Annotated in this window: 48 protein-coding genes and 2 pseudogenes (2 of these 50 running past the window's edge); 26 read left to right on the forward strand and 24 right to left on the reverse strand. The window is 57.5% G+C overall.

The features are described from left to right. From V6L81_RS10220 to V6L81_RS10235, 4 genes and pseudogenes are all read right to left on the reverse strand, one after another. A protein-coding gene (locus V6L81_RS10220) for an HD domain-containing phosphohydrolase (RefSeq protein WP_218723378.1) crosses the window boundary here: on the reverse strand, window positions 1-1,342 show its beginning. It extends 1,613 nt beyond the left edge of the window; 1,342 of the gene's 2,955 nt are visible here — the first part of the coding sequence; its start codon is at window positions 1,340-1,342; the stop codon falls past the left edge of the window. A gap of 79 nt (window positions 1,343-1,421) precedes the next feature. Next, entirely contained in the window at window positions 1,422-5,045 is a 3,624-nt protein-coding gene (locus tag V6L81_RS10225) for a transporter substrate-binding domain-containing protein (RefSeq protein WP_338660662.1), read from the reverse strand. 8 nt (window positions 5,046-5,053) lie between these two features. Then, window positions 5,054-5,680 (reverse strand): response regulator transcription factor, encoded by a 627-nt coding sequence (locus V6L81_RS10230; protein WP_271350733.1) that lies wholly within the window; start codon window positions 5,678-5,680, stop codon window positions 5,054-5,056. A 266-nt stretch (window positions 5,681-5,946) separates the two neighbouring features. After that, a pseudogene (locus V6L81_RS10235) lies at window positions 5,947-6,527 on the reverse strand (deoxyguanosinetriphosphate triphosphohydrolase); the annotation flags it as partial. A gap of 550 nt (window positions 6,528-7,077) precedes the next feature. Between V6L81_RS10235 and V6L81_RS10240 the strand changes: the two are divergent. The 3 genes from V6L81_RS10240 (at window position 7,078) to V6L81_RS10250 (ending at window position 9,848) form a co-directional block, all read left to right on the forward strand. Next, window positions 7,078-7,641 carry a hypothetical protein gene (locus tag V6L81_RS10240; RefSeq protein ID WP_130872512.1) on the forward strand — a complete coding sequence of 188 codons (564 nt, stop codon included), beginning with the start codon at window positions 7,078-7,080 and terminating at the stop codon, window positions 7,639-7,641. Between the two features lie 93 nt (window positions 7,642-7,734). Beyond that, window positions 7,735-8,277 carry a hypothetical protein gene (locus V6L81_RS10245; RefSeq protein WP_095026081.1) on the forward strand — a complete coding sequence of 181 codons (543 nt, stop codon included), beginning with the start codon at window positions 7,735-7,737 and terminating at the stop codon, window positions 8,275-8,277. Window positions 8,278-8,495: 218 nt separating this feature from the next. Then, window positions 8,496-9,848, forward strand: coding sequence for a deoxyguanosinetriphosphate triphosphohydrolase (locus V6L81_RS10250; RefSeq protein ID WP_095019392.1), 1,353 nt, complete (start codon window positions 8,496-8,498; stop codon window positions 9,846-9,848). Window positions 9,849-9,935: 87 nt separating this feature from the next. Here V6L81_RS10250 and V6L81_RS10255 read toward each other — a convergent pair whose 3' ends face one another. The 6 genes and pseudogenes from V6L81_RS10255 to V6L81_RS10275 form a co-directional block, all read right to left on the reverse strand. Beyond that, window positions 9,936-10,589, reverse strand: a complete 654-nt coding sequence (locus V6L81_RS10255; protein ID WP_095002231.1) for a hypothetical protein — start codon at window positions 10,587-10,589, stop codon at window positions 9,936-9,938. A 489-nt stretch (window positions 10,590-11,078) separates the two neighbouring features. Then, window positions 11,079-11,180, reverse strand: a pseudogene (locus V6L81_RS24190) (hypothetical protein); the annotation flags it as partial. Between the two features lie 167 nt (window positions 11,181-11,347). Continuing rightward, window positions 11,348-11,686 carry a hypothetical protein gene (locus V6L81_RS10260; RefSeq protein WP_095002230.1) on the reverse strand — a complete coding sequence of 113 codons (339 nt, stop codon included), beginning with the start codon at window positions 11,684-11,686 and terminating at the stop codon, window positions 11,348-11,350. Next, complete coding sequence (locus V6L81_RS10265) at window positions 11,683-12,057, reverse strand: phage holin family protein (RefSeq protein ID WP_095002229.1); 375 nt, start codon at window positions 12,055-12,057, stop codon at window positions 11,683-11,685. The genes V6L81_RS10260 and V6L81_RS10265 overlap by 4 nt, the downstream gene beginning before the upstream one ends. A gap of 1 nt (window position 12,058) precedes the next feature. Then, on the reverse strand, window positions 12,059-12,373 hold the full coding sequence (locus V6L81_RS10270; RefSeq protein WP_095002228.1) for a YqjD family protein: 315 nt from the start codon (window positions 12,371-12,373) through the stop codon (window positions 12,059-12,061). 142 nt (window positions 12,374-12,515) lie between these two features. Then, window positions 12,516-14,249, reverse strand: coding sequence for a monovalent cation:proton antiporter-2 (CPA2) family protein (locus V6L81_RS10275; protein ID WP_095002227.1), 1,734 nt, complete (start codon window positions 14,247-14,249; stop codon window positions 12,516-12,518). 209 nt (window positions 14,250-14,458) lie between these two features. On the opposite strand from V6L81_RS10275, the gene V6L81_RS10280 reads away from it, so the two are divergent. After that, a complete protein-coding gene (locus V6L81_RS10280) occupies window positions 14,459-14,695 on the forward strand; it encodes a glutaredoxin family protein (protein ID WP_095002226.1) in 237 nt (78 codons plus the stop codon). A gap of 42 nt (window positions 14,696-14,737) precedes the next feature. Next, entirely contained in the window at window positions 14,738-15,628 is an 891-nt protein-coding gene (locus V6L81_RS10285) for a pseudouridine synthase (protein ID WP_138738781.1), read from the forward strand. Between the two features lie 48 nt (window positions 15,629-15,676). On the opposite strand, the gene V6L81_RS10290 is transcribed toward V6L81_RS10285, so the two are convergent. Together V6L81_RS10290 and mobA are read right to left on the reverse strand one after the other, a co-directional pair. Continuing rightward, window positions 15,677-15,898: a YgdI/YgdR family lipoprotein gene (locus V6L81_RS10290; protein ID WP_095002224.1), complete on the reverse strand. Its 222-nt coding sequence runs from the start codon at window positions 15,896-15,898 to the stop codon at window positions 15,677-15,679. A 104-nt stretch (window positions 15,899-16,002) separates the two neighbouring features. Beyond that, window positions 16,003-16,572: a molybdenum cofactor guanylyltransferase MobA gene (mobA, locus tag V6L81_RS10295; protein WP_095025147.1), complete on the reverse strand. Its 570-nt coding sequence runs from the start codon at window positions 16,570-16,572 to the stop codon at window positions 16,003-16,005. Between the two features lie 78 nt (window positions 16,573-16,650). Here mobA and moaB point away from each other — a divergent pair, with 78 nt between their 5' ends. Together moaB and glp are read left to right on the forward strand one after the other, a co-directional pair. Then, window positions 16,651-17,190: a molybdenum cofactor biosynthesis protein B gene (gene moaB, locus V6L81_RS10300; RefSeq protein WP_095002222.1), complete on the forward strand. Its 540-nt coding sequence runs from the start codon at window positions 16,651-16,653 to the stop codon at window positions 17,188-17,190. Continuing rightward, on the forward strand, window positions 17,174-18,400 hold the full coding sequence (gene glp / locus V6L81_RS10305) for a gephyrin-like molybdotransferase Glp (protein WP_337859129.1): 1,227 nt from the start codon (window positions 17,174-17,176) through the stop codon (window positions 18,398-18,400). Before moaB ends, glp begins: the two co-directional genes overlap by 17 nt. An 83-nt stretch (window positions 18,401-18,483) precedes the next feature. Here the strand turns inward: glp and V6L81_RS10310 are convergent, their stop codons facing one another. Continuing rightward, window positions 18,484-19,926, reverse strand: coding sequence for a mannose-1-phosphate guanylyltransferase/mannose-6-phosphate isomerase (locus V6L81_RS10310; protein ID WP_323165471.1), 1,443 nt, complete (start codon window positions 19,924-19,926; stop codon window positions 18,484-18,486). A 157-nt stretch (window positions 19,927-20,083) separates the two neighbouring features. Between V6L81_RS10310 and yegS the strand changes: the two genes are divergently transcribed. From yegS to V6L81_RS10325, 3 genes are all read left to right on the forward strand, one after another. Further along, complete coding sequence (yegS, locus tag V6L81_RS10315) at window positions 20,084-20,995, forward strand: lipid kinase YegS (protein ID WP_338660663.1); 912 nt, start codon at window positions 20,084-20,086, stop codon at window positions 20,993-20,995. Between the two features lie 75 nt (window positions 20,996-21,070). After that, on the forward strand, window positions 21,071-22,006 hold the full coding sequence (locus V6L81_RS10320) for a chemotaxis protein CheV (RefSeq protein WP_095019373.1): 936 nt from the start codon (window positions 21,071-21,073) through the stop codon (window positions 22,004-22,006). Window positions 22,007-22,076: 70 nt separating this feature from the next. Beyond that, window positions 22,077-22,883 (forward strand): MOSC domain-containing protein, encoded by an 807-nt coding sequence (locus V6L81_RS10325; RefSeq protein WP_095002217.1) that lies wholly within the window; start codon window positions 22,077-22,079, stop codon window positions 22,881-22,883. Between the two features lie 53 nt (window positions 22,884-22,936). Here V6L81_RS10325 and V6L81_RS10330 read toward each other — a convergent pair whose 3' ends face one another. Then, window positions 22,937-24,865: a transglycosylase SLT domain-containing protein gene (locus V6L81_RS10330; RefSeq protein WP_095019371.1), complete on the reverse strand. Its 1,929-nt coding sequence runs from the start codon at window positions 24,863-24,865 to the stop codon at window positions 22,937-22,939. Window positions 24,866-25,080: 215 nt separating this feature from the next. Here V6L81_RS10330 and V6L81_RS10335 point away from each other — a divergent pair, with 215 nt between their 5' ends. Continuing rightward, window positions 25,081-26,997: an ATP-binding cassette domain-containing protein gene (locus V6L81_RS10335; protein ID WP_016780043.1), complete on the forward strand. Its 1,917-nt coding sequence runs from the start codon at window positions 25,081-25,083 to the stop codon at window positions 26,995-26,997. Window positions 26,998-27,073: 76 nt separating this feature from the next. Here the strand turns inward: V6L81_RS10335 and V6L81_RS10340 are convergent, their stop codons facing one another. Then, on the reverse strand, window positions 27,074-27,514 hold the full coding sequence (locus V6L81_RS10340; RefSeq protein WP_016780044.1) for a universal stress protein: 441 nt from the start codon (window positions 27,512-27,514) through the stop codon (window positions 27,074-27,076). 103 nt (window positions 27,515-27,617) lie between these two features. Between V6L81_RS10340 and V6L81_RS10345 the strand changes: the two genes are divergently transcribed. The 7 genes from V6L81_RS10345 to V6L81_RS10375 all read left to right on the forward strand — a co-directional run bounded on the left by V6L81_RS10345 (window position 27,618) and on the right by V6L81_RS10375 (window position 36,032). Then, on the forward strand, window positions 27,618-28,055 hold the full coding sequence (locus V6L81_RS10345; protein WP_088379313.1) for a hypothetical protein: 438 nt from the start codon (window positions 27,618-27,620) through the stop codon (window positions 28,053-28,055). Between the two features lie 406 nt (window positions 28,056-28,461). Then, window positions 28,462-30,609, forward strand: a complete 2,148-nt coding sequence (gene fadB, locus V6L81_RS10350) for a fatty acid oxidation complex subunit alpha FadB (protein WP_095025145.1) — start codon at window positions 28,462-28,464, stop codon at window positions 30,607-30,609. Window positions 30,610-30,636: 27 nt separating this feature from the next. Further along, window positions 30,637-31,812: an acetyl-CoA C-acyltransferase FadA gene (gene fadA, locus V6L81_RS10355; protein ID WP_095002214.1), complete on the forward strand. Its 1,176-nt coding sequence runs from the start codon at window positions 30,637-30,639 to the stop codon at window positions 31,810-31,812. Between the two features lie 87 nt (window positions 31,813-31,899). Next, on the forward strand, window positions 31,900-32,136 hold the full coding sequence (locus tag V6L81_RS10360) for a DUF1653 domain-containing protein (RefSeq protein ID WP_095002213.1): 237 nt from the start codon (window positions 31,900-31,902) through the stop codon (window positions 32,134-32,136). Window positions 32,137-32,250: 114 nt separating this feature from the next. Further along, entirely contained in the window at window positions 32,251-34,878 is a 2,628-nt protein-coding gene (gene topA / locus V6L81_RS10365) for a type I DNA topoisomerase (RefSeq protein ID WP_095019369.1), read from the forward strand. 280 nt (window positions 34,879-35,158) lie between these two features. After that, entirely contained in the window at window positions 35,159-35,680 is a 522-nt protein-coding gene (locus tag V6L81_RS10370) for a DUF6586 family protein (RefSeq protein WP_095023994.1), read from the forward strand. 118 nt (window positions 35,681-35,798) lie between these two features. Beyond that, complete coding sequence (locus V6L81_RS10375; protein ID WP_003446620.1) at window positions 35,799-36,032, forward strand: hypothetical protein; 234 nt, start codon at window positions 35,799-35,801, stop codon at window positions 36,030-36,032. A 69-nt stretch (window positions 36,033-36,101) separates the two neighbouring features. Here the strand turns inward: V6L81_RS10375 and sulA are convergent, their stop codons facing one another. Then, the gene (gene sulA, locus V6L81_RS10380) at window positions 36,102-36,575 is read right to left on the reverse strand and encodes an SOS-induced cell division inhibitor SulA (protein WP_095002210.1); all 474 of its coding nucleotides are present in this window, start codon (window positions 36,573-36,575) and stop codon (window positions 36,102-36,104) included. Window positions 36,576-36,586: 11 nt separating this feature from the next. After that, window positions 36,587-37,195, reverse strand: a complete 609-nt coding sequence (gene lexA, locus V6L81_RS10385) for a transcriptional repressor LexA (RefSeq protein ID WP_029611310.1) — start codon at window positions 37,193-37,195, stop codon at window positions 36,587-36,589. 260 nt (window positions 37,196-37,455) lie between these two features. Between lexA and V6L81_RS10390 the strand changes: the two genes are divergently transcribed. The 3 genes from V6L81_RS10390 (at window position 37,456) to V6L81_RS10400 (ending at window position 40,096) form a co-directional block, all read left to right on the forward strand. Further along, window positions 37,456-38,163, forward strand: a complete 708-nt coding sequence (locus tag V6L81_RS10390) for a TetR/AcrR family transcriptional regulator (protein WP_095002208.1) — start codon at window positions 37,456-37,458, stop codon at window positions 38,161-38,163. Window positions 38,164-38,346: 183 nt separating this feature from the next. Next, entirely contained in the window at window positions 38,347-39,345 is a 999-nt protein-coding gene (gene nagZ / locus V6L81_RS10395) for a beta-N-acetylhexosaminidase (protein WP_169916728.1), read from the forward strand. Window positions 39,346-39,358: 13 nt separating this feature from the next. After that, window positions 39,359-40,096, forward strand: coding sequence for an S-methyl-5'-thioinosine phosphorylase (locus tag V6L81_RS10400; RefSeq protein WP_095002206.1), 738 nt, complete (start codon window positions 39,359-39,361; stop codon window positions 40,094-40,096). An 81-nt stretch (window positions 40,097-40,177) separates the two neighbouring features. On the opposite strand, the gene V6L81_RS10405 is transcribed toward V6L81_RS10400, so the two are convergent. Both V6L81_RS10405 and mfd read right to left on the reverse strand, forming a co-directional pair. After that, entirely contained in the window at window positions 40,178-42,880 is a 2,703-nt protein-coding gene (locus tag V6L81_RS10405) for a DEAD/DEAH box helicase (protein ID WP_133144898.1), read from the reverse strand. 11 nt (window positions 42,881-42,891) lie between these two features. Beyond that, window positions 42,892-46,341 carry a transcription-repair coupling factor gene (gene mfd / locus V6L81_RS10410; RefSeq protein ID WP_095019366.1) on the reverse strand — a complete coding sequence of 1,150 codons (3,450 nt, stop codon included), beginning with the start codon at window positions 46,339-46,341 and terminating at the stop codon, window positions 42,892-42,894. Window positions 46,342-46,626: 285 nt separating this feature from the next. On the opposite strand from mfd, the gene V6L81_RS10415 reads away from it, so the two are divergent. Further along, entirely contained in the window at window positions 46,627-48,090 is a 1,464-nt protein-coding gene (locus V6L81_RS10415) for a glyceraldehyde-3-phosphate dehydrogenase (protein WP_083369829.1), read from the forward strand. Between the two features lie 152 nt (window positions 48,091-48,242). Here V6L81_RS10415 and V6L81_RS10420 read toward each other — a convergent pair whose 3' ends face one another. After that, on the reverse strand, window positions 48,243-49,541 hold the full coding sequence (locus tag V6L81_RS10420) for an MFS transporter (RefSeq protein ID WP_138738776.1): 1,299 nt from the start codon (window positions 49,539-49,541) through the stop codon (window positions 48,243-48,245). Window positions 49,542-49,696: 155 nt separating this feature from the next. Further along, complete coding sequence (locus V6L81_RS10425) at window positions 49,697-50,260, reverse strand: chalcone isomerase family protein (protein ID WP_095020289.1); 564 nt, start codon at window positions 50,258-50,260, stop codon at window positions 49,697-49,699. 257 nt (window positions 50,261-50,517) lie between these two features. On the opposite strand from V6L81_RS10425, the gene sthA reads away from it, so the two are divergent. Next, on the forward strand, window positions 50,518-51,912 hold the full coding sequence (gene sthA / locus V6L81_RS10430) for a Si-specific NAD(P)(+) transhydrogenase (RefSeq protein WP_095002200.1): 1,395 nt from the start codon (window positions 50,518-50,520) through the stop codon (window positions 51,910-51,912). A gap of 42 nt (window positions 51,913-51,954) precedes the next feature. Here sthA and V6L81_RS10435 read toward each other — a convergent pair whose 3' ends face one another. Next, window positions 51,955-52,677, reverse strand: coding sequence for a glycerophosphodiester phosphodiesterase family protein (locus tag V6L81_RS10435; RefSeq protein WP_095002199.1), 723 nt, complete (start codon window positions 52,675-52,677; stop codon window positions 51,955-51,957). 36 nt (window positions 52,678-52,713) lie between these two features. Continuing rightward, window positions 52,714-53,298 (reverse strand): PilZ domain-containing protein, encoded by a 585-nt coding sequence (locus V6L81_RS10440; protein WP_095002198.1) that lies wholly within the window; start codon window positions 53,296-53,298, stop codon window positions 52,714-52,716. A gap of 94 nt (window positions 53,299-53,392) precedes the next feature. Between V6L81_RS10440 and V6L81_RS10445 the strand changes: the two genes are divergently transcribed. From V6L81_RS10445 to V6L81_RS10455, 3 genes are all read left to right on the forward strand, one after another. Further along, window positions 53,393-54,643 carry a lipoprotein-releasing ABC transporter permease subunit gene (locus tag V6L81_RS10445; protein WP_338660664.1) on the forward strand — a complete coding sequence of 417 codons (1,251 nt, stop codon included), beginning with the start codon at window positions 53,393-53,395 and terminating at the stop codon, window positions 54,641-54,643. A 7-nt stretch (window positions 54,644-54,650) separates the two neighbouring features. Next, window positions 54,651-55,334, forward strand: a complete 684-nt coding sequence (gene lolD, locus V6L81_RS10450) for a lipoprotein-releasing ABC transporter ATP-binding protein LolD (protein WP_165446489.1) — start codon at window positions 54,651-54,653, stop codon at window positions 55,332-55,334. Between the two features lie 63 nt (window positions 55,335-55,397). Then, entirely contained in the window at window positions 55,398-56,642 is a 1,245-nt protein-coding gene (locus V6L81_RS10455; RefSeq protein WP_095002195.1) for a lipoprotein-releasing ABC transporter permease subunit, read from the forward strand. An 88-nt stretch (window positions 56,643-56,730) separates the two neighbouring features. Here V6L81_RS10455 and V6L81_RS10460 read toward each other — a convergent pair whose 3' ends face one another. After that, window positions 56,731-57,671 carry the 3' portion of a heavy metal sensor histidine kinase gene (locus V6L81_RS10460; protein WP_095038520.1) on the reverse strand. It continues 451 nt past the right edge of the window, so only the last 941 of its 1,392 coding nucleotides appear in the window; the start codon falls outside the window, past its right edge; its stop codon occupies window positions 56,731-56,733.

A 57,671-nucleotide genomic window follows, 5' to 3' on the forward strand; every position in this document is an offset into this window, starting at 1 on the left:
CTGCCTGAGCAATCTTGAGAGTCTCGAACAGTACGGACTGCAGCAAGGGTTCAAACCGGGTATGGGCCGAAAGGCTGGAGGTGATTTCAAAAAAGCTGGCGAGGGTTTCTTTCATGCGGCCCATGGATGCCTGCATCTGATCGATTTCGAGCACGGGCGATTGTCGTGTGAATGGATAGTTGAAATCGAACCGTCGAACCGCATCGGCTTCACGCACCAATTCGCGCAAGGGCCTCACCAGCAACCTGGAGGTCACCCACCCCATGGGCAGGCACAGCACCAGGGCGCCCAATGTCACCAGGGCCCCTTGCCAGCGCAACTGATAGGCATCGGCCAACAGCTCGTCTTGCGGGACCATCATTGCCAATTGCAAGCCATTGGCACTGCCATCGTCCACCTTGAACCGCGAAACGACCCATTGGCGCTGGCCGTCGTCCAGGCGCTGCTGAGCATCTGCCCCTTGATTGATCAGCAGTCCAAGGGCCGGATTCAGCTCCGAGACTTTGGGCAGTTTGGTGGGGTCCATGGCGTTCAATAATTTGTTGAAGTCCGGGTAAGCGATGGCCCGGCCATTGTCGCCGTACAGAACAATCTGTGTACCAGGCGTTGTTTGATGGTCGGCCAGGGTGGCGGACAGTTGAGACAGCGTTACATCGGCACCCATCACCGTATTGGCAGTACTGCGTTTGGCGAGTGTAGTACCAACTTCGTGGGTGGTAAAAAACAGGTAGGGGCTGGTGGTGGTCTGATTTTTGTCGGCATCCTGCGCAATAAACCAGCTGCGCACGCGGGGGTCATAGAGCTCATTGGGGATGTTGCGCTGTTCGAGCTGTTTCAGATTTGCATCCAGATACAGTTTTTTTGAATTAACCGTGCCTTGCCGGGCTGCACGTGTTATCGACCATACTTCGAAGCTAGCTTGGGGTGGGGCTTTTAACTGGCGCCGGATCTCTTGATTGCGTAAAGGCCGGACCAGGAAAAAGTTGCCGTTGTCATCGCCCAGGTATAGAGCTGACAGTGTGTGGTTGTCTTCGAGTGCTTGTACAAAGGGCTGCAGCAGGCCTGTTCGAAGCTCGACCTGGTCGGTTGTGGCCGCAGAATCAAGAATTAGCAGGTTGAGCGCATGCCGTATGGGTTGATAGGCATCCAGCAGGTCATCCTGAACATCCTGTTCTATGTAGCTGAACAACTTTTGGCTGCTGTCGAGAATGATGCGGGTGGTTTGCTGGTAATTGAATACGCCCAGTACAACGCCCAGCAATAGCAACAAAAATGTAAACATCGCACTTATGTGAGCATGCAGCGGGTACTGGCGCCGATGGGAGAGCGCACTGTTGCGCATGGGCTGATTCTCCGCTGATGTAGGCGTGCTGGTATCTATCAGCATAGTAAAACCGCGCCAACCTGCCTTTGATTGGCGCTCAGGTGTGCTTCGTCAACGATTCAAGTTGCAGGGCCAGCGCCTGTCCCAGTGCACGCATGGAGACCTGCACTTGCTCGCGGGCCTGCACAAGGTTAGCGGGCGTGGCTTGCTCCAGTGCCTCGCAGTTGTTGATCAGGCTTTGGGCGCCCACAATGCGGGCAGCGCCTTTTATCCTGTGGGCAATTTCGACAAACGCCTGCAATTCGCCGTTGTCAGGTAACTCAAGCAGCGTCTTGAGATCCTGGCAGTTGCTGCGGAGCAGTTCTTCCAGCAAGAGTCTTGTTCGTTCCTTGTCGCCTCCTGTAAGCGGGCTGAGAGCGTCGGCGTTGAAGGCTTCCGCGCAGTGGAATAGCGGCTCAAGCATGGCCAGTCGTTGACTCAACAGGGTCAGGCTGATGGGTTTGAACAGGCAGTCGTCCATTCCTGCCTGCTTGCAGCGTTGCCGCTCTTCCGGTTGGGCATTTGCAGTAAACCCCAGCACGGTACATGGCCGTTGGCTGGAGGCCAGCTCATGCTTGCGTATGGCTCGAGTCAGTTCATAGCCATTCAGGACAGGCATGTTGCAGTCTGCAATGACCAGGTCGAATTTGCCTGTCTTCCAGGTTTTCAAACCTGCGGCGCCGTCGTGCTCGGTGGTAAACCTGTGCCCTAAAAATCCAAGTTGCTGGCACATCAGCAAGCGGTTGGCCGGGTGATCATCCACCACCAGTACGTTAAGCGGATGAGCGGCAGGGTTGATTGAGGGTTCTTGTGCGGGGGGGCACTGGGACGGCGTCAGGGTTGGCACTTCAAGTTTTATCTGAACCTGGGTACCTGCACTTTCCTGGCTGCTCAGTACCAGGGTGCCGCCCATCATTTCGCACAGGCTACGGCAGATGACAAGGCCAAGACCGGCACCATTGAGCGCCAGTTGCCCGCTGTTCTGTGCCTGGGCGAAGGGCTCAAACAGGCGTGCCTGATCACGCTCGCTGATGCCGATGCCAGTGTCTTTGACGCTCAAGTGCAGTTCAGTCCGCTCAGGGGTGCCGGCTGGCAGCAAGTTGATTTCAAGCGTCACCCGGCCTTGTTGGGTGAGCTTGATCGCATTGCTGATCAGGTTGGTCAGGATTTGCTTGAGACGAAGCGGATCGATCAGTACGTCGGGTAGATCGTCTGTTGCATCGAAACGCAGGTCGAGCGTGAGGTTTTTTTGCCGCGCCAGGCCATCAAAAATCCGCATCACGGAGTGTGCCAGTTGGTGCAGATTGACGCGTTCCGGGGACAGGTTCAGGCGGCCGGACTCTATACGGGCAATATCAAGAATATCGCCTATCAGCTCCAGCAGGTCTTTGGCCGAGTTATAAGCAACTTCAATGGACGGGCGGTCGAGATGCCCATGGTCGGCGCGCTTGAGCGTCAGTTCAAGCAAACCGATCACTGCGTTCATCGGTGTACGGATTTCATGGCTCATGGTTGCCAGGAAGGTGCTTTTGGCCCGGTTGGCATCATCTGCCAGCTCCTTGGCCGTACGCAGCTCATCCAGTAGCTGATGACGTTCACTGATATCAATCCAGCCACCGATGATGCCCTGTACTTCGCCCAGGGAGTCCCGATAGGGAAGAATCCAGTGATAGATAGTGAGCGTTTTTTCGCCGATTCTCAGCGGGCGATCAGTCACCAGCGGAGTACCTTCACGCATGACACGCAGGTAGTCGGCCTGATAGTCACGGGCTTCACATTCGTTGCTCAGGAGGTCGCAGGTTTGCATCACGGTCTTGCCGATGACTTCTTCGCGCCTGGCTGAAAAGGCATTCAAGTAGCTGTCATTGCAGGTTTTCAGAACACCTTCGCGATCACGCACATAAATAGGATGAGGCGTACCGTTGACGAGCGCACGCATGAACTCGAACTGATCGCTGAGTGCACGTTCGGCCGATTTTCGTTGCCGGATCTGGCGCCGCATATAGGCATTCCAGATCAGGGACAGCAACAGTAAAAGGCTGGTGCCAATGATGAACTGGTAGAACAGACGATGGTAATTGTGCCAGTAACTGTCAGATGCCGGCACATAGCCCCGCCAGCGGCTGTTGATAATGCCCAGCTCATCAGGCGCGATACTCAACAACGCCTTGTTGAGGATTGAGGACAACTCGCTGGCATCCCGGGCAGTGGCGAGGGAAAACATGGCGGGTTGGGTGCCGATGGTGGCACTGATTTGTAACCTGTCCTGAAACAACCCCGAGGCCAGCAGGTAGTTGGCGATGACCAGCGTACTGACTGCACCTTGCACTTTCTCTTCGGCCAGCAGTTCTGTGGCGCGATAGATATCTCCGGTTTCTACCAGTGTTATCTGCGGGTATTGACTGCGCAGGTAATCGGTCAGGGGATTGCCTCGGGTCAAGGCCAGTTTTTTACCCGCAAGTTGTTCAAGGCTCGCAGGTTGCCCATCACCTTTTGCCGTAAGCAGGACAAAGGAGTTCACCAGATAGGGACGAGTGAAACTGAGGGCGCTTTCTCGGGAGGCTGAAGGATTGATGGCCGAGATAATGTCGGTTTCGTGCCGACTGATCATTCGGGTCATGGTGTCGAGGCTGTTCGCGCGTTGTATTTCGAAGCGCAGCCCCGTGCGCAGACGGATCATCTCCAGCAGGTCGGCAGTAATGCCTCGGAAATCTCCGCTGGCATCAAAAAATGTCAGGGGTGCCATGGTTTCGTTGACCACTACCTTGACCACAGGATGCTTGAGCAGCCAACGGGCTTCTCGCTGAGTAAGCTGCAGCTTCTGATCGGACAGTAGAATGTCACTGCCAGCGCTCCAGCGTTTGGCAATGCTTTCTTGTTCACTGTTGGGTACGGCCTTGAGTGTGGCGTTGATGATGCCTAGCAGGGGCGAGTTGTCCCGACGCACTGCAAAGCTGAATCCATGGGCTTCGTGTTTGCCAAAATTGGCCATCTTGATGTTTTTCAGGTACCCCTTGTTGATCATGTAATGGGTCGACACAGTGTCCCCCAGAAAAATATCCGCCTGATCGAAAGCCACGGCATTAATGGCATTTTGATAGGACGGATAAGACTGGATGATTGCCTGGGGATAAAGCGCCTTTACTTCCTCCTGGGGCAGATAGTGGTACACCATACTCAAGCGCAAACCGGCGAGGCCTTGGGAGAGTGAGCGTGTTTCTCCCTCTCGGGTCACCAGTACGGGTTGGTCGATGGCATAGGGAATGGAAAGTACAAGGTGCTGGTTCGCGGCCTCAAAGCCGTTGGAAGTACCCAGCAGGTCAATCTGGCCGTCCTCAAGTGCCTTGATGGCTGCTTCTCTGGAGGCAAAGCGCTGGATCCTGATCGACAGCTTGAGGGCTTTGCGCAGAAGGCCGGCGTAATCTGCGGTGAGGCCTTCGTAGTCCCGACCGCTATCGGTCATGTCGAACGGTGGATAGTCGGCAGCAGAGGTGCCGATCACGAGTTCGCGCTTATTTTGCAGCCAGTATCGTTGAGTGTTGTCCAGGGGGACTTCAATGTGGCCGGAACTCGAGCGGCTGAGCAACGTAAGGGTTTCACTGCGGACCGGGGCGGCCAGCACGGGCACGCACAGAACTAACCCCGCAAAAAGTGACAGGTACTTGATTAATCGTGCGGGCATCCTGTTTTTCATACAAGACCATTACGTTTTGCCAGCTCGATAAGTTCCACCAGCGAATGGGCTTTCAGTTTTTGCATGAGACGCTTTTTGTAAGTGCTCACGGTTTTGTTGCTTAAAAACATGCCGGCTGCAATGTCCTTGTTTGTTTTGCCTTGTGCGAACAGCTTCAGAACCATAAGTTCCCTGTCGTTGACAAGTTTGAATAACTCGATTTCAGATGAGTTGTTGTGAACGTTTGTTTCAGAAGTCAATGCCTGGCTTGGAAAATAGTTGTAGCCAGAAAATACCGCTTTTATTGCACTGGTAAGCTCACTCAGCTCTTCTTGTTTGCACACATACCCGGCTGCACCGGATTGCATGCAGCGCATGGCGAAAAGTGTCGGTGACTGCGATGTGAGAACCAGCGTCTTGAGGGCTGGGCTTATTGAGCTGAAGCGTGACAGCACTTCCAGGCCATCGAGTTTGGGGATGCTGATATCAAGAATTACCAGATCAGGAGTGCACTCGCGGATCATCTGCATGGCGTCTACTCCATTGTCGGTTTCTCCGACTATTTCATAACCTTCATGTTCTAACAACATGCGAATTGCGAGCCGGATTACAGGATGGTCGTCGACAATAAATACGGTGTTCATATTGATTCCCCATAAGGTGCTGAATAGAAAGCGCGACCTTAGCTCAGATGTAAGAGCTGGGGCAGGAACCGGGGAGCCTACAAACGTAGTATGGGAATTATCCTACGCAAAATAAGGCGATGGCTCACTAATTACACAAGGGGAGAGGCGTATTTAAATGTGCGTTTAAAGATTTTTTGAGTTTAAAGCTGGGCGCGCGAGTATATTTCTTTCTTGTGTATGGAAAAGTCTTACTTGCTACTTCATGTGGTAAACATAGTGTTTGATCAAGTTGAGCTGCGTGCCCTCCCTATTTGGCAGGGGAGGGCAGCGGTTGTCAGGCGGGGGGTGGAGTGACCTGTCATTGCTCTGGTCATTTCAGTGGCATAACTGTCGGTCATGCCGGCAATAAAGTCGTTGATGCGCATAAACGATCGATGTAATGGCCACTGTGGGTCGGGAGCATTGTTGCCCAGCAATTCGAGGATCCGACGGTTTTGAACGATGGGGTACGACCGCCATGCTGCTCAAGCGCGGCGCCACAGAATGCATTGAGGAGGATTTCCAGGGACGTATAGGCACCCATTTCATGCAAGGTTTTGCATTTGTCCTGGAAGATTTTTTGCGTGCCATGTCTTTGTTGTCCAGCACGCAACGTGGCCGTGCCGTGCATATGCTCGGCCAGATCCCCTGGTGCCAGCAGTGCTTGCTGTTGTTCGACAAAAGCCCGGGCAGCGGCGTTGGTCAGATGTTCGATGGCCTTGCCGCGCAGTATTGCCCGTTTTCGCCGTCGTGAGTCGTTGGGGCAAAGCAGGCGAAAAGTTTCAGGCAAATCATCGCCCACCATGTTCAGCAGCAGGGACTCGACACATGGAGAAGCTGCGTTTGCGTTTGGGAGCCTCTCTTGGTGATAAATGGACAAGGCTAGTTACATCATTGCAGTTTTGGATATTTTGAAGAGGCCATGATCTGCCGTTGAGGGTCTTCAGGTTTAGAGTATATATGTGTTTGGTGGGTTGGTTTATGTAAGGTTTTCCTTAAGTAATAAGTGTTTTTTATGTGCGGTGAACTCTATTTACTTCCTGTTGACTGGCTATAGGCGGCAAAATACCCAATTCCTTTTGTTTAGTCAGGTTGGGCTGTTAGGGGGGGTGTTTATAAGTCGTGATTTTTCTCTAACTATTATAGCTTGTCGAGTGAGCTGGGGTTTTTGTAATCTGTACTTTAGTCAGGGGGGGTGCTAGCTGTAAGGGGTTGTTAAATTTCCTGTTGCTGGTTGTCTGTCAGGTATAGCAGTGGAGAAGTTATTAGCAGGTTGTGAATTTATTTTTGTGTAGGGGGTAGTGGCATTTTACAATCAATCATTTTGTGATAGGATTTGTCCGTTCTAGCGTTGATTGGTTTATGCAATCTATTAAATGGAAAAGGAAAAAATGGATAAAATTATAAGTGTTGTATTTGCGTCGTTGATTGCGGTTTCGTCGTTTGCAGCATCAGCAGAAACCTTTGAGCGAGTAGAACTTGATAAAGATAGAACCAGTGTTCAGTACGCTGGCCCTATTAAGTCAGTCACTAAATCGCTTGAAGGTTATAAGTGGCTTGGTCAATCAGATGACATGAATGGTGGCGTGGTTTTTGAACCCCATGTAAATAATAGTTTTGGTAAAAATGACACTGAAACGGGTGGGGCTATAATGGTAAGAGCTACTTACTACCTTTATGATAAGCCGGTTAAAGAAGCTTTGATGATTGCCCGTCAAAGCCAAGTTGCGGGGTTTGTTGAGTTTTATAGTTTGGACTCAAGAGAGCTTCAACTTCACATAAGAATGGTGGGTGCTGACACCTTTCAAGCTTTTTCTAGCGATGACCAATATCAAAATCCAGCGAAAAACCTAATGACTTACAAAAAAGTTGAAGAGTTTAATAAGAGCAATTATAAAGACAAGCTTAAATCCGCGAGAGATAGTGGTATGATTTTCTAGTAAAGAGAGATAAGAAGGGCTAATCGAGCAGTCTTGTTTATTGTTTAAAGCTTTATTGGGCTGTGTAGCCGATTAACTAAAAAGGAGAGATAAGTGAAAATAATTGGATTGTGCTTCGCAGTAGTATTGGCTACTTCATCTTCTGTTGCTAGTGCAGAAACATTTGAGCGTGCAGAACTTGATAAAGATAGAACCAGTGTTCAGTATGCTGGACCTATCAAGTCAATCACTAAGGCTCTTGAAGGTTACAGATGGCTTGGTCAATCAAAAGACATGAATGGTGGTGTGGTTTTTGAACCTTATGTAAACACTCGTTTCGGTAAAAATGACACTGAAACGGGTGGGGCTATAATGGTAAAAGCTACTTACTACCTTTATGATAAGCCGGTTAAAGAAGCTTTGATGATTGCCCGTCAAAGTCAAATTCCGGGATTTGTTGAGTTTTATGGTTACGAATCGAGAGAACTTCAACTGCATATTCGGATGGTTGATGACAGCACCTTCCAAGCATTTGCAAGCGATGACGAATATCGTAAGCCGGACAAGTTAATGACTTACAATAAAGTTGAGAAATTCAATGAGAGTTATTACAAGGATCAGTTGGAGTCGGCAATGGATGACGGTACATTTTTTTAATAAATAAGTATAAAAAAGACTATTTAGATAGTCTTTTTTTGTATTCGTATTTAAATTGGTGGCATTGTTTGTGTCGTAGGTGGATGGCTATTGTTCGGGTTGATGCTCGGGCTTTGCGATAATATAAGTTGATACGGGTTAAAGTGTGTTTTGAAATATTGTTTAAGTAAGCTATGCTGGATGTTGTATAAATGGTTTGAGAGGTAAGCATGGGAAGCATGAGTTGGGACAAGTTGCTGAATAACACCCGTCTTGGCGGTCGTCCTCCTAAATCTGAGCTAGGCCGTTCACCTTTCCACTCAGACCACGACAAGGTTATTTTCTCCGGAGCTTTCAGACGCCTTGCCAGAAAGACTCAGGTTCATCCTCTTGCCACTAATGACCACGTTCATAACCGTCTCACACATAGCTTGGAAGTGGCTTGTGTAGGCCGTACCCTGGGGGTGAGAGTAGGCCAGGAACTTCTGAATGAAAGACTTATTCCTGAGCAACATTCAGCTTCTGATATTGGTGATATTGTCCAGACTGCTTGTCTCGCTCATGACATTGGCAACCCTCCCTTTGGGCATACAGGTGAAGAAGCTATTCGTCACTGGTTCACCAATGATGTTGGGGCGAAGATAATAGAGCAATTGCCTTTTAATGAAGCTACTGATTTACGTAGATTTGAAGGCAATGCACAAGGGTTTAGGGTTTTAACGACCTCGGAATATCATCCCTATGAAGGGGGGATGCGTCTTACTTATGCGTCGCTTGGCGCTTTCATTAAGTATCCTTGGCTTGCTGGTGATGCTGTTAATGGGCAAAGACCTATTCAGAACAAATATGGTATTTACTGTTCTGAATTGGGTTTGTTCAATGAAGTGGCGGACGCTACTGGCTTGTTAAAGCTGGGTGATGGTTGGCGGTGTCGCCATCCACTGGCTAACTTGATGGAAGTGTCTGATGATTTTTGCTACGCCATTCTTGATTTAGAGGATGGTGTAGAGATGGGTATCCTTGAGTGGGATAAGGTCTTTGAAATACTGTGCCTTGTCCTTGATGATCACCAGAAGAATCAGTTAGTCAAAGAAATTCAAGGCATGAAGGTTGGCCGTAGGCTCTCTATGATTCGTGGGAAAGTTATTTCAGCTTTTGTAGATGCTGGAGCGACTGCTTTCATGAATAACCATAATGAAATCATGACTGGCAAGGTTCTAGGTATTTTAGAACTTTGTGATAAGAATGTCCGTGAGTGTGTAGCCGCCGCCAAAGGTCTTGCGCGTGATGAAATCTTCCAGCATCCCAGGAAGGTTGAGTTAGAAATAGGGGCTTATAGCACTATATCTACGCTGTTAAACGTTAGCTGCTCTGCTGCTTTGGAATATGTCAGAAAGGGCGGTGTAGCTGATTCGAAGACGAGAAGGGTGGTAGAGCTTCTTGGGCTGGACTTGAATAATTTAGACGCCAGTGGGGGTGTTTCCAAGGAGTACGGTGCAATGATGCAGGTTCTGGATTACGTGAGTGGCATGACCGATAACTATGCCATGCACTTGGCTCGACAGTTTAATGGTATGGGCGGGGAACGTTGAGCCTGCGTGTACATATTAGGCAGCTGTTTTATTATGTGATTGCAAATGTGCTTTTCATTGAAAAGGCCACTTAAGTGGCCTTTTGTATCACAGTTCAGCTTTTAGTTTGTCGAATTCATTTTTTATTTCGCGAAGCATTAACTTGCGTCCCTCATTTGCTTTGGAATTTCCAATAATGGCAGAGATGGAAAATCCAACGGCAGTAAGGGCTGTTCCTACTACATAGCCAAACCATCCTTTGGCAATGTATACGCTAAGGGCAGTAACTGCGAGTCCGGCGGCGACAACAATTTTGTTGCCGTTATAGGTTTTGAATTCCCCGTGCTCGTAATACGTTTGCGTAACTGCAAGTGAGGCCAGGCTAAAAAAGGTGCCTACGCCCGGCAATGCAAACATTATAAAGTCTTGAAAAGTAAAAGTTTCTCTTTCGCTAATATACCCGAGTGTGTAAATCTCTCCATTCGGGGTCACTTGATAGGCGACTGGTTCACCACTTTTAAAAGCCATTAGAATTTTTTTGCCAACAGGAGCATGTAAACTCTCGTCAATGAGGATCGCTGGCAGCAAGTCACCGTTCTGAAACTCAAGCAATGCCTCAAGCTTGACATGAGTTCCTATATTGTTACTAACTGAAACGTTGTTGCCTTGCTTAGTGGTTGTAACTGAGCCACTTGTGTGGGAGGTGACTGTTTTGTCCCTTAAAATGACTGCTGCACAATCGAACGCGGGCCTTCTACTCATGGCTATTCCTTAGCTTGCTAGCAATAAAAAAACGACTAACTCAAAAAATTAAGCGGGAGGCTGGCCTAATGCCATTATTTGATGAGGGCCAGGAACTTATCAAATTTCCAAAGCCTGATCAAGCGGCTGTAGAGGCTTCATTCTTTTATGCGTTCGTTAGAGGCTAACAGGATAGGGTTTCGCTGCTGCGCCAGAGGCGTAGAGCAGGTGACTTATAGGCAGGCGATGGCTAGTGTCTTTGTTTTGCTGGTGATGCAAACAACCGTAAATCCCTAGTCAGTTCGAACGGGCTGTTCGAAGGGTGGTGTATCGGCTCTATAATTGTCCTGACAAAAACCGAGGTTATTCCTAAGTGGTACAATTTCGTCTTCTTGTTCTTATATATTCTTATTTGTAACTAGTTGGCTGTTGACCCTGTAATAAGGTCGTTTTTGGCTGCGGAGCCTAAATACAGTTCGCTCGGTAGCCGCCGAACCGGTGCTTCTTGCCACCCAGGGAGCGGCCGACGCAACTGACTTCGAGGGAGTGGGTGAGGCGGGTGTGGATATGGTCGTTGCTGTTGACCGGATGGACCTGTGTTTTGCGCCCCAGCAGCTTCTCGTTTCAGAACGGATGACGCAAGTGGAGGCATGATCAGGGGCGCCATCTGTGGCAGCGGGCTTGCTCACGATGCAGGCAGCGCGGTGTTTCAGTCAAACCGCGTCGATGCCATCGCGAGCAAGCCCGCTCCCACAGAAGGAGGGGGGGAGGCTTTCTGTTCAGGGCTTGCGCGAGGCCTGGATCACCATCTTGATCAGTGGTATCAAGCCAGTGGTCAAGCTGATCCAGCGTGACGTGCCCCCGGTGTTTTTGCTTTTGGCGCCTCTGCCGGTCAGGAACCCGAGCAGGGTGACAATCCCCACACCCCACAAGGGTGCATGCTTGATCCCCAGGGTTTCCTGCCAGTTGCTGGTCATTCCGCGCATTTTTTGCAGGGGTTGCAGCAGTTGTTGCGACTCATGACGAATCTCCTGACGGTGCATTTCCATGCGCAGGCGGATCAAGGTTTTGCGCAACTCCTGGCGTGAAGCATTTTTCGGCAATTCAGGCAGGCTCATGGCAACAAACGCTCGCGGTCTTTGGCCAGCTCTTCAAGCGTGGCATTGAAAGGAGAGGATTCATCGAATATCGCGGCGTTGAGGCGCAGCCCGCAGAACACCGCGGCCAGTGTATAAAACACACAAAGCCCGATAATGCCGGGGATGCGGTAGCTGTCCCAGAGCAGGATCATCACCAGCGCCGACAGTCCGATCAGCAGCAACAGCGCGAACACCAGTGCCAGCCCGGCAAACAACAACAGGCTGACGGTGCGTGCCTTCTGCTCTTGCAGTTCGATGCCCAGCAATTCGACATGGCTGTGCAACAGACCCAGGAATGCGGCACCCAAGCGCCGCGGTGAGGAACGGGGGGAACCGGATTCGTCTGTCATATCAGCGCCGGGTTGCCAGCAGGCCCAGAACAAAGCCGATACCGGCCGCGATGCCCACAGACTGCCAAGGGTTTGCCTGCACATAATCTTCGGTGGCCACCACAGCCGCCTGACTGCGGTCTTTCAACGATTCCTTGGTTTCTTCCAGGGTTGCGCGGGCCTTGAACAGGCTGTCCTTTATCTGGGCGCGCAGTTCTTCAGCCTGGTCACCGGCCAGGGACGCGGTGTGTTCCAGCAACTTTTCGGCATCGAGTACCAGCGTCTGGAAATCGGCCATCAGGATTTCTTGAGCATTCTTTGCTGTTTTACGGGCCATGATTCACTCCATTAGTGGCTTGATAATCGTTCGAGTGTAGGCCTTCGGTGAAGGTTCACTCGTTTCCTTGGCATTGCTTACGCTGTTGGATGGGCAATGCCAGAGATGTCTTTTGTGTACAGAGGCAAAACCTTACCTTAAATCAGTCGTTTTCGCGGGGGATTGCAGCTTCCCGCGCGTCTTCGCTTTCAAAACAGCCTTCGAGCAGGTGATAGCGGTCATGGCGTACCTGGTCGACCCGGCGTTGCACGATTTTTTCTGACAGGCCCAGCAAAATCAAGGCATGGGAGGCGAGCATCAGGCTCGACTCGAGCAATTCCGGTACCACTTCAGTTGCCCCGGCGGCCTTCAGCTCGGTGAGCTGGCTGTCATCGCGGGTCCTGACCAGGATAGGCACTTCGAGGGTAATCAGCCGGGCTTCCTTGAGTACGCTCATGGCCACCTCGGTGTTGTCCACGGCAATCACCAGCAGTCGCGCACGATCCAGGCCTACAGCGCGCAGCAGATCACCCCGGCGGGCGTCGCCGTAGTGCACGCAGCTGTCCGCTTTAGCTGCTTCCTCAATGCGATCGGGGTCGTAGTCCAGCGCGACAAAGTCCTTGTGTTCGCTGCGCAGGAAACGGCCAATGGACTGGCCCACGCGGCCATAGCCGCACATCACCACGTGCCCGTGCAGTTCGGCGTTTTGGCTGGCGATTTCTTCCAGCTCCGCCTCTTCATAGGATTGCCGGTGCAGGCTGGCTGCGATAAGTGGCGCGGCGCGCAGCAGCAGGGGCGTCAGCAGCATCGAGCAGAACGTAGCGGCCAGCAGATAGGCAGCCATATCCGCCGGGATCAGCGAGTTGCTCTGCATCTGCGCCATCAGGGCAAAGCAGAACTCACCGCCCTGGGCCAGGGCCAGGCCACTGCGCCAGGCGGTTTCTCCGTCGCTGCCACGCAACTTGACCAGAATCGCGACCACGGCACCCTTGATCAGCATCAGGACCAGGGTCAGGCCTAAAATCAGGAAACCGTGGTGAATGAAAAGCTGCAGGTCGATCAGCATGCCGATGCTGACGAAAAACAGACCCAGCAGAATGTCCCGGAAAGGTCGGATATCGGCTTCAATCTGGTGTCGATAGTGGCTTTCACCCAGTAGCATGCCGGCCAGGAAGGCGCCGAGCGCAGGGGACAGGCCCAGCAGGTGGGTGAGCCAGGCGGTGAGCAGCACGATCACCAGCGCCAGCAACACAAACAGCTCTGCCGAGCGCGACGCGGCCACCTCGTGGAACAGGCGCGGCAGCAGGAAGCGACTGGCAAACAGCAGCCCCAGAAACAGGATCACAGTCTTGCCCAAGGTAACCGGCAAGGCCCAATACCAGGCCTGGTCGCTGCTGCCGGCGAACACCGGCACCAGGGTCAGCAACAGTACCGCGACCACGTCCTGAAACAGCAGTACGCCAATGGCATTCTGACCGTGACGGCTGAAGATTTCCCCCAGGCTAGTCAGCTCTTTACTTACGATCGCCGTGGATGACAGGGCGAGTCCGGCACCGAGCAGGAAAGCGCCGTTAAGGCTCATGCCAAAGGCATACAGCAGGCCGCCCAGCGCCACTGCCGAACACAGCACTTGCAGGCTGCCCAGGCCAAATACCACCCGACGCAGCTTGAGCATCTTGGGCAGCGAGAACTCCAGCCCCAGGGAAAACAGCAAAAACACCACTCCAAGCTCTGCCAGGTCAGGCAGGTCGGGGCTGTCATTGATCCAGTCGAGGGCGGTGGGACCTACAAACAGGCCGACACACAGGTAACCCAGCACCGGCGGCAGCTTCAGGCGCCGGAACAGGGCAATGACCACCAGTGACGAGGCAAGGATGATTAACAGATTGGCAAACACGAAAGGCTTCCTTGGCAGGTCGGGAAAAAGGTCGCGAGCATCCGGCAAATACGAAGGTCTGTCGCTGATGTGGGTCAAGCGTAGTCGCAAGCAGGGGAATAGAGCGATTGTATTGGCAAATCAGGCATACGGCTGCGGGTATCTGCTACGGGTCGACGTCACCGGGCCAGGCTCTTAAGATAAACACTTTATTTCTAAGGTCGTTATTTATGCCTCCCGAATGCCAATTGTTCGGCACCCTGGGTTGTCACCTGTGTGAACTGGCCGAAGCGGTTTTAATGCCCTTGGTCGAGCATGGGTTGATGGTCGAGCTGGTCGATATTGCTGACAGCGACTCGTTGTTTGAAAGCTACGGCTTGCGTATTCCGGTATTGCGCCGGGTCGATACGGGCCAGGAGTTGGGCTGGCCGTTTGATACTGCGCAGGTGGTCAATTTTCTTGGATAAACCTGCATAATCACCGGCTGCATTTTCCGCTCGAGACCCTTTATGTCGTCCCAGCCTTTCATCGCCGCCGAGCATCAAGCCAGTACCTTGCACCTGCCGCCAGGCAGATGGTTGACGGTGCTCGACTGCCTGAGTGAACACTTCAGTGCCATCAGCCGCGAACAGTGGCTTGACCGTATCGCCCGTGGCCGGGTGCTGGATGCCGACGGTGCGCCTATCAGCCCGCAGCTGGCGTACCGGGAAGGCCTGCGCATTCATTACTTTCGCGAAGTGCCCAACGAAACGCCCATTCCGGTGCAGGAAACCATCCTGTATGCCGATGAGCATCTGGTGGTGGCGGACAAACCGCACTTCCTGCCGGTGACCCCGGGCGGTGAGTATGTCGAGCAAACACTGCTGCGGCGCTTGATCCGCACCCTGGGCAACCCCCATCTGGTGCCCCTGCACCGTATCGACCGGCACACGGCGGGCCTCGTGCTGTTTTCTGCCAATCCGGACACTCGTTCGGCGTATCAGTCGTTGTTTCCCGCGCGCAAGATCGACAAACGCTATGAGGCCATTGCTCGCGCATTGCCTGAACTTGAGCTGCCGCTGGTGCATAAAAGCCGCCTGGTGGAGGGCGAGCCTTTTTTCCGCATGAAAGAAGGGCCGGGCGTCAGCAATACCGAGACCCTGGTCGACGTTTGTGAGAAAAACGGTGAGTTGTGGCGTTATGCGTTGTACCCCGTCACCGGGAAAAAGCATCAGTTGCGGGTGCATATGGCGGCGCTGGGGGCAGGGATATGCAATGACCCGTTCTACCCGGACGTGATCAGGGACGCTGTCGATGACTATGCCGAGCCGCTGAAACTGCTGGCCCAGAGTTTGCGCTTTGTTGATCCGCTCACGGGAGAAGCGCGCTTTTTCGAGAGCAGGATTCATCTGGACTGGTAAAACAAAACCCGCACAAGGCGGGTTTTGTTTTAAGACCAGAGAGCGGTATTACAGCTCTTTAACGGTACGAATCTGGTCTTTGTTGATGCGGGTTTCTTTACCGTCCAGTTGCTTGAACTGGTAGAAGCCTGAGTCGTCATCGTATTTTGGCGCGTCGACAGTCTGGATTTCGCGACCGTCGTTCAGGGTGATCACCGAAGGCGAGGAGCAGCCGGCAAGGGCGGCCATGCCAGCAGCGAGCATCAGGGCGGCGAGAGTCCGGTGAGTCATTGTGTATCTCCAACAAGTGAATGTGCTGTTAATGATTACTGTCCTTGAGACGTATACATCGTCTGCAAGTTCCATTGCTAGCCCCAGGCAGACACTGGCGCGGATTATTTCAGCCAGTCCGGGGTATTGAAATTGGCCAGCCGCGGGTCATTTTCGGCGCATTGCCAGGCCCGAGCATTGAGCTGGAGCATGATTTTGCGCGGGCTGCGTTCACCTGCCTGCCAGGCGGCCTCGAATACATCTTTCAGGGCTGTGGGGATCACGCATAACAGCGGTTCCCAGTGCTCCCCGTGGCGCACCATCAGCGGCTGATCGGGATGTTGAGCGGCAGCGCCCAGCAGGGCATCGAGCAACCCGCGGTCGATTTTCGGTACATCGCAGGGCAACACCAACAAGTGTGAGTGGCGGGCCACGGCCAGCCCGGCGCGGATCCCCGCCAATGGCCCGGCAAAGTCATCATTGCCATCACTGACCAGTTGATCGGCCAGGCGGGTGTACTGTTCGTGGTTGCGATTGCAGGAAATGATCAGGTCATCGGTCAGCGGGCGGGTGACGCGCTGGGCATACGCGATCAGCGGCTGACCCTGCCATCTCACCAGCCCCTTGTCCTGACCGCCCATGCGCTGGCCACGGCCACCTGCCAGCAGCAAGATGGAGCATTGAAACCGGTTCATATGGAACTCCGCGCAACCAGGCAAAAGAAGCGCTGTGATATAACACCGGGCTGTTTCTCCTACAACTGGACCTCGTCTATGAAAGCCAAGGTTGATGCACCTTTCGTACCTTTGAATATCGCCGTTCTTACCGTCAGTGACACTCGAACCCTGGAAACGGACACTTCGGGTCAGGTTTTTGTCGATCGCCTGCGTGATGCCGGGCACAACCTGGCGGCACGGGTGTTGCTCAAGGATGACCTGTATAAAATCCGCGCCCAGGTCGCCACCTGGATCGCCGACGATGGGGTGCAGGTGGTGCTGATTACCGGCGGCACAGGTTTTACTGCACGGGACAGCACGCCAGAAGCCGTCAGTTGTCTGCTGGACAAGCAAGTAGATGGCTTTGGTGAACTGTTCCGCCAGATCTCCGTGGCCGATATCGGCACTTCGACCGTGCAGTCCCGGGCTCTTGCCGGCTTGGCCAACGGTACGCTGGTGTGCTGCCTGCCGGGTTCGACCAACGCTGTACGCACCGGTTGGGACGGGATATTGGCCGAGCAACTGGATTCCCGTCATCGCCCCTGCAACTTCGTCGCCCACTTGAAGCAGGCACCGGCCTGTGAAACCCGTGGATAAGCCGGGCCGAACTGGCGCGCTGATGCCCGTCGAGGTGGCACTTGAGCGTTTGCTGGCACTGGCTGAGTCGGCGCCGATCCTTGACACCGAATCGGTTCCGGTGGGCGCAGGGGATGGCCGCGTACTGGCCCACGACTTGATTGCAAGCCTTGATCTTCCCCCTTGGCCCAACAGTGCAATGGACGGTTATGCGTTGAACCTGGGCGACTGGTCCGGGGATCCGCTAACCGTTAGCCAGCGAATTTTTGCCGGTACTGCCCCGGAGCCACTGGCGCCAGGCACCTGTGCACGCATTTTTACTGGTGCCCCGATACCTGCGGGCGCGGACTGCGTCGAAATGCAGGAAAATACTGTGGTGCAGGCCGACGGACGAGTGGTATTTACCCATGCCTTGCGTGCAGGTCAGAACATTCGTCCTAAAGGGCAGGAAACCACCATTGGTGAGGTAGTCCTTACTGCGGGGACGCGCTTGGGGCCGATCGAGCAGGGGCTGGCAGCATCCCTGGGCTGCGCCGAGCTGCGAGTCATGCGACGGGTCAAGGTGGCGGTGTTATCCACTGGCGATGAACTGATCGAGCCCGGGCAGCCGTTGGGCCCGGGGCAAATCTACAACAGCAACCGCATAGTGCTGTGCAGCTGGTTGGCGCGCATGGGTTGTGAAGTGGTCGATGGGGGGATTCTGCCTGATGACTTGCCCGCCACCCGCCAACGCTTGGGTGAGTTGGGAACGGTTGACCTGATTTTATCCACCGGCGGAGTGTCGGTCGGTGAGGCAGACTTTTTGGGCATTGCGTTGCGCGAAGAGGGCGAGCTGGCGCTGTGGAAATTGGCAATCAAGCCGGGCAAACCCCTGACCTGCGGGCATTTTCGCGGTGTGCCGGTGATCGGCCTGCCAGGTAACCCTGCCTCGACTCTGGTGACGTTCGCGTTGCTGGCAAGGCCTTATCTGCTGCGCCTGCAAGGCGTGCAGGCTGTCGAACCGCTGAAGTTCCAGGTGCCTGCAGGATTTGTCTGGCCCAAGCCGGGCAATCGTCGCGAGTACCTGCGCGGGCGTTTGGAGCAAGGGCGTGCGGTGATTTACAAAAACCAGAGTTCAGGCGTGTTGCGCAGCGCGGCATGGGCTGAAGGGCTGGTGGAAGTCCTTGAGGATTGCACCCTGGCCGAAGGCGACCGGGTGGGGTTTATCCCGTTGAGTGAAGTGCTGGGCTAGCACTGTTGCGTCACCCGTGGGAGCGGGCTTGCTCGCGATTGCGGGTGATCGCCATCGCGAGCAAGCCCGCTCCCACAATGATCTCAGACAGGCGCGCGCCCATAGATATCAGTCAGGCGCACGATGTCGTCTTCGCCCACATACTCGCCGCTTTGCACTTCGATCATGACCAGATCAGCCTCCCCGGTGTTGCCCAGCCGGTGTGGGCTGCCGGGTTTGATAAAGGTGGACTCGTTGGTTTCGAGGGTGAAGTCCAGGCCATCATTGTTCACTTCGGCCCTGCCACTGACCACAATCCAGTGTTCGCTGCGCCGTTGGTGCACCTGCAGGGACAGCGCGGCTCCGGGCTTGACCACGATGCGTTTGATCTTGAACCCCGGACCTTCCTCCAGCACGGTGTAGGTGCCCCACGGGCGGGTGACAGTGCGGTGCAGGCGATAGGCGTCGTGGCCCTGGAGTCTGAGTGTTCGGGCGATGTGCCTGACGTCCTGGCTGCGCCGGGCGTCGGCCACGAGCAGAGCATCCGGCGTATCGATAATGATCAGGTCGTTTAGTCCGACCCCGCCCACCAACCGTTTCGGCGAGTCGATGTAGCAGTTGTGTACATCGTGCAGTACGTTTTCGCCAGTACACTGGTTGCCATTGGCGTCGGCCGGGGTCAGCTCGCGCACCGCCTGCCATGAGCCTATATCACTCCAGCCCAGCTGGCAGGGCACCACGGCAACTTTTTGCGAGCGCTCCATCACGGCGTAGTCTATGGAGATATCGGGCACCAGGGCGAAACTCTGGCTGTCCAGTTCGAGGTGGCGTTGTTGTTTGCCCTCAAACATCTGGCTGTGATCAAGGCAGTGGGTCACGGCATCCAGTACCAGAGGCGCATGGGCCCTGAATTCTTGCAGTACGCTGTCGGCGCGCATGCAGAACATGCCGCTGTTCCACAGATGCAGGCCGCCGTCGAGGTAGCCCTGGGCCGTTTTGGCGTCCGGTTTTTCAACAAACTGCGCCACTTCAAAGCCATCCTGGTTCAGCTTCTGGCCTTTTTCTATATAACCAAAGCCGATTTCGGCCCGGGTTGGCAGTATGCCAAAGGTCACCAGCCAGCCCTCGTCGGCCAGCTTGCGGGCGTTGTCGACGGCCCGGCCGAAGGCGGCAATATCGGTGATCAGATGGTCGGCGGGGAGCACCAGCAACTGCGTATTACCGCCGTAGCGCCGCGCAATCTGCAAGGCGGCTGCGGCAATCGCCGGGGCAGTATTGCGGCCAAATGGCTCGAGGATAAAGTCCAGCTCGATGCCGTCCATGCACTGTGCGCGGTAATCATCAAGCGTGCGAAAAAACACCTCCCTGTTGGTTACGGTCAGCAACGGGCCAACGTCACGCAGGCCGGTTGCGCGGGCAAAGGTCTTTTGCAGCAGGCTCTGACCATCGGGCAGGCACATAAAGGGCTTGGGCATGGCCTCGCGCGACACTGGCCATAGCCGGGTGCCAGCGCCACCGGCGATGATGCAGGGAACCAGTGTGCTCATACAGAACGCCTCTAGAATCATTGGACAACTTACAGGTGTTGAAGTCTGACCGGTTCTGCGCTTTTGATCGAGCCGTGAAGGTTAAATCACGGGTGCATGGGCCTTTTCGGTCTGGCTGTTGTCCAAGCAATCAGACCGTTATGTCGAGGGATGGAATATGAGTGCAGGTAAGGCTTTTTTGATTTTGCACGGCAAGCAGGCGCTCAACGAAGACGTGCGCGCTGCCGTTGAGCAGCAGCGGGCGGCGGGGTGGGAACTGGCGGTGCGGCTGACCTGGGAGGCCGGGGATGCGCAGCGTCTGGTATGCGAGGCGCTGGAGGGCGGCTACACCCGGCTGATTGCCGGTGGCGGCGATGGCACTTTGCGTGATATTTGCGAGGCGATGGCACTGGCCGATACCGAGGCCAGTCTGGTGCTGTTGCCGTTGGGCACCGCCAATGACTTTGCCCGGGCGGCCGGTGTGTCCCTGGAGCCCGCTCAAGCCCTGGCCTTGCTCGATGTGCCAGCCTGTCCCATCGATCTGGGTGAAGTCGACGGCCAGTTGTTTTTGAACATGGCCACCGGTGGCTTTGGTAGCCAGGTCACGGCCAATACCTCCGAAGACCTGAAAAAGGTACTGGGCGGCGCGGCCTATCTGTTTACCGGGCTGTCGCGCTTTACTGAGCTGCACGCGGCCTATGCCGAGCTACAGGGGCCGGACTTTCACTGGCAAGGCGAGTTGCTGGCGCTGGGCATCGGTAACGGTCGTCAGGCCGGGGGCGGGCAAGTCCTGTGCCCTGAGGCGCTGGTCGATGATGGCATGCTGGATATCAGCATTTTGCCTGCACCCACGGAAATCGTCGGCACGCTCAAAAGCCTGATGACCGAAGGCTGGGGGCTGGATAACCTGTTTGTCCGCGCGCGTTTGCCCTGGGTCGAGATCAAGGCCGCCGAAGGGCTGGCGATCAACCTCGATGGTGAGCCGCTTGCGGGCGATGCGATGCGCTTTGCCGTGCGCAAGGGCGCTTTGAAGGTCCACTTACCCCAGGGGTCGCCTTTGCTGGGCCAGTCAGAACTGCGGGTTGGTTGATAGCTAAACGATATCAAGGTCCTGGGAATCCGGCCGATAAGGTCAGGCATCAAGTACCTACCCCAGGAGTTACTCATGGCCGGCATTCTCGACACGGTAGACCAGCGCACTCAACTGGTCGGTGAAAACCGACTGGAACTTCTCATGTTTCGTCTGGCCGGCAGGCAGTTGTTCGCGATCAACGTGTTCAAGGTGCAAGAAGTCCTGCAATTGCCAAAACTGACCTTGATGCCGCACCGCCATCCCCATGTGTGCGGCGTGGTCAACCTGCGCGGTAAAACCCTGCCGGTGATCGACCTGTCCCAGGCCATCGGCATGCGTGCGCTGGTGCCGGGCCCGGACAGCACCATTATCGTCACCGAGTACAACCGCTCGGTGCAGGCCTTCCTGGTGGGTGGGGTTGACCGTATCGTCAATATGAACTGGGAGGCCATCCTGCCTCCGCCCGCCAGTGCCGGGCGCAGTCATTACCTGACGGCCATCAGTAAGGTCGAGGAGCAATTGGTCGAGATCATCGACGTGGAAAAAGTTCTTGCCGAAATCGTGCCGTACAACGCCAAAGTCTCGCGCGAGAAGCTTGCCGATCCGATCTTCGAGCAAGTGCGCGGGCGTGAAGTGCTGCTGGTCGACGATTCCAGTGTAGCGCTGGCGCAACTGCGTGAAACGCTTTCGCAACTGGGGGTCAAGATGCATATTGCCAGCGATGGTTTGAAGGCGCTGAACATGCTCAAGGGCTGGGCCGATACCGGGCAGGTAATGACCGACAAGTTGCTGATGATCTTCACCGATGCCGAAATGCCGGAAATGGACGGTTACCGGTTGACCACTGAAATCCGTAATGACCCGCGTTTGCGCGCGCTGTATGTGGTGTTGCATACCTCGTTGTCCGGCAGCTTTAACGAGTCGATGGTGAAAAAGGTCGGGTGCGACAATTTTCTGTCCAAATTCCAGCCGGACAAGCTGGTGGATGTCGTACGCCAGCGCCTGATACTGGACCAACAACCTGCTTGAAGTCCCGCACCTTTGCATCAGTGATCGGCTCGTATACTGTGGCTTTTTTAACCCCGCAGGGAGCTGAGTCATGCTGCGTCTAAGCGCGCTTTATCGTTTTCCACTTAAATCCGGCAAAGGTGAAAGCTTGCCTCTGGCCACGCTGGACAAGCTGGGGCTGGTGGGCGATCGACGCTGGATGTTGGTGGATGAAGCCAGCGGGCGGTTTCTGACCCAGCGTGCCGACCCCAAAATGAGTCAGCTGTCTGCGCTGTGGAATGTCGCCGGTGGCTTGACCTTGAATGCCGAAGGGTTCGAGGCACTGGAGGTCGCAGTGCCGGATGCCGACACCGACCTGCGTGGCGTGACGATATGGCGCGACACCTTGCGTGTACCGGATGCAGGGGATGCTGCTGCTGACTGGCTAAGCCGCTTTGTAGAAAAGCCGGTGCGGCTGGTGCATGTGCCACTGCAAAGGGCGCGCACCACGGAGTCGGGCTACGGCCGGGATGATGACCAGGTTGCGTTCGCCGATGGTTATCCGCTTTTGCTGATTGGCCAGGCATCGCTGGATGATATTTCGCACAAGATCGGCCGTCCGATGGACATGTTGCGTTTTCGCCCCAACCTGGTGATCGAAGGCAGCGAAGCCTTTGCCGAAGACGGCTGGAAGCGTATCCGCATCGGCGATGTCGAGTTCCGCGTGGTCAAGTCCTGCTCGCGCTGCATCCTCACTACTGTTGATCCGCATACAGGGGTGCGTGATGAACAGCGCGAACCGCTGGCGACCCTGATGACCTACCGCAAGCAGGAAAACGGCACCATGTTCGGTCAGAACCTGGTTAACGAGGGTAATGGCGTTCTGGAAGTCGGCATGCCGGTAACAATCCTGGAGTAGCCAAGCCCTGTAGCAGCTGCCTCGTTCCTTCGGCAGCTGCTACAGGCTACCTGTCACTGATCATCAAAATAGCGCTCATGCCAGTCCACTACAGGCTGTGGCGCATTGAGCTTTTGCCCGTAGATCACCGAATAAGACAACACGTTCTGCACGTACTGGCGGGTTTCGTCGAACGGGATGCTCTCGATCCACACGTCGAAGCCCAGGTGGTTGGCACCCTTGAGCCACTGGCGCACACGACCCGGCCCGGCGTTGTAAGCCGCTGAAGCCAGCACCCGGTTGCCGTTGAACTGGCCATGCACCTGGCTCAGGTAAGCGGCACCCAGCTGGATGTTCTTGTCGGGGTTAAGCACTTGCTGCGGCGAGGCCAGCGGGATGCTGAATTTTCGTGCGGTCTCTTTGGCGGTGGCGGGCATCAACTGCATCAGGCCGCTGGCGCCAACGCCGGAGCGGGCGTCATCCATAAAGGCACTTTCCTGACGGGTGATGGCGAATACCCAGCTGGAGTGCAAGCCGCGGAGTTTGGCTTCGCGCACCAGAGTATCGCGGTGGGCCATCGGGAAGCGAATGTCCAGGTCATCCCAGTACTGGGCCTGGCTGATGGTGCGGATAGCCGGGAAATACCACTTGAGGTCGTAAGCCAGCTTGGCCTGGGCGACCATTTCGTCACGGCTGAACAGGCGACTGACGTAATACCACTCACGACGACCATCGACCACCTGGCCGCGGTCATGGAATTCAAGTGCGCGCTGCACGCCTGGCGTATTGCGCACTTTTTTGATCAGTTGCGGGCTGAGCACCAGCGGCCGGTTGTTGAGTTGATAAGGGGTTTGCGCCCGGTCAGCGGCCAGGAACCCGTAGAAATCACGTTCGTTGGCGACTTTTTTGAACAGGACCTGAGCTTGCGGGTTTTTGGGTTCGGCCAGTTCAAGGCTGCGGGCCTGCCAGTAGCGCCAGCGGCTGGTGGTTGCCAAGTCTTGTGGGAGTTTGCGGGTGAGCTGGTAGGCATCTTCCCAGCGGCCCAGACGCAGCAGCAGACGCAGGCGCCATTCGGTAACGGTATTGTCCCGCAGTTCGGGGTCGTATTGGGTCATGATGTCCAGGCCGCGACTGTCGTAGCGGCGGGCGAACGTCAGGCCGATTTCCCGGGCGATGGCGACTTTTTCATCGCGGGAAAAATGCATGTTGGTGGCGTAGGTGTCGAGCAGGGACGCGGCTTTTTCCGGGTCCTGACGTGCCAGGCGGCGCAGGCCCAGGCCTACGGCGTCAGACATGGCCTCGCTGGCCGGGGCAAAACGTGACGGCTGGCTGAGCATGTCGGGTTTTTGCGCCACGTCAATCATCAGCCGGGCTTGTGGGCCAAGCGTATTGAGGCCGTTGGCGAGTTGCGTGGCCAGGGCGTAATTACGTGCTTCAGCGGCCAGTTTGACCCGCTGCCAGCGTTTTTGCTCGGTCAACTGGCCTGCCGCGGCCCATTGGCTGAACAGGGCATCGCAGGCGGCCGGTTGCGCCTTGCCGACCATCCAGAGTTTTTCTGCGCTGGCATAACCCTCGGCCTTGCGGTTGTGTTGCAACTCATATTGGCCGTTGAGGCAGTCCAGCTCGGTGAAGTTGAGCTTGGGGTCGTAGTACTTTGCGAAAGTGGCCCAGTCGCCACGGTCTGCCAGCCAGCGCAGCCAGCGCAGTTTCATCCAGTTGGCTTGCGGCAGGTCGCCATGTGCGGCGAGAAACTGTTCGATTTCTGTGTTGCTTGCGGACTTCAGGCGTGCGGTCAACTCGTCATAGGCCAGGTACGGCGTAAGCGGGTAGCTGCGCAAGGCTGCGGAATTTTGAAAGTAAGGGCCGGAATCGCCTTTGGCCAGGGCGCGCTTGGCCTGGTCGTAGAGCTGGCGTTGTTGGGTCAGGTCTGCGCCATGGGCGGCTTGCACGGCGCAGCTGGTGAGAAGCAGGCAGGATAAAAAGTTGAAGAGACGACTGCGCATGAGGCTTCCGTACTGATAAAAAACGTGACGAGCGCAGGCCGAACCTGCACTGATTATTTCGTAGCTTAGCCTTTTGCCAGCGACGCGTGAACGTCTTGGCGGCCAACCATAGCAACTTGGCACTAAATGAAGGCAAGACGGCACCGTACAAGAAATACCCGGCCGCCCGGGGGTTCAAATCAGGTAGAATGCGCGCCCAGTTTTTGGAGAAGCTCATGACCCTGCTCAAATTCAGCGATGTGTCCCTTGCTTTCGGCTCTATGCCGTTGTTGGACAAGGTGTCCTGGCAGATCGCCCGTGGAGAGCGGGTGTGCATCATCGGCCGCAACGGTACCGGCAAGTCCAGCATGATGAAGCTGGTTAAAGGTGATCAAAAACCCGATGACGGCTCTGTTTGGCGCGCGCCCGGCCTCAAGATTGGCGAATTGCCGCAAGAGTTGCCGGTTGCCGACGAGCGGACTGTATTCGACGTTGTGGCCGAAGGCCTGGACGGTGTTGGCGAGTTACTGGCCCAGTACCATCACTTGAGCCAGAACATCGTCACCGATGCTGACCTGGACAAGCTGATGCACGTCCAGCAAGACCTCGAAGCCCGTGATGGCTGGCGCTTGCAGCAATTGGTGGACAGCACCCTGAGCCGTCTGCAATTGCCTGCCGACAAAACCCTGGCCGAATTGTCCGGCGGCTGGCGTCGTCGCGTCCTGCTTGCACAGGCTCTGGTTTCCGAACCGGACCTGCTGCTGCTCGACGAACCGACCAACCACCTGGATATCGGCGCAATCGCGTGGCTGGAAGAGGCCCTCAAGGACTTCCAGGGCGCGGTTCTGTTTATTACCCATGACCGTTCATTCCTGCAGAACCTGGCCACCCGGATTCTGGAGCTGGACCGTGGCGGCCTGATCGACTGGAATGGCGACTACGCCAGTTTCCTGGTGCACAAGGAAGCCACCCTGGCCGCGGAAGAAACCGCCAATGCGCTGTTCGACAAGCGTCTGGCTCAGGAAGAAGTCTGGATCCGCCAGGGCATCAAGGCCCGTCGCACCCGTAACGAAGGCCGCGTGCGCGCCCTGAAAGAACTGCGCGTAGAGCGCAGCGAACGTCGCGAGCGTACCGGCAAGGCGAATATCCAGCTGGACACGGCAGACAAGTCCGGCAAGCAAGTGATGGTGCTGGAAAACGTCAGCTTTGCTCACCCGGGTGGTCCGTTCCTGCTCAAGGACTTCTCGATGGTGCTGCAGCGCGGCGACCGTATCGGCCTGCTGGGTGCCAACGGTACCGGTAAAACCACGTTGCTCAAGCTGATGCTGGGCGGCCTGGTGCCAACCGAAGGTACGGTTGAAGAGGGCACGCGTATCGACGTGGCTTACTTCGATCAGCTGCGCCATCAGTTGGATCTGGAAAAAACCGTGATCGACAACGTGGCCGAAGGCCGCGACTTTATCGATATCGACGGCCAGAGCCGTCACGTGCTCAGCTACCTGGGTGACTTCCTGTTCAGCCCTCAGCGTGCCCGCACGCCGGTCAAGGCGCTGTCGGGTGGTGAGCGTGCGCGTCTGTTGCTGGCCAAGCTGTTCAGCAAGCCGGCCAACCTGCTGGTGCTCGATGAGCCGACCAACGACCTCGACGTTGAAACCCTGGAGCTGCTTGAGGAGGTGCTGCTGACCTTCAAGGGCACTGTGCTGATGGTCAGTCACGACCGGGCATTCCTCGATAACGTGGTGACCAGCACCCTGGTTTTCCAGGGCGAAGGCAAGGTTCGCGAGTACGTGGGCGGTTATCAGGACTGGCTGCGTCAGGGCGGTTCACCGCGCCTGCTGGGCGTGACCGAGAGCAAGTCGGGCAAAGCCGACCTCAACTCGGCCGTGGTCGAGGCTGCACCGGCACCTGTGGCTGCTCAGCCTGCTCCTGCGGCGAAAAAGAAACTCAGCTACAAGCTGCAGCGTGAGCTGGAAGCCCTGCCGGCCGATATCGACGCCAAGGAACAGGCCATTGCTGCGGTTGAAGCAGAAATGGCTGACGCTGGTTTCTATCAACTGCCTGCGGCCAAAACCGCGGAAGTGATTGCCAAGCTTGAAACATTGCAAGCCGAGCTTGAGCAGCTGGTTGAGCGCTGGGCAGAGCTGGATGCCTGATTGACCCCGTGCTGAACTGAAAAAGCCCGGCCCTTTTATAAGGGGCCGGGCTTTTTTGTGGTTGCTGCAGATAAACTCAGTCAGGTTTTTTCAGGCTGACCGCCAGCACGTCGCACGGTGCACCATGCAGTACGTCGTTGGCGGTCGAGCCCAGCAGCAGGGCGAGGCCGTGGCGGCCGTGGCTGCCAACCACGATCAGGTCGCAGTTTTGCGCTTTGGCCAGGGCATGGATTTCCTGGCGCGGCTGGCCGTAGTTCAGGTGGCAGTAGTCCTTGTGCAGCTGCGGGTATTTGGCGATCAGGCGTTCAAGGCGTTCCTTGGCCTGGTCGAATTGTTGCTGCTGCAGTTGCGAGAGATCCATTGGCACATCGCCGCCGAACGCCATCGCCATCGGTTCGACGATATGGATCAGTGACAATTTGGCGCCGTTGGCCTTGGCGCTTTCACTGGCGCGGTTGATCACGGGGTCACATTCGTCGGTCAGGTCGACGGCGACCAGGATATGTTCGTAGGGCATGTGGGGTGCTCCTGTAGATGGCGATTAATTATGAGTATGGCCCTTTTCCAGAGCCTTGGTTCAAGTCTGGGTCATGCGTTTATCAAGCAGTGAGAGTACAGATATGACGGTATGGATAGTGGTGTCAATCCTGGCACTGGTTCTGAGTCCCCTGGCGTGGTTGCGCCCGTCCCGGGGGCAAAGTGGTCGGATGGACCTGCGCATGGAGGCGCGGCGCATGGGGTTGTCCATGCAGCTGGCGCCTCAGGAGTGGCCGCACTGGCTTGAGCCGCAACCGCCCGGTTCCTGCGCGCAGTACCACCGTCCGCGCCGCAGTACTAAACCTGATGTTTGGTGCTATTGGCAATCGGCACCGGGAAAATGGCTCAATCGCTGGCAGGAAGAATGCGAGGACGAGCGCCTGCTGGCGCAGTTTCGCAAGCTGCCAGCCAATGTCTACAAGGTTGAGGCCGATAAACAAATGATTGTGCTGGTCTGGGGCGAGAAGGGCGAGGCCCAGGTGCTCAAGGCCATTGACGAGGTGCTCAAGGCGCTGGCATGACCCTTGTGGGGGCGGGCTTGCCCGCGATGGAATCGGCGGGGTGTGGCAGACAAACCGCGGCGTCTGAATCCCGAGCAAGCCCGCTCCCACACTTTTCACCTGCAAGGCGCCGCAATGGTTTCGGGCGCTCATAGCGCAGGTGTCTAAACTGACTGCCGGGTCGTTTTGTCATCATTGTTTTGGACAATTGACAATCGATCGCTTTTCCGTGAAGGTGTCGACACCCAAATCAAACGGGCGTATGAATTGAGTGTTTGTCGTGTCAGACGATGCTTGTTCAATCCCGATTATCGCGTTGGCGGGTGTGCCTGGCGGATTGGCAACAGCATTGACGCAAAGGTCAGTGACAGCCAGACGCTAGCTTCTGACGTGTACTGTTCAGCTTCCATATCCTGGAGATCAGTTGATGATTTACGAAGGTAAAGCCATCACGGTTACGGCTCTTGAAAGTGGCATCGTCGAACTCAAGTTCGACCTCAAGGGTGAGTCCGTCAACAAGTTCAACCGTCTAACCCTGAACGAATTGCGTCAGGCAGTAGATGCGATCAAGGCAGATGCTTCGGTCAAGGGTGTCATCGTTTCCAGCGGTAAAGACGTGTTTATCGTCGGCGCCGACATCACCGAATTCGTTGAAAACTTCAAATTGCCGGATGCCGAGCTGATTGCCGGCAACCTGGAAGCCAACAGAATCTTCAGCGATTTCGAAGACCTCAACGTACCTACCGTCGCGGCCATCAATGGCATCGCGTTGGGCGGCGGTCTGGAAATGTGCCTGGCAGCCGACTTCCGGGTCATGGCTGACAGCGCCAAGATCGGCCTGCCGGAAGTCAAGCTGGGTATCTACCCGGGCTTTGGCGGCACCGTGCGTCTGCCACGCCTGATCGGCGTTGATAACGCGGTTGAATGGATTGCTTCGGGCAAGGAAAACCGCGCAGAAGACGCTCTGAAAGTAGGTGTCGTTGATGCTGTGGTCACCGCTGACAAGCTGGGCGCAGCTGCCCTGGACCTGATCAAGCGCGCCATCAGTGGTGAGCTGGACTACAAGGCCAAGCGTCAGCCGAAGCTGGAAAAGCTCAAGCTCAACGCAATCGAACAAATGATGGCGTTCGAAACCGCGAAAGGTTTCGTGGCTGGCCAGGCCGGCCCGAACTACCCGGCCCCGGTTGAAGCGATCAAGACCATCCAGAAAGCCGCGAACTTCGGTCGTGACAAGGCGCTGGAAGTGGAAGCTGCAGGTTTTGCCAAACTGGCCAAGACCTCCGCTTCAAACTGCCTGATCGGCCTGTTCCTGAACGATCAGGAACTGAAGAAAAAAGCCAAGATCTACGACAAAATCGCCAAAGACGTGAAGCAGGCCGCCGTTCTGGGTGCAGGCATCATGGGTGGCGGTATTGCCTATCAGTCGGCCTCCAAAGGCACGCCGATCCTGATGAAGGACATCAACGAACACGGCATCGAGCAAGGGCTGGCTGAAGCCGCCAAGTTGCTGGTGGGTCGCGTTGATAAAGGTCGCATGACTCCGGCGAAAATGGCCGAAGTACTGAACGGTATTCGTCCTACTCTGTCCTACGGCGATTTCGGCAACGTCGACCTGGTGGTCGAAGCGGTAGTCGAGAACCCGAAGGTCAAGCAAGCGGTACTGGCGGAGGTGGAAAACCATGTTCGCGAAGACGCCATCCTGGCTTCCAACACTTCGACCATTTCCATCAGCCTGCTGGCCAAGGCCCTCAAGCGTCCGGAAAATTTCGTCGGCATGCACTTCTTCAACCCGGTGCACATGATGCCGCTGGTTGAAGTGATTCGTGGCGAGAAGTCCAGCGACCTGGCTGTTGCCACCACCGTTGCCTACGCCAAGAAAATGGGCAAGAACCCGATCGTGGTCAACGACTGCCCGGGCTTTTTGGTCAACCGCGTATTGTTCCCGTACTTCGGCGGTTTTGCCCGTCTGGTCAGTGCCGGTGTCGACTTTGTGCGCATCGACAAAGTAATGGAAAAATTCGGCTGGCCAATGGGCCCGGCGTACCTGATGGACGTGGTCGGCATCGACACCGGCCACCACGGTCGCGACGTGATGGCTGAAGGCTTCCCGGACCGCATGAAAGACGACCGCCGCTCGGCGATCGACGCCCTGTACGAGGCCAAGCGCCTGGGTCAGAAAAACGGCAAGGGCTTCTATGCCTACGAGGCTGACAAAAAGGGCAAGCAGAAGAAAGTCGTTGATTCCAGCGTACTTGAAGTGCTCAAGCCAATTGTTTACGAGCAGCGCGACGTGACTGACGAGGACATCATCAACTGGATGATGATTCCGTTGTGTCTGGAAACCGTACGCTGCCTGGAAGACGGCATCGTTGAAACCGCAGCCGAGGCCGATATGGGTCTGGTCTACGGTATTGGCTTCCCGCTGTTCCGTGGCGGCGCACTGCGCTACATCGATTCGATCGGTGTTGCAGAGTTCGTGGCCCTGGCCGATCAGTACGCTGAACTGGGCGCGCTGTACCACCCGACTGCGAAGCTGCGTGAGATGGCCAAGAACGGCCAGAGCTTCTTCGGTTAAGCGCCCCATTAGAGTGAGAGTGAAATTATGAGCTTGAATCCTAGAGACGTGGTGATTGTAGACTTCGGTCGCACCCCGATGGGCCGCTCCAAGGGTGGCATGCACCGCAACACCCGTGCTGAAGACATGTCTGCGCACCTGATCAGCAAAGTGCTGGAGCGCAACAACAAGGTTGACCCGAGCGAAGTGGAAGACGTGATCTGGGGCTGTGTGAACCAGACCCTGGAGCAGGGCTGGAACATCGCGCGCATGGCGTCGCTGATGACCCAGATCCCGCACACCAGCGCTGCACAGACCGTAAGCCGCCTGTGCGGCTCGTCCATGAGCGCCCTGCACACGGCTGCGCAAGCGATCATGACCGGCAACGGTGACGTTTTCGTGGTTGGCGGCGTCGAGCATATGGGCCACGTGAGCATGATGCACGGCGTTGACCCTAACCCGCACATGTCGCTGTACGCAGCGAAAGCCTCGGGCATGATGGGTTTGACCGCTGAAATGCTGGGCAAGATGCACGGCATCACCCGCGAACAGCAGGACGCATTTGCAGTGCGCTCGCACCAGTTGGCGCACAAGGCGACGATTGAAGGCAAGTTCAAAGACGAAATCATCCCGATGCAGGGATATGACGAAAACGGCTTCCTGAAGATTTTCGACTACGATGAAACTATTCGTCCAGATACCACCCTGGAAAGCCTGGCGGCGTTGAAACCTGCTTTCAACCCTAAAGGCGGTACAGTGACTGCGGGCACGTCGTCGCAGATCACCGATGGTGCTTCGTGCATGATCGTGATGTCGGCTCAGCGTGCAAAAGACCTGGGCCTGGAGCCTTTGGCCGTTATCCGCTCCATGGCCGTTGCCGGTGTGGATCCTGCGATCATGGGCTATGGTCCAGTACCGGCTACGCAAAAAGCGTTGAAGCGTGCGGGCTTGAATATGGCTGATATCGACTTCATCGAGCTTAACGAAGCTTTCGCTGCACAGGCCCTGCCAGTGCTGAAAGATTTGAAAGTGCTCGACAAGATGAATGAGAAGGTTAACCTGCACGGCGGTGCCATCGCTCTGGGTCACCCGTTTGGATGTTCGGGCGCTCGTATCTCTGGCACTTTGCTCAATGTAATGAAGCAAAATGGCGGCACCTTCGGGTTGTCCACTATGTGCATTGGTCTTGGCCAGGGCATTTCCACCGTCTTCGAACGCGTCTAAGCGTTGCGATGATGGAAGCCGGGGCCTTGTGCCCCGGTTTTTGTTTTTAAGCGTTTTTATTTTTTTATTTTGCAGAGGGGCCGCAACATGCCGCTACAACCCGGGCTCTATCAACATTACAAAGGCCCTCAATATCGGGTATTCAGTGTGGCTCGCCACTCCGAAACCGAAGAGGATGTAGTGTTCTACCAAGCCCTGTATGGCGATTACGGCTTTTGGGTGCGCCCGCTGAGCATGTTCCTGGAGTCAGTCATTGTCGAGGGCGAACAGGTCCCGCGCTTTGCCCTGATTCAGGCCGAACCCAGCGTTTTTTCCCGGCCATAAGGCATGGTCGCGCAGAACCCTGTGCTTGACCTCACCTTGTAGCCACTATATATAGCGGTGCCGCGTCAGGCGCGAACCGCCTTTCACTTCTAGAATTCAGGAATTTTCTGATCCATGGGCAAATCGCTGGTCATTGTGGAATCCCCGGCTAAGGCCAAGACCATCAACAAGTACTTGGGTAACGAGTACGTGGTGAAGTCGAGTATCGGCCATATCCGAGACCTGCCCACCAGCGGTTCGGCTAGCGCCAGCAAAGAACCTGCTGCCAAGCGTGGTAAGGCTGCGGCCGGCGAGGCGCCGGCCCTGTCGCCAAAAGAGAAAGCTCAAAAGCAGCTGATCTCGCGCATGGGCGTCGATCCGGAACATGGCTGGAAAGCCAAGTACGAGATCCTCCCGGGCAAGGAAAAGGTCATCGAAGAGCTGCGCCGGCTCGCCAAGGATGCTGACACCATCTATCTCGCAACCGACTTGGATCGCGAGGGGGAAGCCATTGCCTGGCACCTGCGCGAAGCCATCGGGGGTGATGACAGCCGCTACAAGCGCGTGGTGTTCAACGAAATCACCAAAAAGGCGATTCAGGAAGCTTTTTCCAAGCCGGGTGAACTGGATATCAACCGGGTCAACGCCCAGCAGGCACGCCGTTTTCTCGACCGTGTAGTGGGTTACATGGTTTCGCCGCTGCTGTGGGCCAAGGTTGCCCGTGGCCTGTCGGCAGGCCGTGTGCAATCGGTGGCGGTGAAGCTGGTGGTGGAGCGTGAGCGCGAAATTCGTGCGTTCAACCCCGAAGAATACTGGGAAATTCACGCTGACCTTGGCACCGCCAAGGGTGCCAAAGTGCGCTTCGACGTTGCCCGCGAAAAAGGCGAGGCGTTCAAGCCGCTGAACGAAACCCAGGCCATGGCTGCCCTGGAGAAGCTCAAGGCTTCCAGCTACAGCATCGTCAAGCGTGAAGACAAACCGACCAGCAGCAAGCCGTCGGCGCCGTTTATCACGTCCACCCTGCAGCAGGCAGCGAGCAATCGCCTGGGCTACGGGGTGAAGAAAACCATGATGATGGCCCAGCGCTTGTATGAAGCGGGCTACATCACGTACATGCGTACCGACTCCACCAACCTGTCGGCCGATGCGGTCGAAATGGCACGCACCTACATTGAAGGCGAGTTCGGCGCGGACTACCTGCCGCCGGCAGCCAACGTGTACAGCAGCAAGGAAGGCGCACAGGAGGCTCACGAAGCGATTCGTCCTTCCGACGTCAACATGCACCCGAGCAAGCTGACGGGCATGGAGCGCGACGCTGAGCGCCTTTACGAGCTGATCTGGCGCCAATTCGTGGCATGCCAGATGCTGCCGGCCAAATACCTGTCGACCACCGTCACTGTGGCGGCCGGTGATTTTGAGCTGCGTGCTAAAGGTCGCATCCTCAAATTCGACGGTTACACCCGTGTGATGCCGCAAATTGCCAAGCCGGGCGACGACGATGTGCTGCCGGACATGGCCCAGGGCGATAAGCTCAAGTTGATCGAGCTTGATCCGAGCCAGCACTTCACCAAGCCACCTGCGCGTTACTCCGAGGCCAGCCTGGTAAAAGAGATGGAAAAGCGTGGCATCGGTCGTCCTTCGACCTATGCAGCGATCATCTCGACCATTCAGGATCGGGGGTACGTGGCGTTGCATAACCGCCGTTTCTACTCCGAAAAAATGGGCGATATCGTTACCGAGCGCCTGTCTGAAAGCTTCTCCGACCTGATGGACTACGGTTTTACCGCCGGCATGGAAGAGAACCTCGATGACGTTGCGCAAGGTGAGCGCGACTGGAAAAACGTGCTGGACGAGTTTTACGGCGACTTCAAGAAGAAGCTTGAAGTTGCTGCTGCGCCGGAAGGTGGCATGCGCGCCAACCAGCCAGTCATGACAGATATTCCGTGCAAGGAATGTGGTCGTCCGATGCAGATTCGTACGGCATCGACCGGCGTATTCCTGGGTTGCTCGGGCTACAGCCTGCCGCCGAAAGAACGCTGCAAGGCCACGGTCAACCTGGTGCCGGGCGATGAAATTGCCGCCGACGACGAAGGTGAATCCGAGTCGCTGGTACTGCTGGGCAAGCACCGTTGCCCGATTTGCAGCACGGCCATGGACGCTTACCTGCTGGACGAGAAGCACAAACTGCATATCTGCGGTAACAACCCGGATTGCGTTGGCTACGAGATCGAGGAAGGCAACTACCGGATCAAGGGCTACGAAGGGCCGAGCCTTGAATGCGACAAGTGCGGCAGCGAGATGCAGCTCAAAACCGGTCGTTTCGGCAAGTTCTTCGGCTGTACCAATGCCGAATGCAAAAACACCCGCAAACTGCTGAAAAGCGGTGAAGCGGCGCCGCCGAAAATGGATCCGGTGAAGATGCCGGAGCTCAAGTGCGAGAAGGTCAACGACACGTATATCCTGCGTGACGGCGCTTCGGGGTTGTTCCTGGCGGCCAGCCAGTTCCCCAAGAACCGCGAGACCCGAGCGCCGCTGGTGATTGAAATCATTCCGCACAAGGACGAGATCGATCCCAAGTACCATTTCCTGTGTGAAGCACCGAAGAAAGACCCGGATGGTCGCCCGGCGGTGATTCGCTACAGTCGCAAAACCAAAGAGCAGTACGTACAGACCGAAGTGGATGGCAAGCCGACTGGCTGGCGTGCGTTCTACGATGGCAAGAGCTGGAAGGTTGAAGACAAGCGTAAAGACAAAGACGCCTGATCCGAGCTGATAGCTGAATAAAAAACCGCGCAAGGGCTGCATGCCTTGCGCGGTTTTTTTTTGCCGGTTCCGGGCGTGGTTGTCGCCGCTGGAGCACTTTTTGTGGGAGCGGGCTTGCTCGCGATGGCATCGACACGGTATGACTGGAACACCTCAGCGCCTGCATCGCGAGCAAGCCCGCTCCCACACGTGACGTTAGGGAGCGTGGGCCTTGCGCCAGCACGCCCTGATCCCTGAGACTGCACGACCTGCCTTTACCCATCCGCTGTGGAGCGCCCGCATGGCTCACGAACTCTATACCCGCACCAATCAGAAGATCTATTTCGCCGGTCTGGCCCTGGAGGCCATGAACAAGGCGAGCGAAGGTCGGGCCATGAATGCCCAGGCGCTGGTTCAGGCCGAGCGCGAGGCGGCGGTATTCCATTTATATGGTGCCTTGCTAGGCCTGTGTCATGAAATTGCAGGCTTTTATCGCCTGTCACAAGCCAGCGCACCACGGGTTGAGTTGTTGCTCACCCGGCAGGTGCTGGACGAGAAAGCCATCCCTGAACTGGCAGAGCTGGTCGAGCTGGCTTGCGCGCCGCAAACCTGGCTGGCGCAGCTGATGGCCACCCATGCAGCGCTGTATCAGCCGCTGCAGGCGCCGAAAAAGGTCAAGGCAGATGTATTCCAGCCTTTGATCGATACGGTCAGCCTGGAGGACGAGGCGCCACATGAGCTAAGCCGCGAAACCATGGAAGAGTGGCGCCAGAATCTCAAGGCGCTGGCCATTCGGTTCCGTGATGGACTCAATGAGTGCTGAGGGTCATAAGCGAAACGGTACAGTCATTCATCAGTCTGTAGTACAAAGCGCACAGATCCTGGGAATTTCCCATAGGATGGCTGATATACTCCCACGCTTTCGTGGAGAACAAATTTATATGCCAACGTCCTTTCTAGAAATTGTCGAGTTGCCAGACGGCCGCATCGAGTTGCGCCGTGCTGAGGACGAAGGGTCTTTGGTCACGCTGAATTTTTCTGAAGATGCCAAGGCTTTTCTTCAGGGTCAGCACGTAGAGGTGGCCAAGGCCATGCTCAGCGTCGGCGTGCAAATGGCGGGTCGGCTGGCAGAAGGCGAGCTGGAAAAAGACGACGGGCCGCGCATTCTTCATTAATCGCCCCGCAACCCTGTGCCGCAGCCAGGCAAGTGCATTCTGCACTGGCCCTGTGGCAGCGTTGCTTGTTTAGCCCAGGCGAATATTCAGGCTTTGCCCGTGACCGGTACGGGCTGCGCTGATCAACTGTTGGCGTGCAGCGCTGTTCAGCGGGTTGATCCAGCTGACAACGGTGTGGCTGCGGCCCAGGCGTAGCGCTTCGCAGGTGAGCTGCAACGCGCTTTTATTGCCATTGGGCTGCAGCAGCAAAATTCGCTCGCGGTTCAGCCCTGCATCGCGCAGCCAGCTTTGGGTCAGGCTGGCCGGTGGTGCGATAAGGGTCAACCAGCGGGCGTTTTGCTGCTCGCTCAGTTCGCGCAGCATGGGGGCAAGCAGGTTCAGGCAGTTTCCGGCAGCACCGCGTAGCGACAGCTCACTGAAGACTTCAGGTTCGGCGCTCCAGGGTGATTCGAGCACGTCCTTGATCGCAGGGGCCATGGGCTGTGCCATGAACGCCTCGAACAGGGTCAGTTGTGCGGGCAGCGGTGTGTGGGGGAACTGCATAACGCCTCCTATTAGCGGCGAATAACGCCGACGCTCAGGCCTTCAATAACCAGTTCCTGCTCCTTGAGATTGACTTCAATAGGGGCAAAATCCGGATTTTCAGCGATAAGCCAGACTTTGCTGCCTTCACGCTTGAAGCGTTTTACGGTCACTTCGTCGTCGATGCGGGCTACCACGATCTGGCCGTTGCGCGCTTCGCGGCAGGTATGCACAGCCAGCAGGTCGCCATCGAAGATGCCGACGTCCTTCATGCTCATGCCCTGTACGCGCAGCAAGTAATCAGCTCGCGGATGGAAGAAGGTCGGGTTGATGTTGCAGGACTCTTCAACGTGTTCCTGCGCCAGGATCGGCGCACCGGCAGCAACCCGGCCGATAATGGGCAGGGTGGATTCGTCAGCCTTGGCTTCGAAGCCGGGAATGCGAATGCCTCGTGAAGCGCCAGGGGTCATCTCGATGGCACCCTTGCGGGCCAGGGCCTTGAGGTGCTCTTCGGCAGCGTTGGGTGACTTGAAGCCCAGTTCCTGTGCGATCTCGGCACGGGTGGGCGGGTATCCGTTGTCATCCAGGCATCGCTTGATGAAAGCCAGGATCTCAGCTTGGCGTGGCGTCAGTTTTAACATGATGATCGCTCTGTCTTTTTATACAGTGACTGGGATTATATACAGTGAAGGCGTATTGGCAATCATCCATTTCCGGCAGTCCGCTGGACGGTCGTCGATAAGCGCTGTGGTCCGTACCTTATCAGTTGGGGCCGGGCTGGCCGAGGCTGTGGTTAAATGCGAAACCGACCGGTCGCAAAACGAATAGGTCATCTTGACTTTTGACTGGCTGAAACGTATGTTTCAAACAAGTGTTTAAATGTTTGTCAGGCGGAGTAGTCATGGCCCAGTCGGAAACCGTTGAACGTATCCTTGATGCTGCCGAGCAGCTGTTCGCGGAAAAAGGGTTTGCTGAAACTTCATTGCGGCTGATTACCAGCAAGGCCGGGGTCAATCTGGCGGCGGTCAATTACCATTTTGGTTCAAAGAAAGCGCTGATCCAGGCGGTGTTCTCACGCTTCCTGGGGCCTTTCTGCGCCAACCTGGACCGTGAGCTGGAGCGCCGTCAGGGCAAGCCGGAGAATCGCCCGACTCTTGAGGAGTTGCTGGAGATGCTGGTCGAGCAGGCGCTGGTGATTCAGCCACGCAGTGGCAACGACCTGTCGATCTTCATGCGTTTGCTGGGTCTGGCCTTCAGCCAGAGCCAGGGCCACTTGCGCCGCTATCTTGAAGACATGTACGGCAAGGTGTTCCGCCGCTATATGCTGCTGGTCAATGAAGCGGCTCCGCAGATCCCGCCCATCGAACTGTTCTGGCGCGTGCATTTCATGCTCGGCGCGGCGGCCTTCAGCATGTCGGGGATCAAGGCGCTGCGTGCCATTGCCGAGACCGATTTTGGCGTTAACACCTCGATCGAGCAGGTGATGCGCCTGATGGTGCCGTTTCTCGCCGCCGGCATGCGTGCCCAGAGCGGCGTCAGCGATCCGGCCATGGCCAGTGCGCAGATGCGTCCTCGCAGTAAAACTGCACCGGTCAGCGTCAAGGTTTGACCCGCTGCGGGTGGGCGCGGCAGCTTTGATCCGCTAAGCTAGCTGTCATGCCCAGCCCTGTCTTGTTCCCGTCTGCCAATTCGCCGCCGCCTCTCTGGAGTGCGGTGCGCAGGCCCGTGCCTGCGTATCCGGACCGGTTAACAAGCGCTCTCTCTTTCTAAAGGATTTCCCATGAGTTCTGCCTTGCAAGGCTCCTTGATGGTGGACGTCGCCGGTACCTGGCTGACGGCTGAAGACCGGCAATTGCTGCGCCAGCCTGAAGTGGGCGGATTGATCATATTTGCACGCAATATCGAGCACCCGCGCCAGGTGCGTGAGTTGAGTGCTTCTATTCGGGCCATACGACCGGACCTGCTGCTGGCGGTCGATCAGGAAGGCGGCCGCGTGCAGCGCCTGCGTCAGGGCTTTGTGCGCCTGCCTGCCATGCGCGCCATTGCCGACAACCCCAATGCCGAGTACCTGGCCGAGCAATGTGGCTGGATCATGGCCACTGAAGTGCTGGCGGTGGGGCTGGACTTGAGCTTTGCCCCGGTTCTGGACCTGGACTATCAGCGCAGTGCTGTGGTCGGCAGCCGCTCGTTCGAGGGTGACCCCGAGCGCGCCGCTGTATTGGCCGGGGCATTCATTCGCGGGATGAACGACGCGGGCATGGCTGCCACCGGTAAGCACTTTCCGGGGCACGGGTGGGCTGAAGCTGACTCTCATGTAGCCATCCCTACGGATGAGCGCAGCCTGGAGCAGATCCGTGCCCATGACCTGGTGCCGTTTGCCCGTTTGAGCAAGCAACTGGCGGCGGTCATGCCGGCCCATGTGATCTATCCGCAAGTCGACAGCCAACCCGCAGGTTTTTCCCGGCGCTGGCTGCAGGACATCCTGCGCGGTGAACTGCAATTTGATGGTGTTATTTTCAGTGACGACCTGTCGATGGCTGGTGCTCATGTGGTGGGTGATGCCGCCAGTCGTATCGAGGCCGCCTTGTCGGCCGGTTGCGACATGGGCCTGGTGTGCAACGACCGCGCCGCGGCAGAGCTGGCACTCAGTGCTGCGCAGCGCTTGAAAGTTACGCCATCGCCACGGATTGCGCGCATGCGTGGCCAGGCCTGGGCCAGTACCGATTATCGCCAGAGCCCGCGCTGGCTGGTGGCGATGGGCGCACTCAAAGATGCTCAATTAATTGATTAAGGGATCTGCCTCAATGACGGTTTACGCAATTATCGGCGGTACGGGCCTTACCCAGCTGGAAGGGCTGACCATCAGCCGCGCGCTGGCGCTGGACACGCCCTACGGGCCGACCTCGGCAGATATCCAGATCGGTGAGTTTGGCGGCCGCGAAGTGTTGTTCCTGGCCCGTCACGGCCATCCGCACCGGGTGCCTCCGCATCAGGTCAACTACCGCGCCAACCTGTGGGCGCTGAAGCAGGCCGGGGCCGAAGCGATTCTCGCGGTAAATGCCGTGGGCGGGATTCATATGGCGATGGGCACCGGGCATTTTTGTGTGCCTCATCAGTTGATCGACTACACCAGTGGCCGCGAGCATACTTTTTTTGCCGGTGATCTGGAGCAGGTGACCCATATCGACTTCAGCTATCCCTACACCGAATCGTTGCGCGAGCAATTGATTGGCGCATTGGCGGCCGAGGGCTGCTCCTACAGCAGTCATGGTGTTTATGCCGCTACTCAGGGCCCGCGTCTTGAGACCGTGGCAGAAATCGCCCGTCTTGAACGTGACGGTTGCGACATCGTGGGCATGACCGGCATGCCGGAAGCGGCACTGGCCCGCGAGCTGGAACTGGATTACGCGTGCCTGGCGCTGGTGGTCAACCCGGCAGCGGGCAAGTCGACAGCGATTATCACCATGGCCGAAATCGAGCAGGCGCTGCATGAGGGTATGGGCAAGGTAAAAGCGACGTTGGCGCGGGTGCTGGCGGGCTAATCAAGTCCGTAGCAGCCGCCGAACCCAGCCTCGCGGAGCTCGGCAGCTGCTACAGAATCAAGCCGCAAGTTGCGTCAATTTTCAGCGCTTTTCAGTTTTAGGCGGCAACGGCGCAAACAATGCGTCGATGTCGTCATCCTGCAGTTTCCAGTCCCCTGCGACGCGTCCGTCCAGTACGCCTGCCGCCAAATCTGACTTTTCCTGCTGCAAATGCTGGATTTTTTCTTCCACAGTGCCGCGGGCAATCATTTTGTACACAAACACCGGTTTTTCCTGGCCTATACGATAGGCGCGGTCAGTGGCCTGGTTTTCTGCCGCCGGGTTCCACCAAGGGTCGTAGTGAATCACCGTGTCGGCCTCGGTAAGGTTCAGGCCTACACCACCCGCCTTGAGGCTAATCAGAAAAATCTGCAGCTTGCCGCTCTGGAAGTCCTTGACCGGTGTACGTCGGTCCCGGGTTTGCCCGGTGAGGATGGCGTAGGGCACCTTGCGCTTTTTCAGCTCGGCCTCGATCAGCCCCAGCATCGAAGTGAACTGGGAAAACAGCAGGATGCGTCGGCCTTCGGCAAACAGCTCTTCGAGCATCAGCATCAGGCTGTCGAGCTTGCCCGAGGTGCTGCCTTTTTTCGGCGGGGTGTCGCTGACCAAGCGCAGGTCGCAACATACCTGGCGCAGTTTGAGCAGCGCTTCGAGGATAATTATCTGGCTGCGTCCCACGCCCTTGCGGGTGATTTCGTCGCGGACTTTTTTGTCCATCGCCAGGCGCATGGTTTCGTACACGTCGCGCTGGGCTTCGTTGAGGTCCACCCAGTGGATGATTTCGGTCTTGGGCGGCAGTTCGGTAGCGACCTGCTCCTTGGTGCGGCGCAGCAGAAACGGTTTGATTCGCGCATTGAGATGCTGCAGGCGCTCGTTGCTGCCCTGGCGTTCAATGGGCACCCGGTAGTCGCGATTGAAAGTCTTGACGTCGCCCAGCCAGCCGGGCAGCAGGAAGTGGAACAGTGACCACAGCTCACCCAGGTGGTTCTCCAGCGGGGTACCACTCAGGCACAGGCGCTGGCGGGCAACCAGCTCGCAGGCGGCCTGGGTGGCCTTGCTGCCGGGGTTCTTGATGTACTGTGCTTCGTCCAGCACCAGCAGGTGCAGCGGCAGTTTTGCCAGATGCTCGATGTCCTTGGGCAGCAAGGCGTAGGTGGTCAGGATCACGTCGTAGTCGTTGAGGTGCGCGAAATATTTTTTGCGCGTGGCACCATACAGCGCCAGTACCTTGAGCTGCGGCGTAAAGTGCGCCGCTTCGTCGAGCCAGTTGGGGATCAGGCTGGTGGGCATCACAATCATGGCCGGGCGATCAAGGCGGCCGGCATTTTTTTCGCACAAGATATGCGCCAGGGTCTGCAGGGTTTTGCCCAGGCCCATGTCATCGGCCAGCACGCCGCCCACTTCCAGCTGACGCAATGACTGCATCCAGCTCAGGCCTTCGAGCTGATAGGGGCGCAGGTTGGCATTGAGCCCTTCGGGGGCTTCGACGCTGAAGTTCTTGATATCTCGCAGGCGCTGGGCGAAGCCGCGAATCTGCTCACCGCCTTCCCAGCGCAGGGGGAGTGCATCCAGGGCGTTGAGCCGCGGCGCGTCAGCACTTTTGATCCGCAGAGAAGTGGCGTCCGGCTCGCCCAGATAAAACTCGTCCAGAGTGGCCAGTACCGGTTTCAGCCGCCCGTACGGCAGCGCAACCTGCAGCGGACCATGGCCGCTGGCAGGGTTGGCCGGAATATTCACCAGGATCAGTTCGTCGTCCCTGCGCCGGGCGAGTTTTTCCGGGTTGAGGATGTCGCTGTGGGAGCGCATCAGGTTGAGCAGTATCGGCAGCAGGCTCAGGTGCTGGCCGTTGACGATAATCCCCAGCTCCAGGTCAAACCAGTCGCGCTCCGGGGCTTCGTCGACAGTGGCATACCAGTCTTCTACCGGGGTCAGGTCAAAGCCGAAACCTTCATCGATCTGCAACTCCCAGCCCTTTTCGGCCAGGCCTTGCAACTGGTTGAGGGTGAAATTCAGCCAGGCACTGTCATTGACCAGCTCAAACAGCTCGCCGGCGCTTTCCGGTAGTGCCTTGCTCTGGCGCGTGGCAATTTTAAAGCCCAGGCTGCGCAGTTGCTCGCGGTAAAGGTTTTCGACCTCGGGCTTGCGCTTGATGCGCAGGGTTTGCTGTTCCTGGCGCAGCAGGATGTCAGCGTTTTTTTGCCCGCTCACGTACTGGTCCAGGTAGTTGAACGACAGGGCGGCGCGGTGCTGGATATAGCGCTGCATTTTGCCGTTGCGCGGCTCGAAAGCGCTGAATTCGGCACTGGCCAGCCACAGTCGCGGTACTGGCTGGACGTCCTCGACCAGCTGTTCTGGCAGATTGTTGGGGCGACGTGAGTCGAGTACGGCCTGGAGTTTTTCCAGAAGCTCGGCATCCTGAGCAGCGGCGGGGTAGTTCAAGGTTTCTTCAATCTTCAGTAAGACGGCTGCGGTGTGCTTGCAATTAACCCGCACCGGGCAGGTACAGTGGGCGCTGACCAGCAGCAAGGTGCTTTTGGCCGACTCACGCAACTGAATGGTCTGTCGGTAGATGTTTTCGCCAGAGCCCTGACAGCTGGCAGTGATCAGCTTGTCGCCGATCTGGGCGATCCTGACCCGATTTTCCTTGGCGTAGCGGCGGCCACGCTCAAGGCTTTGTTCCTTGAAGCGACTGACCCAGCTTGGTGCCAGCGGCTGGGTCAGTCGGTCGGTGGGGTTCAGGGGCATGGGTTTTTCATTCAGGAAGACTTCGGCGTCAGGCGCTCGAACAGCGCTTCAATGGTATTGAAGCGTTCTTCCGGGCGTTCCATGGGTACCATGAATTTGAACAGGGTCGCGCCTTCGAATTTGTAGCGGTTGGGTTGGCCCTGGATCAATTTGATCAGCACCATCGGGTCAACCGGGGTGTCGGCGGCAAACTCGATGCGCCCGCCCTGCGGGCCGGCGTCGACTTTTTTGATGCCTAGTTGCTCGGCCTGCAATTTGAGCAGGGTGATGCGTACCAGGTTCTTGGTCGGCTCGGGGAGCAGGCCGAAGCGGTCGATCATCTCGACCTGCAAGTCCTTGAGGCCCTCTTCATCGGTTGCCGAGGCAATACGCTTGTAGAGGATCAGTCGCGCATGCACATCCGGCAGATACGACTCGGGAATCAGCGCAGGTACTCGCAGGTTGATTTCCGGGCCGCCGCCCAGCGGCTGGTCGAGGTTGGGTTGCTCGCCCTTGCGGATCGACTTGACCGCACGTTCGAGCATTTCCATGTACAGGGTAAAACCAACCGCCTGAATCTGGCCGCTTTGACCATCCCCCAGTAACTCGCCCGCGCCACGGATTTCAAGGTCGTTGGTGGCCAGGACAAAGCCGGCACCCAGGTCCTGGGTGTTGGCGATGGCTTCCAGGCGTTTTTGCGCGTCCCCGGTAATCTGCTGGCGCGGTGGCGTCAGCAGGTAGGCATAGGCCTGGTGGTGACTGCGTCCGACGCGGCCGCGCAACTGGTGCAACTGTGCCAGGCCGAACTTGTCGGCGCGCTCGATGATGATGGTGTTGGCGCTCGGCACGTCGATCCCGGTCTCGATGATGGTCGAGGCGATCAGGACGTTGAAGCGCTTGTGATAGAAGTCACTCATCACCTGTTCGAGTTCGCGTTCGCGCATTTGCCCGTGGCCGATGCCGATCCGTGCTTCAGGCACCAGCTCGGCCAGTTCGGCCGCACATTTCTCGATGGTTTTAACGTCGTTGTGCAGGTAGTAGACCTGCCCGCCGCGCAGCAACTCACGCAGCAACGCCTCTTTGACGGTGCTTTTGTTCTGTTCCATGACGAAGGTGCGCACCGACAGCCGGCGCGCCGGCGGCGTGGCGATGATCGACAGGTCGCGCATGCCTGACACGGCCATGTTCAGCGTACGCGGGATCGGCGTGGCGGTGAGGGTCAGGATGTCGACTTCACTGCGCAAGGCCTTGAGCTGTTCTTTCTGGCGCACGCCGAAGCGGTGTTCTTCGTCGATGATCACCAGGCCCAGGTTTTTGATTTTGACATCGTCCTGCAGCAGCTTATGGGTGCCGATGACGATATCGATCTTGCCTTCGGCCAGGTCGGCGACTGCCTGGTTGATCTCTTTGGCCGACTTGAAGCGGCTCATCACCTCGACCGTTACCGGCCAGTCGGCAAAACGGTCGCGGAAGCTGTTGTAGTGCTGCTGGGCGAGCAGGGTGGTGGGTACCAAAATGGCCACCTGACGGCCGCCATGCACCGCAATAAAGGCCGCGCGCATGGCCACTTCGGTCTTGCCGAAGCCCACGTCGCCACACACCAGACGATCCATGGGCTTGGGCGACAGCATGTCGGCGCGTACGGCTTCGATGGTGGTTTGCTGGTCCGGGGTTTCTTCAAACGGGAAGCCGGCACTGAACGTTGCGTAATCCGCTTTCGGATCGGCAAATGCATAACCTTCGCGGGCTGCACGACGAGCGTAGATGTCGAGCAGCTCGGCAGCCACGTCACGCACTTGTTCGGCGGCCTTGCGCTTGGCCTTTTGCCAGGTTTCCGAGCCCAGGCGGTGCAGCGGCGCCAGTTCATCATCGCTGCCGGTATAGCGGGCGATCAGGTGCAGGTTGGCCACCGGCACATAGAGCTTGGCGCCTTCGGCGTATTCCAGGGTCAGGAACTCGGCCACCTGATTGTCGACTTCAAGTGTGGCCAGGCCCTGATAGCGACCTACGCCGTGGTCGATATGCACAACGGGTGCGCCTTCGCGCAACTCGGTGAGGTTCTTGATCACCGCATCGTTGTTGGCATCGGCGCGTTTTTCCCGGCGCCGGCGCTGCATCACGCGCTGGCCGAACAACGGGCTTTCGGCGATCAGCGCCAGCGCTGGATCCTCCAGCAGCAGGCCTTCATCCAGCGGGGCGATAGTAATCGCCAGGCGGTGTTTGCTGGCGACGAAGTCCGGCCAGCTGTCGACTGTTTTGGGGCGCAGCTTCAAGCGTTCCAGCAGTTCGAGCAGTACTTCGCGGCGACCGGCCGATTCGGCGGTAAACAGCACGCGGCCATCAAACTGCTCAAGGAAACCGGACAAAGCCGCCAATGGCTGGTTGGCCTTGGCTTCGATGGCCAGGTTGGGCAGCGGTTGCGCCGGGAAGCGTTCACGGCTGCTGCCGGTGTCGATGTCATCCTGGCTGGCGACCACCCGCGGCCAGTTTTTCAGGCGGGCGAAGCAGTCTTCAACCGGCAGGAACAGCTCGGCAGGCGGTAACAGTGGTCGCGACGGATCGATACGGCGCTCTTCGTAGCGGTTACGTACGTCAGACCAGAAATTCTCGGCGGCCTGCTCGATGCCTGGCAGCGAGAATACTTGCGTGTCAGCCGGCAAATAGTCGAACAGGGTCGAGGTTTCATCGAAAAACAGCGGCAGGTAGTACTCGATACCCGCGGGGGTAATGCCGCTGCTCAAGTCCTGAAAGATCGGGCAGCGACGGAAGTCGACATCAAAACGCTCGCGAAAGCGCGCCTTGAACCGGGTCACCGCGTCTTTTTGCAGCGGGAACTCACGTGCCGGCAGCAGGCGCACCGACTCAACCTTGTCGATCGAGCGCTGGGTCTCGGGGTCGAAGGTGCGCAGGGTCTCGATTTCGTCGTCGAACAGGTCGATCCGGTAAGGCAGTTTGCTGCCCATCGGGAACAGGTCGATCAACGCGCCGCGCACGGCGAACTCGCCATGTTCATACACCGTATCGACGCAGCGATAGCCACTGGCCTCAAGCCGGGTACGCATTTGCTCCACATCCAGCTTCTGGCCGATGTCCAGCACCAGGCTGCTGCCGAGCAGGAACTTGGTCGGGGCCAGGCGATGTAGGGCGGTGGTCACCGGCACTACCAAAACACCATGACTCAGTTCCGGCAGCCGGTACAGGCTGGCGATACGCTGGGAGATGATGTCCTGGTGCGGCGAGAACAGATCGTAAGGCAGGGTTTCCCAGTCGGGAAAATGCAGTACCGGCAAGTCAGGGGCAAAGAATCTCAGTTCCTGCTCAAGACGCTCGGCGCTTTGGCTGTCAGCGGTCAGGAGCAGGGTGAAGCGCCTGGCGGCGCTGGCAGCCTCGGCAATCGCGAGGCTCAGGGCGGCACCGGGCAGATTGCTCCAGTGCTGTTTACCTGCCGTGGCAGGGAGTTTCGGTAGACGCAGGACGGGCACGGAAGGTTGAGCTCCAAGCGTTGCGACAAAGTTGGCGATTGTAACGGGCCAAGGGGCTGGCTGTCAGTTGCAGCCTTTAACAGCGGCGCAAATCAGCGCATAACACTGACATGGGGGTGCCAAAGGGGCTGTGCAAGGGCAGCAGACTGATGAAATGGCAGTTGTTATAAAATTTTTCGCCTATATTTGTTGATGCTTAATCGTTTCAGTAACGGCGTATGACAGGCGTGCATTGCCCCTGCATGGGCGCAGCGGCATAATGTAGCCCCTTTTTTCAGCCCCTACATGTGGAAGGTTCCCGTGACTCAGAAGCCCGACCAGTGTCTTGGTGAATGGATCGACCGTGAAGCACTCGCAGAAGCGATGATTCCGCTTATCGGTCAGCTTTACCGCAATAACAATGTGGTTAGCTCGATCTATGGCCGCAGCCTGATCAACCGTTCAGTCATTGCGATTCTCAAGGCTCACCGCTTTGCTCGCCATCGTCAGTCCGATGATATCGAATTGTCCGTGCACGAAACTTTCCCGTTGCTCAAGGCAATGAGCGAGCTCAAGCTCGGCGCTGCTTCGGTAGACCTGGGCAAGCTGGCCGTGAAGTTCAAGGCCGAAGGCAATGGCCGCACGGCTGAGCAGTTTGTGCGCGAAGAACTGGCCGATGTTGTGGGTCAGCAAAACGCTTCTGCACGTAAAGGTACTGACGTTGTGCTGTACGGCTTCGGTCGTATCGGCCGTCTGCTGGCACGCATCCTGATTGAAAAAACCGGTGGTGGCGACGGTCTGCGTCTGCGTGCCATCGTTGTGCGCAAAGGCGCCGACAACGATCTGGTCAAGCGTGCCAGCCTGCTGCGTCGTGACTCGGTGCATGGCCCGTTCGATGGCACCATCGTGGTCGATGAAGCCAACAACACCATCACCGCCAACGGCAACCTGATTCAGGTTATCTACGCGAAAAACCCTACCGAAGTGGACTACACCCAGTACGGTATCCAGAACGCCCTGCTGGTGGACAACACCGGTGTATGGCGTGATGCCGATGGCCTGGGCCAGCACTTGCAGTGCCCTGGTATCGATCGCGTGGTCCTGACCGCTCCGGGCAAGGGCAAGCTGAAGAACATCGTTCACGGCATCAACCACGGCGAAATCACCGCAGACGACAAGATCGTTTCGGCGGCATCCTGCACCACCAACGCCATCGTGCCGGTGCTCAAGGCTGTCAACGACAAGTTCGGCATCGTCAATGGTCACGTTGAAACGGTTCACTCGTACACCAACGACCAGAACCTGATCGACAACTTCCACAAGGGCGACCGCCGTGGTCGTAGCGCTGCGCTGAACATGGTGATCACCGAGACCGGTGCTGCTACCGCTGCTGCCAAGGCATTGCCTGAGCTGGCCGGCAAGCTGACCGGTAACGCGATCCGTGTGCCGACGCCGAACGTGTCGATGGCCATCCTCAACCTGAACCTTGAGAAGCCGGCTACCCGTGAAGAAATGAACGAGTACCTGCGTCACATGGCGCTGCACTCCGATCTGCACAAGCAAATCGACTTCGTCAGCTCCCAGGAAGTGGTGTCCACTGACTTCGTGGGTTCGCGTCACGCCGGTGTGGTGGATGCTGAAGCGACGATCTGCAATGACAACCGCGTTGTGCTGTACGTGTGGTACGACAACGAATTCGGTTACAGCTGCCAGGTAGTACGCGTGATGGAAGACATGGCCGGGGTCAACCCGCCAGCGTTCCCGCGCTAAGCAATCGCCGCAACTGAAAACGCCCCGACTTGTCGGGGCGTTTTTGTTTGTGCGGGAAACCTGTGGGAGCGGGCTTGCTCGCGATGGGATCGGCGCGGTTGTTCAGTCAGACCGCGTTGCTGGCATCGCGGGCAAGCCCGCTCCCACAGGGGTCAGGCATTACCCGCCACCGCCGATTGCGCCGTACGCAACTGATGCTGATTGCCACGGAACAACACCACGGTCGCAATCAGGCCCAGTATCGCCGCCCCGGTCAGCCACAGACCGGGGGCGGCCTTGTTGTCCAGGGCATGAATCAGGTAAGTGCAAGCCGCCGGAGTAAAGCCACCGAAAGTGGCGGTCGCCAGGCTGTAGGCCAGGGAGAAACCGGTGGTGCGCACTTCAACTGGCATGATTTCGGTCAGGGCAACCACCATCGCGCCGTTGTACGAGCCATACAGGAACGACAGCCACAGTTCGACAATCAGCAGATGACTGAAGCTCGGGTTGGCCACCAGCCAGGACAACGCCGGGTAGGCGGTCAGGATCGCCAGGATGGTCGCACCCAGCAGCAGCGGTTTACGCCCGATCTTGTCCGACAGCGAGCCCATGACCGGCAGCCAGAAAAAGTTCGACAGGCCAATGCACATTGTGACCAGCAAGGCATCGAAGTCCGACAGATGCAGCTCGGCCTTGCCGAAGGTCGGGGTATAGGCAGTGATCAGATAGAACGACACGGTGGTCATCACCACCAGGGCCATGCCACCCAGCACCAAGCCAAAGTTCTGACCGACTGAGCGAAGGATTTCACGCAGGGTAGGGTGATGTTTGCGGGCTTCGAACTCAGGAGTTTCTTCCATCGAGCGGCGGATCACAAAGATCACCGGCACAATCATGCAACCCAGCAGAAACGGAATCCGCCAGCCCCATTCACCCATTTCTTCAGGGCTTAGCCAATGGTTGAGACCAACCCCCAGCAAGCCTGCGAACACCACGGCAGCCTGCTGGCTAGCCGACTGCCAGCTGACGAAGAAACCCTTGCGCCCCGGTGTGGCGATTTCTGCCAGGTACACCGACACCCCGCCCAGTTCCACGCCTGCCGAAAAACCTTGCAGCAAGCGCCCGAGCAACACCAGCAGGGGTGCGGCAACACCCAGGGTGGCGTAGCCCGGCACGCAGGCGATGAGTACGGTACCCATGGCCATCAGGGCCAGGGTAATGATCAGGCCCTTGCGACGGCCGTGGCGGTCAATATAGGCACCGAGAAAAATCGCACCCAGCGGGCGCGCGAGAAAACCGGCACCGAAGGTGGCCAGGGCGAGCATCAGTGAGGCAAAAGCGCTATCGGTTGGGAAGAAGGTTTTGGCAATGGCCGTGGCGTAAAAGCCAAAGACCATAAAGTCGAACATCTCTAGGAAGTTACCGCTGACAACGCGAAAAATCGCCTTGCCTTTGCCCGTACTGGAGGCCATCAGAAATCACCCGCTCTTATCTGTTTTTATGCGTTATCCGTGTTTTTACTCGTCCACACTGCCAGGCAATGACCTGCGCCATTGCGCAAAACAGTTTTGTAACCATATGTGTAACAAAGTGTGTAGGCAACATTTCTTGGCGCTACACGGCCGGGCTAGGGCCTTTGCGCAAGCAGGCTCAGGCGCAGAGGGTCGGGCAGACCTTCGGGTGCGAGCCAGATGCCCAGGTAGATTTTGGCCAGTTGATGATTCTGGCTGGTGAAAATGACCTGGCCATTGCGCTCCAGCTTCAGCCCGCGTTGCGGGTTGTAGTCCAGGGCGTAGCGATCGCCGCGTTTGATATCGCCAAAACTGGTCTGAAGTTGTTTTAGCGGGGCGTCGAGGCGAGCCAGGGTGGCTGCCGGTTGCTGGCGCTTGAGGATGGTGGCCGAGGCCCGGGTGATATCGCTGTGCTCCAGATCGCGCAGATAGAACAGCTCAAGGCGCAGCTCGCGCTGTTCGTCAAAGGCCTGTTGCGGTTGGATGCCTGGCTGGGTGAAAAGGGCTGCGGCATAGATATCGGCCCAGAGGTAGGTCAGCACGATCTGGCCTTTGCGTTCCATGAGTTGCGTGCCATCGCGCCACTGGGCGGGAAAGTTGGCTTCTTTTAGCCGAGCTGACTCATCGGCCAGGCTGGTGGTGGAGTAAAGCAGCAACAATACGATCAACAACTGGCGCATGGTGGATGGCTCTGATCGATGGTTGTTAGAGGTTATGTCAGTTTTGCTAAGTGTGCGGCAGCTGCTACGCAGGCTCTCGCGCGCGATGAGATGTAGTGAACACAAAAATAGCCAACGACCAGACCAAGGGTTAATGTTCGCGGCGTTCAGGCTTCTATAGACTGTGCCCCACGTTTTGATCCTTCATGGCGCTGGCCGCGACATGATTTAGCCGTAGGTGCCCAAAGCGGTGCCACGGCCTGTTCTGAGGAGTACGCATGGCTGTCTACAACTACGACGTAGTGGTACTGGGTTCTGGCCCGGCAGGAGAAGGTGCGGCAATGAACGCCGCAAAAGCAGGGCGCAAGGTGGCAATGGTGGATAGCCGGCGTCAGGTTGGCGGCAACTGCACGCACTTGGGCACGATCCCGTCCAAAGCCTTGCGTCACTCGGTTCGCCAGATCATGCAGTTCAACACCAATCCGATGTTTCGGGCCATTGGTGAGCCGCGCTGGTTCTCGTTCCCGGACGTACTGAAAAGTGCCGAGAAGGTTATTTCCAAGCAAGTGGCTTCGCGCACCGGTTACTACGCACGTAATCGCGTCGACCTGTTCTTCGGCACCGGCAGCTTCACCGACGAGCAAACCATCGAAGTGGTGTGCACCAACGGCGTTGTCGAAACCCTGATGGCCAAGCAAATCATTATCGCCACCGGCTCGCGTCCTTATCGCCCGGCTGATATCGATTTCACTCACTCGCGTATCTACGATAGCGACACCATCCTCAGTCTGGGCCACACCCCGCGTAAGCTGATTGTTTACGGGGCAGGCGTGATCGGCTGCGAATACGCGTCGATCTTCAGTGGTCTGGGGGTGTTGATTGAGCTGGTGGATAACCGCGAGCAACTGTTGAGCTTCCTCGATTCCGAGATCTCGCAAGCGCTGAGCTACCACTTCAGCAACAACAACATCACCGTACGCCACAACGAAGAGTACGAGCGGGTAGAAGGCGTCGAAAACGGCGTGATCCTGCATCTCAAGTCCGGCAAGAAGATCAAGGCCGACGCCTTGCTCTGGTGCAATGGCCGTACCGGCAACACCGATCTGCTGGGTCTGGAAAACATCGGCATCAAGGCCAATGGCCGTGGCCAGATCACGGTTGATGAAAACTACCGCACCACCGTGCCGAACATTTTTGCCGCAGGTGATGTAATCGGCTGGCCAAGCCTGGCCAGTGCCGCCCACGACCAGGGGCGTTCGGCAGCGGGCAGCATCGTTGATAACGGCAGCTGGCGCTTCGTCAATGACGTGCCGACCGGCATCTACACCATTCCGGAGATCAGCTCGATCGGCAAGAACGAGCAGGAGTTGACCCAGGCCAAGGTGCCGTACGAAGTGGGCAAGGCGTTTTTCAAGAGCATGGCGCGTGCACAGATTGCCGGCGAGCCGCAGGGCATGCTGAAAATCCTGTTCCACCGTGAAACCCTTGAAGTGCTGGGCGTTCACTGCTTCGGTTATCAGGCATCAGAGATCGTGCACATCGGCCAGGCGATCATGAACCAGCCGGGCGAGCTCAATACCCTGAAGTACTTCGTCAACACCACGTTCAACTACCCGACCATGGCCGAAGCCTATCGGGTAGCGGCCTACGATGGCCTCAACCGGCTTTTTTGAGCGGCTCCGGCCGGTGGCCTGAGCCGGCCGGGGAGACCGATTTCAGCTATTCCCGAGGGTGGCAGTGGCCAAACCGGGAAAGTCTGTAATCAGGCTATCTACGCCGAAGTCGGCGAGCCTGCGCATCAGCGCAGGTTCGTTGACTGTCCATACCGACACATGCAAACCCTGACGCTGGGCCTTCTCCAGGCGTTCAGGCGTGCACAGTGTCCAGTTCAATGCCAGCATCTCGCAGCCATAACTCTGGGCGACCTTGATCGGGTCGAGCCAGGCGTATTCGGCCACCAGGCCGCGGGACAGGTCTGGCGTCAACTCCAGCGCAGCCTTGAGCACCTCACGCGAGCTTGACGTGACCGTGACCTTGTCCATCAGCCCGTGACGTACCGCCATTTCGCGGATTGCCAGCACGGTGGTTGCTGCGCGGGTGCGCGAGGCGCTCTTGACCTCCAGCTGCCAGTGCTCGAAGTCGCACTTTTCAAACAGCTCCTCAAGGCGCGGGATCGGGCACGGCTGCATCCAGCCCGGGCCACCCTTGCGCGCGTCATAGGTCACCAGGTCGGCAGCCGTGTGCTCGATAACCTTGCCGCGCCGGTCCGTGGTGCGCTTGAGGGTCGGGTCGTGGATGACCATCAGCTCACCGTCCTTCGACAGGTGCAGGTCGAGCTCACAGCGCCGTACGCCATGCTTGAGGCATTGCTCAAAGCTGGCAAGGGTGTTTTCCGGTGCTTCGCCTTTGGCGCCGCGATGGCCATAAATCAGGGTCACATTTGCTCCTTGTACAGAGTGATCACGGCCCGGTGCTTACTCGGGCGCGGATGTTTGTTGTTCGCGGGCCAGGCGGCGCGCCTGTGCCTGTTTTTGCAAAATGTAGCGCGCCAGCAACTGGCGCTGCGTATCGGTGAGGGATTCAAATTCGGTGTTGATGCGGTAGTCGCCAGCGTGCGCCTGGCAATCGACCACGCGGGCACGCAGCAACAGGCCCAGGGCCTGGGGCATCAATACCAGCTTGACTGAAAGGTGGCTGCCCGCCGGGCAGGGGTGCGGGTGATGGAACTCGATACCGCCTTCGGACAGCATGACCGGCTGCAGTTCACCGATCTGGCCCAGCACCGTTTGCGCAACGATCTGGCTCAGCAGTTCGACACGTTTGTTCAGGGTTTTCAGATAGCTGGAAAGGGTGCGGTCGCGTTCGCTGATCTGGCGCAGCAAGTGCTGGGACTCGAATTCGCTCAGGTGCAATTCGCTGAGCAAATTGAACAGCGGTGACTCATCCTGCAACACTTCACTGCTCGCGGCTTCGAGGGCCGACAGCGGGGTTATTTCCAGTGCGATCATATCCTCGATACGGTAGTATTCGCGGCGATCTGCTTCATCTAATGTCGACATGGCGAACCCATGATGGCGGCTGTGGTCTGAGTGTAAAGCTGCTTATCAGGCCCCGCCACAAGGACGTCTTCTTTTCCCTCGAACAAGCCCCGACATGTTCAGACCTCTCTCTTTATTTATCGGCACGCGTTATACCCGTGCAAAGCGTCGCAATCATTTTGTGTCGTTTATTTCCCTGACCTCGATGATCGGGCTCGCCCTTGGCGTGGTCGTGATGATTGTCGTGTTATCGGTGATGAACGGCTTCGATCATGAGATGCGCACCCGCGTGCTGGGCATGGTGCCCCACGCGACCATCGTCGGCGACCAGCCGATCAGTGACTGGCAAAGCCTGGCGGCCAAGGTCAAGCAGAACCCGAAGGTGGAGGCGGTTGCGCCGTTTACCCAGATGCAGGGCTTGCTGACCAACGATGGCAACGTGCAGAAAGTCCTGCTCAATGCCATTGACCCGGCGCAGGAACGCAATGTCTCGATCATTGACCGGTTCATGCAGCAGGGCCAGCTCGACTCGCTGACCCCGGGCAGCTTCGGCATCATCATTGGCGACAAGGCCGCGAAAAAGCTGGGTGTGAGCGTCGGCGACAAGCTGACCTTCGTTGCGCCGGAAGTCACGGTGACACCGGCCGGCATGTTCCCGCGCATGAAGCGTTTTACCGTGCAGGGCATTTTTCATGTCGGTGCCGGTGAGATCGACGGCTACCTGGGCATCACCAACCTGCAGGACCTGGCACGTTTGCAGCGCTGGAAACCTGACCAGGTACAGGGCCTGCGGCTGAAGTTCGATGACCTGTTCGAAGCGCCGCGCACTGCCTGGGAAATCGCCCAGCAGCTGGGCGAGAGCCAGTATTACGCCCGTGACTGGACCCGTACCCACGGCAATCTGTACCAGGCCATCCGCATGGAAAAAGCCATGATTGGCCTGCTGTTGCTGCTGATTGTGGCCGTGGCCGCGTTCAACATCATTTCCACGCTGGTGATGGTGGTCAATGACAAGAAAGGCGACATCGCCATCCTGCGTACCCTGGGGGCGACGCCGGGCACCATCATGGCCACCTTTATGGTTCAGGGCACCGTTATCGGTGTGGTCGGGACGGCCATCGGCGCGGTGGTCGGGATGCTTGCTGCGCTCAATGTCAGCGCTGCGATCTCGGCCCTTGAAGGCCTGATCGGTCACAAGTTTCTCAATGCCGACGTATATTTCATCGACTACCTGCCCTCGCAGTTGCGGGCACAGGACGTGTTGATGGTGTGCGGTGCGGCATTGGTTCTGAGTTTCCTCGCGACCTTGTACCCGGCCTGGCGTGCTGCGCGCACCCAGCCTGCGCAGGCGCTTCGTTATGAGTGAGTTGGGCATGAAAGAACAAGCAGTGTTGAGTTGCCGCGACCTGGGCAAGTCCTACGAGGAAGGCCCGGAATCCGTGGTGGTGCTGTCGGGGCTGCAGCTTGAGTTGCACCCTGGTGAGCGGGTGGCGATCGTCGGGACTTCGGGTTCGGGTAAAAGTACCTTGCTCAACCTGCTCGGCGGGCTTGATACCCCGACCAGTGGCAGTGTCTGGCTGGCGGGTGAAGAGCTATCGGCCCTGGGCGAAAAGGCCCGTGGCCTGTTGCGCAACCGCTCGCTGGGTTTCGTGTATCAATTTCACCACTTGTTGCCCGAGTTCACCGCGCTGGAAAACGTTTGCATGCCGTTGCTGATCGGCAAGACGGCGATCCCCGAAGCCCGTGAACGGGCCACGGCCCTGCTGACGCGGGTGGGCCTGGGTCATCGCCTGGAGCACAAGCCGGCCGAGCTGTCGGGTGGTGAGCGCCAGCGTGTGGCGATTGCCCGGGCGCTGGTCAACAAGCCGGGGCTGGTGATGCTCGATGAGCCCACCGGCAACCTCGACTCGCACACGGCCCAGGGCATTCAGGACCTGATGCTGGAGCTCAGCACGTCAATGCGCACTGCGTTCCTGGTGGTAACCCACGACATGAACCTGGCCCGCCAGATGGATCGCGTGTTGCACCTTCAGGAAGGTCGCCTGACCACGATCTGACTGGCCAGCATCTGACGCCTGCAAGCGGGCGTCAGGTCTTCAATTTTTATACGGTGCCCGCGAATGTTCAGACCGTTATCGATTTTTATCGGCACGCGCTATACCCGCGCCAAGCGCCGCAATCGTTTTGTTTCGTTTATCTCCATGACCTCGATGATCGGCCTCGCCCTCGGCGTGCTGGCGATGATCGTGGTGTTGTCGGTGATGAACGGCTTCCAGCGTGAAATGAGTAACCGCATCCTCGGCATGGTGCCCCACGCGACCATCGTGGGCGTCAAGCCCATCGATGACTGGCGCCCGGTGGCTGACGCGGCGATGAAAAACCCCGAGGTCACGGCAGCCGTGCCGTTCACCGAGCTGGACGGCATGCTGTCCTATAAAGGCTCGATGCAGCCGATCCAGATCAGCGGCATCGATCCGGAGCAGGAAGGCAAGGTCTCGATCGTGACCCAGCACATCGTGCAGGGCAGCCTCCAGGACTTGAAACCCGACGAATACGGTGTGGTGCTGGGCGATATTGTTGCGCGGCGCTTCCGTCTGGGCGTGGGTGACAAGATCACCCTGATCGTCCCCGAGGCCAGCACCGCGCCTGGTGGCATTACTCCGCGCCTGCAGCGGTTGAATGTGGTGGGTATCTTCAAGGTTGGTGCTGAACTGGATGGCACCATGGGCCTGATCCATATGGCCGATGCTGCAGCCATTCAACACTGGGAGCCGAACCAGGTGCAAAGCGTGCGCCTGGCGGTCAAGGATCTGTACGCGGCACCGCAGGTTTCACAGCAAGTGGCGGCCGGCCTGGGGGATGGTTACAAGGCTGACGACTGGACTCACACCCAGGGCAGTCTGTTCAGCGCCATGAAAATGGAAAAAACCATGATCGGTCTGTTGTTGCTGATGATCGTGGCCGTGGCAGCGTTCAACATCATCGCCACGCTGATCATGGTGGTGAACGACAAGGGCGCCGACATTGCGATCTTGCGCACCATCGGTGCCACGCCGCGGCAGATCATGGCCATCTTTATGGTGCAGGGCACGGTGATCGGTATTGTCGGCACCTTGATCGGTGGCGTGCTGGGGGTGATTGCGGCGTTGAATGTTAGTGAACTGGTGGGCTGGATGGAGCGGGTGACCGGGCAGCATATCTTCAGTTCCGACGTGTATTTTGTCAGCAACCTGCCATCCGAGCTGCAGGGCGGCGATGTGGCGCTGATCTGCGGTGCGGGCTTTGTACTGAGCTTTCTGGCTACGCTGTATCCGGCGTATCGGGCAGCGAAGATTCAACCGGCCCATGCGTTGCGGTATTCCTGATAGTTGAAGAGCAAAAGCCCCTCACCCTAACCCTCTCCCGGAGGGAGAGGGGACTAAAGGCAAAAGCAGTTCTGCGCAGCGCCACAAATCAGCTCCCTCTCCCTCCGGGAGAGGGCTGGGGTGAGGGCAGCTTTGCTGGCAGCTCCACGACAAACCGCGTTACCCCCTCTTTCGACTCACAGCAGATCTGCCCGCCATGGGCACGAATGATCGACTGGGTGATCGCCAGCCCCAGCCCCGCATGCTCACTGCTGCCTTCACGGCGTGCCGGATCTGCCCGGTAAAACCGGTCAAACAGGCGTGGCAGCAGTTCTGCAGGGATTCCCGTGCCCGTGTTCTCGATGCTGATGCGCGCAGTGCCCGGCAAAGCCTCAATCAGCACTTTGATCGCGCCACCCGCCGGCGTATAGCGCAAGGCGTTATCCAGCAGGTTGGAAAGGGCGCGGCGCAGCATGCTGCGGTCGCCTGCAAGAAGTGCATTGCCTTCGCGGGTCAGTTCAATGTGCGAGTCTTCGGCCAGCAGCGCATAAAACTCCAGTAATGCCTCCACTTCCTGACCCAGATCCAGGGCTTCGCGCCGAGGCGTAAGCAAGCCGTGATCGGCCTTGGCCAGATAGAGCATGTCGTTGACCAGTTGCGCCATCCATTGCAGCTCTTCAAGGTTGCTATGCAGTGCCTCGCGGTATTCTTCAATGCCCCGGGGGCGGGTCAGGGTGACCTGGGTGTGGGTCAGCAGGTTGGACAATGGCGTACGCAGTTCATGTGCGATGTCGGCGGAGAATGCCGACAATCGCTGGAATGAATCGTCCAGTCGCGCAAGCATGGCGTTAAAAGCCGTGGCCAGCTCTGCCAGTTCAGCGGGCATTTGTTCCTGGGGCAGGCGGGCGTTAAGCGAGTCGGCCGAAACGCTGGCTGCGATCGCGCTCATGCGGCGCAGAGGGCGCAAGCCGCTGCGGGCTGCCCAGGCACCGAGAATCGCCGTGGCCAGTGCCGACAGGCCTACAGTCATCCAGATCAACCTCTGCATGC

The sequence above is a fragment of the Pseudomonas bubulae genome, assembly GCF_037023725.1.
In the GTDB taxonomy this organism is placed as follows: domain Bacteria; phylum Pseudomonadota; class Gammaproteobacteria; order Pseudomonadales; family Pseudomonadaceae; genus Aquipseudomonas; species Aquipseudomonas bubulae.

What these genes read in the sequence shown, in the direction of transcription:
- V6L81_RS10225 (WP_338660662.1), bottom strand. Translation starts at nt 5,045, where the DNA reads ATGCCCGCACGATTAATCAAGTACCTGTCACTTTTTGCGGGGTTAGTT.
- V6L81_RS10230 (WP_271350733.1), bottom strand. Translation starts at nt 5,680, where the DNA reads ATGAACACCGTATTTATTGTCGACGACCATCCTGTAATCCGGCTCGCA.
- V6L81_RS10240 (WP_130872512.1), top strand. Translation starts at nt 7,078, where the DNA reads ATGGAAAAGGAAAAAATGGATAAAATTATAAGTGTTGTATTTGCGTCG.
- V6L81_RS10250 (WP_095019392.1), top strand. Translation starts at nt 8,496, where the DNA reads ATGAGTTGGGACAAGTTGCTGAATAACACCCGTCTTGGCGGTCGTCCT.
- V6L81_RS10255 (WP_095002231.1), bottom strand. Translation starts at nt 10,589, where the DNA reads ATGAGTAGAAGGCCCGCGTTCGATTGTGCAGCAGTCATTTTAAGGGAC.
- V6L81_RS10260 (WP_095002230.1), bottom strand. Translation starts at nt 11,686, where the DNA reads ATGAGCCTGCCTGAATTGCCGAAAAATGCTTCACGCCAGGAGTTGCGC.
- V6L81_RS10265 (WP_095002229.1), bottom strand. Translation starts at nt 12,057, where the DNA reads ATGACAGACGAATCCGGTTCCCCCCGTTCCTCACCGCGGCGCTTGGGT.
- V6L81_RS10270 (WP_095002228.1), bottom strand. Translation starts at nt 12,373, where the DNA reads ATGGCCCGTAAAACAGCAAAGAATGCTCAAGAAATCCTGATGGCCGAT.
- V6L81_RS10280 (WP_095002226.1), top strand. Translation starts at nt 14,459, where the DNA reads ATGCCTCCCGAATGCCAATTGTTCGGCACCCTGGGTTGTCACCTGTGT.
- V6L81_RS10285 (WP_138738781.1), top strand. Translation starts at nt 14,738, where the DNA reads ATGTCGTCCCAGCCTTTCATCGCCGCCGAGCATCAAGCCAGTACCTTG.
- V6L81_RS10290 (WP_095002224.1), bottom strand. Translation starts at nt 15,898, where the DNA reads ATGACTCACCGGACTCTCGCCGCCCTGATGCTCGCTGCTGGCATGGCC.
- mobA (WP_095025147.1), bottom strand. Translation starts at nt 16,572, where the DNA reads ATGAACCGGTTTCAATGCTCCATCTTGCTGCTGGCAGGTGGCCGTGGC.
- moaB (WP_095002222.1), top strand. Translation starts at nt 16,651, where the DNA reads ATGAAAGCCAAGGTTGATGCACCTTTCGTACCTTTGAATATCGCCGTT.
- V6L81_RS10310 (WP_323165471.1), bottom strand. Translation starts at nt 19,926, where the DNA reads ATGAGCACACTGGTTCCCTGCATCATCGCCGGTGGCGCTGGCACCCGG.
- yegS (WP_338660663.1), top strand. Translation starts at nt 20,084, where the DNA reads ATGAGTGCAGGTAAGGCTTTTTTGATTTTGCACGGCAAGCAGGCGCTC.
- V6L81_RS10320 (WP_095019373.1), top strand. Translation starts at nt 21,071, where the DNA reads ATGGCCGGCATTCTCGACACGGTAGACCAGCGCACTCAACTGGTCGGT.
- V6L81_RS10325 (WP_095002217.1), top strand. Translation starts at nt 22,077, where the DNA reads ATGCTGCGTCTAAGCGCGCTTTATCGTTTTCCACTTAAATCCGGCAAA.
- V6L81_RS10330 (WP_095019371.1), bottom strand. Translation starts at nt 24,865, where the DNA reads ATGCGCAGTCGTCTCTTCAACTTTTTATCCTGCCTGCTTCTCACCAGC.
- V6L81_RS10335 (WP_016780043.1), top strand. Translation starts at nt 25,081, where the DNA reads ATGACCCTGCTCAAATTCAGCGATGTGTCCCTTGCTTTCGGCTCTATG.
- V6L81_RS10340 (WP_016780044.1), bottom strand. Translation starts at nt 27,514, where the DNA reads ATGCCCTACGAACATATCCTGGTCGCCGTCGACCTGACCGACGAATGT.
- V6L81_RS10345 (WP_088379313.1), top strand. Translation starts at nt 27,618, where the DNA reads ATGACGGTATGGATAGTGGTGTCAATCCTGGCACTGGTTCTGAGTCCC.
- fadB (WP_095025145.1), top strand. Translation starts at nt 28,462, where the DNA reads ATGATTTACGAAGGTAAAGCCATCACGGTTACGGCTCTTGAAAGTGGC.
- fadA (WP_095002214.1), top strand. Translation starts at nt 30,637, where the DNA reads ATGAGCTTGAATCCTAGAGACGTGGTGATTGTAGACTTCGGTCGCACC.
- V6L81_RS10360 (WP_095002213.1), top strand. Translation starts at nt 31,900, where the DNA reads ATGCCGCTACAACCCGGGCTCTATCAACATTACAAAGGCCCTCAATAT.
- topA (WP_095019369.1), top strand. Translation starts at nt 32,251, where the DNA reads ATGGGCAAATCGCTGGTCATTGTGGAATCCCCGGCTAAGGCCAAGACC.
- V6L81_RS10370 (WP_095023994.1), top strand. Translation starts at nt 35,159, where the DNA reads ATGGCTCACGAACTCTATACCCGCACCAATCAGAAGATCTATTTCGCC.
- V6L81_RS10375 (WP_003446620.1), top strand. Translation starts at nt 35,799, where the DNA reads ATGCCAACGTCCTTTCTAGAAATTGTCGAGTTGCCAGACGGCCGCATC.
- sulA (WP_095002210.1), bottom strand. Translation starts at nt 36,575, where the DNA reads ATGCAGTTCCCCCACACACCGCTGCCCGCACAACTGACCCTGTTCGAG.
- lexA (WP_029611310.1), bottom strand. Translation starts at nt 37,195, where the DNA reads ATGTTAAAACTGACGCCACGCCAAGCTGAGATCCTGGCTTTCATCAAG.
- V6L81_RS10390 (WP_095002208.1), top strand. Translation starts at nt 37,456, where the DNA reads ATGGCCCAGTCGGAAACCGTTGAACGTATCCTTGATGCTGCCGAGCAG.
- V6L81_RS10400 (WP_095002206.1), top strand. Translation starts at nt 39,359, where the DNA reads ATGACGGTTTACGCAATTATCGGCGGTACGGGCCTTACCCAGCTGGAA.
- V6L81_RS10405 (WP_133144898.1), bottom strand. Translation starts at nt 42,880, where the DNA reads ATGCCCCTGAACCCCACCGACCGACTGACCCAGCCGCTGGCACCAAGC.
- V6L81_RS10415 (WP_083369829.1), top strand. Translation starts at nt 46,627, where the DNA reads ATGTGGAAGGTTCCCGTGACTCAGAAGCCCGACCAGTGTCTTGGTGAA.
- V6L81_RS10420 (WP_138738776.1), bottom strand. Translation starts at nt 49,541, where the DNA reads ATGGCCTCCAGTACGGGCAAAGGCAAGGCGATTTTTCGCGTTGTCAGC.
- V6L81_RS10425 (WP_095020289.1), bottom strand. Translation starts at nt 50,260, where the DNA reads ATGCGCCAGTTGTTGATCGTATTGTTGCTGCTTTACTCCACCACCAGC.
- sthA (WP_095002200.1), top strand. Translation starts at nt 50,518, where the DNA reads ATGGCTGTCTACAACTACGACGTAGTGGTACTGGGTTCTGGCCCGGCA.
- V6L81_RS10440 (WP_095002198.1), bottom strand. Translation starts at nt 53,298, where the DNA reads ATGTCGACATTAGATGAAGCAGATCGCCGCGAATACTACCGTATCGAG.
- V6L81_RS10445 (WP_338660664.1), top strand. Translation starts at nt 53,393, where the DNA reads ATGTTCAGACCTCTCTCTTTATTTATCGGCACGCGTTATACCCGTGCA.
- lolD (WP_165446489.1), top strand. Translation starts at nt 54,651, where the DNA reads ATGAAAGAACAAGCAGTGTTGAGTTGCCGCGACCTGGGCAAGTCCTAC.
- V6L81_RS10455 (WP_095002195.1), top strand. Translation starts at nt 55,398, where the DNA reads ATGTTCAGACCGTTATCGATTTTTATCGGCACGCGCTATACCCGCGCC.